Source organism: Bradyrhizobium sp. 154, from assembly GCF_023073875.1.
Lineage (GTDB): Bacteria > Pseudomonadota > Alphaproteobacteria > Rhizobiales > Xanthobacteraceae > Bradyrhizobium.
In genome coordinates, this window is record NZ_JADPKG010000044.1 from 170,461 (window position 1) to 223,978 (window position 53,518).

General features: G+C 65.2%; 46 protein-coding genes and 1 pseudogene (1 of these 47 cut by a window edge). 24 read left to right on the top strand and 23 right to left on the bottom strand.

The features are described 5' to 3' along the window. The 7 genes from IVA92_RS10685 to IVA92_RS10715 form a co-directional block, all read right to left on the bottom strand. Positions 1-589 carry the 5' portion of a hypothetical protein gene (locus IVA92_RS10685; RefSeq protein WP_247279628.1) on the bottom strand. 164 nt of this gene lie to the left of the window's left edge, so the window shows 589 of its 753 coding nt (coding positions 1-589); the start codon lies at positions 587-589; its stop codon lies beyond the left edge, outside the window. A 193-nt stretch (positions 590-782) separates the two neighbouring features. Further along, entirely contained in the window at positions 783-2,018 is a 1,236-nt protein-coding gene (locus IVA92_RS10690; protein ID WP_247279629.1) for a M48 family metallopeptidase, read from the bottom strand. A gap of 150 nt (positions 2,019-2,168) precedes the next feature. After that, positions 2,169-2,729, bottom strand: coding sequence for a LemA family protein (locus IVA92_RS10695; RefSeq protein WP_247279630.1), 561 nt, complete (start codon positions 2,727-2,729; stop codon positions 2,169-2,171). Positions 2,730-2,865: 136 nt separating this feature from the next. After that, positions 2,866-3,846, bottom strand: coding sequence for a small ribosomal subunit Rsm22 family protein (locus IVA92_RS10700; RefSeq protein ID WP_247279631.1), 981 nt, complete (start codon positions 3,844-3,846; stop codon positions 2,866-2,868). A gap of 131 nt (positions 3,847-3,977) precedes the next feature. After that, positions 3,978-7,442, bottom strand: a complete 3,465-nt coding sequence (smc, locus tag IVA92_RS10705; RefSeq protein ID WP_247279632.1) for a chromosome segregation protein SMC — start codon at positions 7,440-7,442, stop codon at positions 3,978-3,980. 215 nt (positions 7,443-7,657) lie between these two features. After that, positions 7,658-8,314, bottom strand: coding sequence for a DsbA family protein (locus tag IVA92_RS10710; RefSeq protein WP_247279633.1), 657 nt, complete (start codon positions 8,312-8,314; stop codon positions 7,658-7,660). Between the two features lie 138 nt (positions 8,315-8,452). Next, on the bottom strand, positions 8,453-8,944 hold the full coding sequence (locus IVA92_RS10715) for a DciA family protein (protein ID WP_247279634.1): 492 nt from the start codon (positions 8,942-8,944) through the stop codon (positions 8,453-8,455). Between the two features lie 165 nt (positions 8,945-9,109). On the opposite strand from IVA92_RS10715, the gene mutY reads away from it, so the two are divergent. Next, positions 9,110-10,210: an A/G-specific adenine glycosylase gene (gene mutY, locus IVA92_RS10720; RefSeq protein ID WP_247279635.1), complete on the top strand. Its 1,101-nt coding sequence runs from the start codon at positions 9,110-9,112 to the stop codon at positions 10,208-10,210. Positions 10,211-10,277: 67 nt separating this feature from the next. Then, entirely contained in the window at positions 10,278-10,697 is a 420-nt protein-coding gene (locus IVA92_RS10725; protein ID WP_247279636.1) for a PaaI family thioesterase, read from the top strand. Between the two features lie 250 nt (positions 10,698-10,947). Here IVA92_RS10725 and IVA92_RS10730 read toward each other — a convergent pair whose 3' ends face one another. Next, the gene (locus IVA92_RS10730) at positions 10,948-12,231 is read right to left on the bottom strand and encodes a flavin-dependent oxidoreductase (RefSeq protein WP_247279637.1); all 1,284 of its coding nucleotides are present in this window, start codon (positions 12,229-12,231) and stop codon (positions 10,948-10,950) included. 128 nt (positions 12,232-12,359) lie between these two features. On the opposite strand from IVA92_RS10730, the gene IVA92_RS10735 reads away from it, so the two are divergent. Beyond that, on the top strand, positions 12,360-12,980 hold the full coding sequence (locus IVA92_RS10735) for a glutathione S-transferase family protein (protein ID WP_247279638.1): 621 nt from the start codon (positions 12,360-12,362) through the stop codon (positions 12,978-12,980). An 88-nt stretch (positions 12,981-13,068) separates the two neighbouring features. Here the strand turns inward: IVA92_RS10735 and IVA92_RS10740 are convergent. Then, positions 13,069-13,993 (bottom strand): annotated as a pseudogene (locus IVA92_RS10740) (LysR family transcriptional regulator). Between the two features lie 92 nt (positions 13,994-14,085). Here IVA92_RS10740 and IVA92_RS10745 point away from each other — a divergent pair. From IVA92_RS10745 to IVA92_RS10755, 3 genes are all read left to right on the top strand, one after another. Next, entirely contained in the window at positions 14,086-14,529 is a 444-nt protein-coding gene (locus IVA92_RS10745) for a nuclear transport factor 2 family protein (RefSeq protein WP_247279639.1), read from the top strand. Positions 14,530-14,615: 86 nt separating this feature from the next. Then, entirely contained in the window at positions 14,616-14,750 is a 135-nt protein-coding gene (locus tag IVA92_RS10750) for a DUF1127 domain-containing protein (RefSeq protein ID WP_247279679.1), read from the top strand. Between the two features lie 275 nt (positions 14,751-15,025). Next, positions 15,026-17,035, top strand: a complete 2,010-nt coding sequence (locus tag IVA92_RS10755; RefSeq protein ID WP_247279640.1) for a methyl-accepting chemotaxis protein — start codon at positions 15,026-15,028, stop codon at positions 17,033-17,035. A gap of 58 nt (positions 17,036-17,093) precedes the next feature. On the opposite strand, the gene IVA92_RS10760 is transcribed toward IVA92_RS10755, so the two are convergent. The 3 genes from IVA92_RS10760 to IVA92_RS10770 all read right to left on the bottom strand — a co-directional run bounded on the left by IVA92_RS10760 (position 17,094) and on the right by IVA92_RS10770 (position 19,552). Continuing rightward, positions 17,094-17,774 (bottom strand): glutathione S-transferase family protein, encoded by a 681-nt coding sequence (locus IVA92_RS10760; RefSeq protein ID WP_247279641.1) that lies wholly within the window; start codon positions 17,772-17,774, stop codon positions 17,094-17,096. 130 nt (positions 17,775-17,904) lie between these two features. Continuing rightward, on the bottom strand, positions 17,905-18,231 hold the full coding sequence (locus IVA92_RS10765; RefSeq protein ID WP_247279642.1) for a hypothetical protein: 327 nt from the start codon (positions 18,229-18,231) through the stop codon (positions 17,905-17,907). Positions 18,232-18,421: 190 nt separating this feature from the next. Next, complete coding sequence (locus IVA92_RS10770) at positions 18,422-19,552, bottom strand: site-specific DNA-methyltransferase (protein WP_275974795.1); 1,131 nt, start codon at positions 19,550-19,552, stop codon at positions 18,422-18,424. 418 nt (positions 19,553-19,970) lie between these two features. On the opposite strand from IVA92_RS10770, the gene IVA92_RS10775 reads away from it, so the two are divergent. Further along, positions 19,971-20,909, top strand: coding sequence for a neutral zinc metallopeptidase (locus IVA92_RS10775; protein ID WP_247279644.1), 939 nt, complete (start codon positions 19,971-19,973; stop codon positions 20,907-20,909). Between the two features lie 107 nt (positions 20,910-21,016). Next, the gene (moaB, locus tag IVA92_RS10780; protein WP_247279645.1) at positions 21,017-21,580 is read left to right on the top strand and encodes a molybdenum cofactor biosynthesis protein B; all 564 of its coding nucleotides are present in this window, start codon (positions 21,017-21,019) and stop codon (positions 21,578-21,580) included. Between the two features lie 188 nt (positions 21,581-21,768). On the opposite strand, the gene IVA92_RS10785 is transcribed toward moaB, so the two are convergent. Next, positions 21,769-22,698 carry a helix-turn-helix domain-containing GNAT family N-acetyltransferase gene (locus IVA92_RS10785; RefSeq protein ID WP_247279646.1) on the bottom strand — a complete coding sequence of 310 codons (930 nt, stop codon included), beginning with the start codon at positions 22,696-22,698 and terminating at the stop codon, positions 21,769-21,771. Between the two features lie 62 nt (positions 22,699-22,760). Further along, a complete protein-coding gene (locus tag IVA92_RS10790) occupies positions 22,761-23,336 on the bottom strand; it encodes a glycosyl transferase (protein WP_247279647.1) in 576 nt (191 codons plus the stop codon). Between the two features lie 321 nt (positions 23,337-23,657). Here IVA92_RS10790 and IVA92_RS10795 point away from each other — a divergent pair, with 321 nt between their 5' ends. Continuing rightward, a complete protein-coding gene (locus IVA92_RS10795; RefSeq protein ID WP_247279648.1) occupies positions 23,658-24,497 on the top strand; it encodes an RMD1 family protein in 840 nt (279 codons plus the stop codon). Positions 24,498-24,760: 263 nt separating this feature from the next. Here the strand turns inward: IVA92_RS10795 and IVA92_RS10800 are convergent, their stop codons facing one another. Both IVA92_RS10800 and IVA92_RS10805 read right to left on the bottom strand, forming a co-directional pair. After that, entirely contained in the window at positions 24,761-25,957 is a 1,197-nt protein-coding gene (locus IVA92_RS10800; RefSeq protein WP_247279649.1) for an acetate/propionate family kinase, read from the bottom strand. 4 nt (positions 25,958-25,961) lie between these two features. Then, the gene (locus IVA92_RS10805) at positions 25,962-28,376 is read right to left on the bottom strand and encodes a phosphoketolase family protein (protein WP_247279650.1); all 2,415 of its coding nucleotides are present in this window, start codon (positions 28,374-28,376) and stop codon (positions 25,962-25,964) included. Between the two features lie 209 nt (positions 28,377-28,585). Between IVA92_RS10805 and IVA92_RS10810 the strand changes: the two genes are divergently transcribed. The 4 genes from IVA92_RS10810 (at position 28,586) to IVA92_RS10825 (ending at position 32,866) form a co-directional block, all read left to right on the top strand. Continuing rightward, positions 28,586-29,761: a PA0069 family radical SAM protein gene (locus tag IVA92_RS10810; protein ID WP_247279651.1), complete on the top strand. Its 1,176-nt coding sequence runs from the start codon at positions 28,586-28,588 to the stop codon at positions 29,759-29,761. Positions 29,762-29,784: 23 nt separating this feature from the next. Then, the gene (locus IVA92_RS10815; protein WP_247279652.1) at positions 29,785-30,240 is read left to right on the top strand and encodes a VOC family protein; all 456 of its coding nucleotides are present in this window, start codon (positions 29,785-29,787) and stop codon (positions 30,238-30,240) included. 77 nt (positions 30,241-30,317) lie between these two features. After that, positions 30,318-31,214 carry a ribonuclease HII gene (locus IVA92_RS10820; RefSeq protein ID WP_247279653.1) on the top strand — a complete coding sequence of 299 codons (897 nt, stop codon included), beginning with the start codon at positions 30,318-30,320 and terminating at the stop codon, positions 31,212-31,214. Between the two features lie 143 nt (positions 31,215-31,357). Then, on the top strand, positions 31,358-32,866 hold the full coding sequence (locus IVA92_RS10825; RefSeq protein WP_247279654.1) for a glycosyltransferase family 39 protein: 1,509 nt from the start codon (positions 31,358-31,360) through the stop codon (positions 32,864-32,866). Between the two features lie 41 nt (positions 32,867-32,907). Here the strand turns inward: IVA92_RS10825 and IVA92_RS10830 are convergent, their stop codons facing one another. Continuing rightward, positions 32,908-33,717, bottom strand: a complete 810-nt coding sequence (locus IVA92_RS10830) for a uracil-DNA glycosylase (RefSeq protein WP_247279655.1) — start codon at positions 33,715-33,717, stop codon at positions 32,908-32,910. A gap of 135 nt (positions 33,718-33,852) precedes the next feature. Here IVA92_RS10830 and IVA92_RS10835 point away from each other — a divergent pair, with 135 nt between their 5' ends. The 3 genes from IVA92_RS10835 to IVA92_RS10845 all read left to right on the top strand — a co-directional run bounded on the left by IVA92_RS10835 (position 33,853) and on the right by IVA92_RS10845 (position 38,606). Continuing rightward, on the top strand, positions 33,853-35,514 hold the full coding sequence (locus IVA92_RS10835) for an electron transfer flavoprotein-ubiquinone oxidoreductase (RefSeq protein WP_247279656.1): 1,662 nt from the start codon (positions 33,853-33,855) through the stop codon (positions 35,512-35,514). A gap of 324 nt (positions 35,515-35,838) precedes the next feature. Continuing rightward, positions 35,839-37,635: a tetratricopeptide repeat protein gene (locus tag IVA92_RS10840; protein ID WP_247279657.1), complete on the top strand. Its 1,797-nt coding sequence runs from the start codon at positions 35,839-35,841 to the stop codon at positions 37,633-37,635. A gap of 86 nt (positions 37,636-37,721) precedes the next feature. Further along, positions 37,722-38,606, top strand: a complete 885-nt coding sequence (locus IVA92_RS10845) for a 4-(cytidine 5'-diphospho)-2-C-methyl-D-erythritol kinase (protein WP_247279658.1) — start codon at positions 37,722-37,724, stop codon at positions 38,604-38,606. A gap of 103 nt (positions 38,607-38,709) precedes the next feature. Here the strand turns inward: IVA92_RS10845 and IVA92_RS10850 are convergent, their stop codons facing one another. The 5 genes from IVA92_RS10850 to IVA92_RS10870 all read right to left on the bottom strand — a co-directional run bounded on the left by IVA92_RS10850 (position 38,710) and on the right by IVA92_RS10870 (position 43,456). Beyond that, the gene (locus IVA92_RS10850) at positions 38,710-39,588 is read right to left on the bottom strand and encodes an alpha/beta hydrolase (RefSeq protein ID WP_247279659.1); all 879 of its coding nucleotides are present in this window, start codon (positions 39,586-39,588) and stop codon (positions 38,710-38,712) included. Further along, complete coding sequence (locus tag IVA92_RS10855) at positions 39,581-40,213, bottom strand: LysE family translocator (RefSeq protein WP_247279660.1); 633 nt, start codon at positions 40,211-40,213, stop codon at positions 39,581-39,583. Before IVA92_RS10855 ends, IVA92_RS10850 begins: the two co-directional genes overlap by 8 nt. A 44-nt stretch (positions 40,214-40,257) precedes the next feature. Beyond that, positions 40,258-41,520, bottom strand: coding sequence for a beta-ketoacyl-ACP synthase II (fabF, locus tag IVA92_RS10860; RefSeq protein WP_247279661.1), 1,263 nt, complete (start codon positions 41,518-41,520; stop codon positions 40,258-40,260). Between the two features lies 1 nt (position 41,521). Further along, positions 41,522-42,037, bottom strand: coding sequence for a helix-turn-helix domain-containing protein (locus IVA92_RS10865; protein ID WP_247279662.1), 516 nt, complete (start codon positions 42,035-42,037; stop codon positions 41,522-41,524). A 411-nt stretch (positions 42,038-42,448) separates the two neighbouring features. Continuing rightward, positions 42,449-43,456 carry a polyprenyl synthetase family protein gene (locus IVA92_RS10870; RefSeq protein ID WP_247279663.1) on the bottom strand — a complete coding sequence of 336 codons (1,008 nt, stop codon included), beginning with the start codon at positions 43,454-43,456 and terminating at the stop codon, positions 42,449-42,451. A gap of 132 nt (positions 43,457-43,588) precedes the next feature. Between IVA92_RS10870 and IVA92_RS10875 the strand changes: the two genes are divergently transcribed. From IVA92_RS10875 to glyS, 6 genes are all read left to right on the top strand, one after another. Continuing rightward, entirely contained in the window at positions 43,589-43,816 is a 228-nt protein-coding gene (locus tag IVA92_RS10875) for a DUF2007 domain-containing protein (protein WP_247279664.1), read from the top strand. Further along, on the top strand, positions 43,809-44,576 hold the full coding sequence (locus IVA92_RS10880; RefSeq protein ID WP_247279665.1) for a methyltransferase: 768 nt from the start codon (positions 43,809-43,811) through the stop codon (positions 44,574-44,576). The genes IVA92_RS10875 and IVA92_RS10880 overlap by 8 nt, the downstream gene beginning before the upstream one ends. 214 nt (positions 44,577-44,790) lie before the next feature. Continuing rightward, positions 44,791-45,699 (top strand): S49 family peptidase, encoded by a 909-nt coding sequence (locus IVA92_RS10885; protein ID WP_247279666.1) that lies wholly within the window; start codon positions 44,791-44,793, stop codon positions 45,697-45,699. Between the two features lie 105 nt (positions 45,700-45,804). Then, complete coding sequence (locus IVA92_RS10890; protein ID WP_247279667.1) at positions 45,805-45,996, top strand: hypothetical protein; 192 nt, start codon at positions 45,805-45,807, stop codon at positions 45,994-45,996. A gap of 200 nt (positions 45,997-46,196) precedes the next feature. Beyond that, a complete protein-coding gene (locus tag IVA92_RS10895; protein WP_247279668.1) occupies positions 46,197-47,135 on the top strand; it encodes a glycine--tRNA ligase subunit alpha in 939 nt (312 codons plus the stop codon). After that, the gene (gene glyS / locus IVA92_RS10900) at positions 47,135-49,234 is read left to right on the top strand and encodes a glycine--tRNA ligase subunit beta (protein ID WP_247279669.1); all 2,100 of its coding nucleotides are present in this window, start codon (positions 47,135-47,137) and stop codon (positions 49,232-49,234) included. The genes IVA92_RS10895 and glyS overlap by 1 nt, the downstream gene beginning before the upstream one ends. Positions 49,235-49,501: 267 nt before the next feature. Here the strand turns inward: glyS and IVA92_RS10905 are convergent, their stop codons facing one another. After that, complete coding sequence (locus IVA92_RS10905; RefSeq protein WP_247279670.1) at positions 49,502-49,855, bottom strand: DUF1236 domain-containing protein; 354 nt, start codon at positions 49,853-49,855, stop codon at positions 49,502-49,504. A gap of 223 nt (positions 49,856-50,078) precedes the next feature. Here IVA92_RS10905 and IVA92_RS10910 point away from each other — a divergent pair, with 223 nt between their 5' ends. Together IVA92_RS10910 and ppdK are read left to right on the top strand one after the other, a co-directional pair. Continuing rightward, positions 50,079-50,234 (top strand): DUF3096 domain-containing protein, encoded by a 156-nt coding sequence (locus IVA92_RS10910; RefSeq protein ID WP_008562090.1) that lies wholly within the window; start codon positions 50,079-50,081, stop codon positions 50,232-50,234. Between the two features lie 96 nt (positions 50,235-50,330). Further along, the gene (gene ppdK, locus IVA92_RS10915; protein WP_247279671.1) at positions 50,331-53,270 is read left to right on the top strand and encodes a pyruvate, phosphate dikinase; all 2,940 of its coding nucleotides are present in this window, start codon (positions 50,331-50,333) and stop codon (positions 53,268-53,270) included. The last annotated feature ends 248 nt before the right edge of the window (positions 53,271-53,518 follow it).

Here is a 53,518-nt window from a genome sequence, read left to right on the forward strand (position 1 = left end):
TCAGGAACGGAACGGAGGAGACCTCGACCTGCTCATAGGCCATTTCGTTGAGCTTGGGGATGGTCAGCTCAGTCGCGTCCTTGATGCGGTGGAAGTAGGAATTGTAGGTCGCCTGGTCCCACTGGAAGAACTGGGTGTCGTTGATGAAGTTCTTCACCAGGAAATATTTCGCGCCGCCCATGAAGCCCGCGGTCTCCGCAATCTCCTCCAGCGAGGCGATCGAGGGCCCGAGGATGTGGAACACGGCAAAGGTAATCTGGCCGGCCTTGGCTGCGTCGAGGAAGCCGATGTCGCGGAGCGAAGCCAGCGCTGGCGAGAGCAGGCCGGCGCGGACGTCGATCACGGTCACCGACGGGCTCACCGCGTTGAGCGTATCGAAAATCTTCATCTGATCCGACGTCGTCGTCATGTCGACGATCTCGGTGATGTCGGGGTGGAAGCGCTTCAGGGTTCCGCGCGGCGACTCCGTGTCGAACGCCCGCGTCGGCACGTTGTTGGCGGAAAAATAATCGAGCAAGGTACGCGACACCGTGGTCTTGCCGACCCCGCCCTTGTCTGCGCCCACCACAACCACTGCCGGCTTTGCCATTGCTGTCCCCTAACGCGCCCCCGATCGCGAGGTCGCAATCGGCCGGGCCCCAAATCGATGTCCCGAGTCTGCTGTTGGGCGCGAACATGGCAGAAACAAGGGAGAATTCAATTCCGGAGGCCCCAGTTACGGCAAATCCCGAGGTTTTTCCCAATCGCGGAGAAACTCGCCGCGCATGGCCGGAATCAGGTGCTCAATGACGGCCCCAAGGACCCATAGAATTCCCCATGGGATTGCCCGCCGGGTTGCTGCCTGCGGTTCCGGAGGGACTGGCTGCGGGCACGGGCGGCGGGCTCCCCGATCTGTCGGCATCATCCCACGGGCCATGGCGCAGCGGCGGTGGGGCATCCTGCTGGCCGGCTTGCGCCCCCGGCTCTTTCGTCTCGTCAGTAAGCGTCGGCATTGGACCGGGGTCGCGCCCCCCGGCAAACTTGACCAGCGCGTCGACCCGGGACTGCACCGAAGGGTGGGTTGCAAACAGATCGGCAAAGCCCTCGCGCGGATTGTCGACGCAGAGCTCCATCACGGCCGAGGTCGCGCCGGGCAATTCGCCGCGATTCTCGATCTTGCGCAGCGCCGAGATCATCGCGTCGGGGTCTTTCGTCAGCTCGACCGAGCCGGCGTCGGCGAGATATTCGCGTGACCGCGACAGCGCGAGCTTGACCACCTGCGACAGCAACCAGGCCACCACGAGCAGCACGATCGCAATGATGATGACGATGATTGCGCCACCGCCGGAGCTCTTGCTGTCGCTCGACGACGAGGACGACCGCGACGACGACGAGGAGCCCGAGGACCACGAGCCGCCCGAGCCGGAGCTCCAGTTGAGATTCGTGAACAGGCGGAAGAACAATTCCCCGAAGAAGCCGACCACGCCGGCGATGATGACGGCAACGACCATGAGCTGCACGTCGCCGTTCTTGATGTGGGTCAGCTCGTGGCCCAGCACTGCCTCGATCTCCTTGTCGTTCAGCGCATCGAGGAGACCGGTGGTGACGGTGATTGAATATTGCCGCGGATTGAGGCCGGTCGCGAACGCGTTTAGCGCCGGGCTCTCCATGATCTTCAGCTTCGGCATGGTGATGCCGCGCGAGATGCAGAGGTTTTCGAGCAGGTTGTAGAGCCGCGGCTGCTCCTGCCGGTCGACGTCGTGACCGCCGATGACGGCGTCGATCATCGACTGGTGGAAGAAATAGGCGATCGCGATCCAGGCGATCGCCGCAATCGTCGCGAAAGGTGCGGCTTTGAGCAGGTCGGCGAAGGCGCGGCTCAGATAGTAGGCCACCGTGCCATTGCCGTTGATGACGACCTCGGCAATCAGCGCGCCCGCATAGACCAGCACGTAGACCAGCAAGAACAGGCCGGCGAGCAGCAGCATCGAACGAAACTTGTTCGAGGCGATGTGCGTGTAGAGACCATACGCCGCCATGATGCGTCTTCGTCAAAGTCCGTCGTCCCGGGGCACGCCGCAGGCGTGAACCCGGAACCTCGAGATTCTCAGGTGCGCAACCGCGCACCATAGTTCGTCGCTTTGCGACGCCCCGGAATGACGGAGAAAAGCAATGGACATGTTAGACAATCAGAACTTCACTTGCGGCGCGATTTCGACTTCGGTGCGGCTGGCGCCGAGATCGAAGAACTCCTTCCGGGTGAAGCCGAACATGCCGGCGAACAAAGCGGCGGGCATCTGCTGGATGCCGGTGTTGTATTCCTGGACGGCGTTGTTGAAGAAGCGTCGGCTCGCCGCGATCTTGTTCTCGAGGTCGGAGAGCTCGCTGGCGAGCTGCTGGAAATTTGCGTTTGCCTTGAGGTCGGGATAGGCCTCCGACAGCGCGATCAGCCGGCCGAGTGCGCCGGAGAGCTGGTTCTCGGCCGCGGATACCTGCGCCGGTCCCTGCGCCGACATCGCTGAATTGCGCGCCTTGATGACGTCGTCGAGCGTGCCGCGCTCGTGCGAGGCGTAGCCCTTCACGGTCTCGACCAGGTTCGGGATCAGGTCGTGCCGTTGCTTGAGCTGCACGTCGATGTCGGCAAAGGCCTGGCCGACGCGCTGGCTCAGCGCCACCAGGCGGTTGTAGGCGCTGAAGGCGAGCAGCACGAGGACGACGATGACGCCGAGAACGATCCAGCCGGTCGACATGGAGAACTCCTGGAGAGGGGAAGAAGGCGGGCGCAGCCTAGACCAAATTGGCGCAGGGCGAGAGCCCCGGCGCGGGGAGGTAAGGCTTGGTCGGATGAGGAACCATCCGAGTTCAAGGCCAGAGGGGCGATCGAGGTTAACTTTCGGACATGATCGCATCGCCCCAGCGCCAGCGCCGGGCCTGCGAATAGGCGGGTTTGTCGCGTCGTGGGACTTTCGTCAGCGCGACCCCAGTCTCGGTGCAGAGCTTTGCCGTGATCTCGGCCTTGCCGATGTCCGGTGGCGCCAGCACGCGCGAGGCGCGCGGCGCAGGCGGCGTGCGGGTCAGCGCGACGTAGATGAAGCGCTCGTCTTCGAACGGCACCTCGGCGCCCTTGATCTGGCGGTGCGCCTGCGAGCGCGGCAGGCGCTGGCTGAAATGGCACCAATCGGGCGCGATGAGCGGGCACGGCTTGTCGTGCGGACAGGGTGCGGCGACGTAGGCGCCTGCCGCGATCAGTTGCTGGCGCAGCGCGAGAATGCGCGTGTAGCCGGCGGGCGTGCCGGGCTCGATCACCACCAGCGCGTGCCGCGCTTTGGTCCACATGGCCGCCGCGAGCTTGCGCTGGTCGCCTTCGTTGAGCTCGCCGATGACGTAGCTCGCAACGACGAGATCGGCTTGCGAGACCTCGGCGAGGTTCGCGCCTGCGTCGCCCGGCAGATAGCGGCAGTCCGCCAGGCGCGAGCTGTCGCGCGCCAGTTCGAGCGCGAGCCGGCTTAGGGTGGCGTTGGCATCGAGCAGGGTAAAATCCTGAAGCGAGGCAAACGCCTCTGCGGCGGCCCAGCTCGCGGTGCCCGGGCCTGCGCCGATGTCGAGCAGGCTTTCCGGAGCGAGGGCCGGTGCGATCGCGGTCAGCGCATTCAGGCTTGCGGCCACCGCCGCGTAAGTTGCCGGCATGCGCGCCAGCGCGTAGGCAAGGGCATCGGCTTCCGACTTGATCGTGCCCGAGCCGCCGCCTGAGCGATAGGCGTTGGATATCTTTTGCGAGCGCTGTGCTGCCTCGGTGCGCGAAACGCCCTGGAGCCTGGCATCGAGGGCCGCCTTGAGTTCAGCGGGGAGGGTGGGTGAGATTATCATCCGCGGTCATGCCCCGCGTAGGCGGGGCATCCAGTACTCCGAGACAGGTGCCGTCAAACCGAGAAGCCGCGGCGTACTGGATCATCCGCCTGCGCGGATGATGACGTCAATGGGTATGGAGGGATCGCGCGTCACGCCACGTTCTGGTCGAGAATATCCACCGCCTCTTGCAGGCTCACCGACACCAGCTGCGAGACGCCACGCTCGGCCATGGTGACGCCGAACAGCCGGTTCATGCGCGCCATCGTGATCGGGTTGTGCGTGATGATGATGAAGCGGGTGTCGGTCGAGCCGGTCATCTCGTGCAACAGGTTGCAGTAGCGCTCGACATTGTGGTCGTCGAGCGGCGCGTCGACTTCGTCCAGCACGCAGATCGGCGAGGGATTGGTGAGGAACACCGCGAAGATCAGCGCCATCGCCGTCAGCGCCTGTTCACCGCCCGAGAGCAGCGACAGCGTCTGCGGCTTCTTGCCCGGCGGCTTGGCGATGATTTCGAGACCGGCTTCGAGCGGGTCGTCGCTCTCGATCAGATGCAGTGCGGCCTCGCCGCCGCCGAACAGTTCGACGAACAGGCGCTTGAAGTGGCTGTTGACGACCTCGAACGAGGTCAGGAGCCGCTCGCGCGCCTCCTTGTTGAGGCTCTGGATGCCCTGGCGCAGCCGCTTGATGGCCTCAACCAGGTCGTCACGCTCGGTGACGAGGCCGGTGTGCTGGGTCTCGACCTCGCGCAGCTCTTCCTCGGCGCGCAGGTTGACTGCGCCGAGGCGCTCGCGGTCGCGGCGCATCTTTTCGAGCTCTTCCTCGATGTCGTGCAGCGGCGGCAGCTCGGCACCGGGCTCGATCTCGGCGAGGCCGGCGACGGCCTGCGGCTCGACTTCGAGCATGTCGCGGATCTCGCGCTCGATGTCCTCGAGCCGGCGCCGCGCGCCTTCCATGCGCTCCTCGGCGCGCGCGGTGGCCTCGCGGGCGCTGGAGAGCGCCTCTAACGTCAGCTTCGCGACGCGGTCGGTCTCCGCCATTGCGGTTTCGGCGGCGGCGAGCGCGTCGGCAGCCATGCGGCGGTCGTTCTCGGCGTATTCGATTTCGGTGATTAGCGCGCTGCGCTTCTCGGCGAACAATGCCGGTGCGTTTTCGAGCTCGCCGCGCTCGATCGTCAGTTCGGCGATGCGGGCCTGGATGGTGTCGATGTGGGAGGCCGCGCTCTCCTTGCGGTTCTGCCACTCGGTGCGTTCGGCGAGGATCGCCTGCACGCGGCGGTCGGCGAGCTCGGCTTCGCGCGCCAGTGCCTGCGCCTCGGCGCGGACCTGGGCGGCCATGCGGCGATGCCCCTCGATGTCGCTGCGGACGGCGGCGAGACGGGTCTCGGTGTCCTCGCTCGACGGCAGCTCGCCGATGCCGGCTTCGGCGTATTCGTAAGCGGCCTCGGCCTCGGCGCGGTCGGCGGCGAGGCGGCTGTGCGCTTCCGACAGCGTCGCCTTGCGCGCGGCATGGCGGCTGATCTCGCGCTCGGCGGTGGCATGGCGCTCGCGCGCGACGTTGAGCTCGCGCTGCGCGGCACGCCAGGCTTCGCGGCTGGCGCCTTCGGTGCTGGCCGCCATCTGCAACTCGGACTCGGCATTCTCGAGCGCCTGGCGCTTGATCTGCGCGTCGATGCGGGCCTGCTCCAGCTCGTTCTCGATGTCGACAAGGCGGGCGCGCTCCGCGAGGCGCCGCGCGGCACCCGTCGGGGCATGAGCTGCGGCGACAAAGCCGTCCCAGCGCCAGACATCGCCCTCGGGCGAGACCAGCCGCTGGCCGGTCTTGAGCTGCGAGACCAGCTCGGCGCCGCGCTCGCGCGGCACCACGCCGATCTGCGCCAGGCGGCGGGCCAGCTCAGCCGGCGCCTGCACGTGGTTGGCGAGCGGAACGACGCCTTCGGGCAGCTCCGGATCGCCGTCGGTGACGCCGGCATTGGTCCAGCGCATCGGCGCCGAGGGATCGACCGGCGCGTCGAGATCGTCGCCGAGCGCGGCGCCGATCGCCTTTTCAAATCCCTTGTCGACGGTGATGCCGTCGATGATCGGCGGCCACAGGTTCTTGGTCTCGCCGTTGACGATCTTGGAGATCGTGCGCGCCTCGGTCTCGAGCCGCTGCACGCGCTTGTCGGCTTCGACCAGCGGCGAGCGCGAGGATTCCAGCGTCTGGCGCGCGGCGACATGCGCGGCTTCGCTTGCCTGCGCTGCGGCTTCCGAAGCGGCCAGCGTCTGCTCTGCGATCTCGACCAGAGCGGTCAGCTCGTCGAGATCGCCGAAGCCGCCGGTCTCCTGCGCAAGCTTCTGCTCTTCCGCCGCGACATTCGCGATCTCCTGGTCGAGCCGGGCGAGCTTGTCGCGATGGGTGCGGACGTTGGCCTCTAACTGGTTGCGCTTGGCGGTGAGGTCGGCGAGCGCGGTGGTGAGTTCGGCGAAGCGCTGCTCGGTTTCGGTCAGCACCGCCTCGGCTTCCGCGACGCGCTCGTCGACACCGGAGCGCTTCTCGACGCGCGACTTGATCTCTTCCTTCAGCTCGGCGTCTTCGGCGTCGAGCCGCTGCAGCGCCACGTCGGCGTCCATGGTCTGCTGCTGGGCGCGCGAGATGTCGCCCTCGAACTGGGCGAGACGGCGTTCGAGCTCGGCGACGCGCTCCTTGGCACGTTCTTCCTCACGGTCGAGCTGCTCGCGGGCATTGGTGAGGCGCTGCAGCCCGGCCGCGGCGCGCGCTTCCGCATCGCGCAGCGCCGGCATCTCGGCGGCGCGGATGGCCTGGATGCGGGCGGCTTCGGCCTGGTGCTGGGTGCGCTCGGCCATCTCGCGGACCGCGAGATCGTGCGTCTGCCCGGACTCGTTGACGTCGGCATGGGCGCCGAGCCAGCGCAGGTGATACAGCGTGGCCTCGGCCTTGCGCACCTTGGCCGCGACCTCGCGGTAGCGCACCGCCTGGCGGGCCTGCTTCTTCAGGCCTTCCATCTGGCCGGAGAGCTGGCCGATCACGTCCTCGACGCGGGTGAGGTTGGTTTCGGCCGCCTTCAGCCGCAGTTCGGCCTCGTGACGGCGGGCGTGCAGACCGGCGACGCCGGCGGCGTCTTCCAGCACGCGGCGGCGCTGCTCGGGCTTGGCCTGGATGATTTCGCCGATCTTGCCCTGGTGGACGAGCGCCGGCGAGCGCGCACCGGTGGCGGCGTCGGCGAATAGGATCTGCACGTCGCGAGCGCGCACGTCGCGGCCGTTGATGCGATAGACCGAGCCGGCCTCACGCTCGATGCGCCGGGAGATTTCGAGAAGCTGGCTGTCGTTCATCGCCGCCGGCGCGGTGCGGTCGGCATTGTCGATCGTCATCGTCACTTCGGCGTGGTTGCGCGCCGGGCGGTTGCCGGAGCCGGCGAAGATCACGGCGTCCATGTCGGCGGCGCGCAGCGACTTGTATGATGTCTCGCCCATCGCCCAGCGCAGCGCCTCGACCAGATTCGACTTGCCGCAGCCGTTGGGGCCGACCACGCCGGTCAGGCCGGGCTCGATAACGAAGTCCGTGGGCTCAACGAAGGACTTGAAGCCGTGAAGGCGCAGGCGGGTGATTTTCATAAACACGCATCTCTGTTGGCAGGCGCGAATCCCCTGCCGGGACAATACCATGGAAGGCATTGTCGCTGTCTGGGCGAGTCGCGCGAGGCGGCTCGTGCGGCGGACAATGGCCGCGGTGCGCCGCGAGGGCAACCGGCGAAAGCCGCTTTTCCCAAGGGATTTATGCCAGGAATGATACGGCTTTAGATGCGCGAATCAGAATTGTGGCGTGCGAATCAACTCTTCAGCAGCGCATTGATCTTCTTGGCGAACTCCTCGAATGAGGCCTCGCCCTTGATCTTCTCGCCGTTGATGAAGAACGTCGGCGTCGAATCCACCTTCAGAACGTCGCTGGCGTATTTCTGGTCGGCGGCGATCTTGTCGAGCAGCGCCTGGTCCTTCAGGCAGGCCTCGACCTGCTGCTGGGTGAGGCCGGCCTGCTTGCCGATCCGTGTCAGGGTCTCGGTGGTGTTCTTCACCATCCAGTCGTTCTGCTGGCGGAACAGCATGTCCGTGACCGCAAAATATTTCGGCGCGTCGCCATTGGCGATGCAGCGCGACAGCATCGAGCCTGCGGCGGCTTTGATGTCGAGTGGGAACTCGCGGAAGATGTAACGCACCTTGCCGGTGTCGATGTATTCCTTCTTGATCTTGGGGAACACCTGCTCGTTGAAGGCCGCGCAATGCGGGCAGGTCATCGAGGCGTATTCGATGATGGTGACCGCGGCATCGTTCGGGCCGAGCGCCATGTCGGGAAGCGACACGGGCTTCGCCACATCAGCGGCGGACTGGGCCATGGCCTCGGACACCAACCGCAGCGGCGAGAACCCGGCGAGCGCGGCAAGCCCGGTCAGCGACAGCATCGTTGTGAAGGCGCGGCGGGTGATGATCACGGTCGGCTCCCGGATTGGCAAAGTGTCGCCCGAGGGCTCTATCGAGTTCCCGCCCGGGCGGCCTGTCGCTAGCTTGAAACGTCGACTGAGGCAATGGCGAGCGACAAGTCGGGGTCCAGATTAGCTAGGGAATGAGGCTCAATTTCGCTTGATGGCGGCTCCGAGCCGCGCCAGCGCCGTCTTGAGCTGTTCATCTTCGATGTCGCCCAAGCTCTCCGCCACCTTGGCCACCGATTTGGGATCGGGCGGGCCCGGCCGAGCCGGCCGCCGGGTGCGCGACAGCGGGGCCTGACGGAACGCCAGCTTGCCGACCGCGCTCCAGCCGAAGAAGCGGTTGACCCGTTCCAGGATCACGTCGGCGGTGTGCTGGATCTCCAGCGCCATCGGCCCCTCGACCCGCAGCACCAGCGTCGCCGGCTCCTGCGGCTGGCCCTCCACCGGCCTCGGCCATTGCATCTTCAGCGGCTCGGCATGGGCCGCGATCTCCGGCCCCGCAATCTGCGCCCACCGCGTCACCAGCTCGCGCGCCGCAAAGCCCTGCTTGGCATACGCCTCGGCGAAGACGTCGTTCAGCAAGAGCGAAAGCGGCTTTGCGCTGATGGGGCCGGGTTTGGGCGGGAATTTGGACATGGCGACCTTATAGCACTGTGCCCGTCGCGCGAGGAACTGCTGCCGTCATGGCCGGGCTTTCTTCCGGCCAGCCACGCCTTGCCGCGAAGGAAGAAAGACGTGGATGCCCGCGACAAGCGCGGGCAGGACATGGAGAGACCGGCCCCACATCGTTACAGTGCGAGCATGCCCCCCAAATCGGCCCGCAAGACGAAATCGGAACCAGTCCAACCGGAACATCTGGTTCGTCCTTTGGCGCTCCTTCACTGGTATGACCGCCACCGCCGCCGTCTGCCTTGGCGCGCGGCGCCCGGCGAGGCATCAGACCCTTACCGCGTCTGGCTGTCGGAGATCATGCTCCAGCAGACCACGGTGAAGGCAGTCGGGCCCTATTTCGAGAAATTCGTGGCGCGCTGGCCGGACGTCACGGCGCTCGGCCGGGCTTCGCTCGACGACGTGCTGCGGATGTGGGCCGGGCTCGGTTACTATTCGCGCGCGCGCAACCTCTACGCCTGTGCGGCCGCGGTGACGCGCGAGCATGGCGGCGTCTTTCCCGACACCGAGGAGGGCCTGCGTGCGCTGCCCGGAATCGGGCCGTACACGGCAGCTGCAATTGCGGCGATCGCGTTCGACCGCCGCACCATGCCGGTCGACGGCAATATCGAGCGGGTGGTCTCGCGCCTGTTCGCGGTCGAGGAGGAGCTGCCGCAGGCCAAGCCGCTGATCCAGCAACTGGCAACGACGCTGCTCGCAGACTCTCGCGCCGGCGACAGCGCACAGGCGCTGATGGACCTGGGTGCCTCGATCTGCACGCCGAAGAAGCCGGCCTGCTCGCTGTGTCCGCTCAACGAGGATTGCGTCGCACGAGCGCTGGGGACGCAGGAAACATTTCCGCGCAAGGCGCCGAAGAAGAGCGGAACGTTGCGGCGCGGTGCCGCCTTCGTCGTCACCCGGGGCGATGAACTGCTCGTCCGCAGCCGGCGGGAAAAGGGCCTGCTCGGCGGCATGACCGAGGTGCCGTGCTCGGATTGGCTCGCCGGCCAGGACGATACGACGGCGAAGCAGCAGGCGCCGGAGCTGAAGGGGCTGACGCGCTGGCAGCGCAAGATGGGCGTCGTCACCCACGTCTTCACGCATTTTCCGCTGGAGCTGGTGGTCTATACGGCGAAGGTGGAAGCCCGCACGCGCGCGCCCGAGGGCATGCGGTGGGTGCCGATCGCCACACTTGCCGGCGAAGCGCTGCCCAACGTCATGCGCAAGGTCATCGCGCATGGATTGGATCTCTAGCGCCCACTCTGCTGACATCATGCTGGCAGCAGACCTGCGTTATCCAGCGGCGGCAACGGAGGTTCGCATGGTCAAGACTGCGCTGGACAACTTTCGAAGACCGCCCTGCGCCGAGCTATTGGGCTGGCGCCTGCTCGATGCCCGCCCGCAGGAGGGCTGGATCAAGCTCGGCTTCGAGGGCAAGCCGGAGTTCTGCAATCCAGCAGGCTTCATCCAGGGCGGCATGCTCTCGGCCATGCTCGACGACACGATGGGCCCCGCCGTGCTGGTGATGAGCGAGGGCCGGCTCTACACCACCACCATCAGCATGACCGTGAATTTTCTGTCGCCGGCAAAGCCCGGCCCGATCGTCGGCGAGGCCCAGGTGACGCAGCTCGGCAAGACCATCGCCTTCGTCGAAGGCAAGCTGATGGCCGAGGACGGCACGGTGCTGGCGACGGCAAGTGCGACCGAGCGGCTGCTGGAGGCGGCAAGGGTGGTGCGGTAAGACGGTAGCCACGCGCTCCACTTCCCTTCTCCCCTTGTGGGAGAGGGTGGCAAAGGCCGCCTCCGGCGGCCGTCCTTAAAAGACGCCGAAGCGAAGCTTCGGCTTTGGCGCCGGATGAGGGGTATCTCTCCGCGAACTCAAATCGCGTGAACGCGCGGAGAGAACCCCTCACCCAAGTGAGTCTGTGTCTACCGGCGAGTTGCCCTCTCCCACACGGGGCGAGGGCACACTCATGCGCACTCGCTTTGAGCTAGCGCATACCGACCCGCTTCGCGTCCTTGCTCACGATTGCCGGCTTGGCGTTCAGCGCCTCGACCTGGAAACCCGCGACGCGCTTGTAGTTGGCGGCGATGTCTTCCAGCTCCTGCTGCGACAGCACGTCGGTGACGACCTCAAAGCCGTCGGGCGCGCGCTCCTCGACCAGCTGCATCACCTGCTCGGGGCCGTTCTTGCGGTTGAGCAGGACGAGGTCGGTGGTCGCGGGCCTGCGCTCGGCCTCATAGGCGAGCAGCGCTGCCTGCGTCGGTCCATGCGCCAGGATTTCACGCGTGATGACGCGGGCATCGAGGATCGCCTGCGAGGCGCCGTTCGATCCGATCGGATACATGGGATGAGCGGCATCGCCCATCAGCGTGACACGGCCGAACGTCCATTGCGACACCGGATCACGGTCGACCAGCGGATATTCGTAGGCGTGCGGGCAGTTCTTGATCAGGCCGGGCACGTCGAGCCAGTCGAACCGCCAGCTCTCGAACCAGGGCAGAAATTCCTCCAGCCGCGCCGTGCGGTTATAGTCCTCGCGGCGCCATTGATAGGTCGGCGGCATGTGGCGCTCGGCGACCCAGTTGATGAGGTGATTGCCCGCCGCATCCGGCTCTTTCGAGATCGGGTAGCAGACGAATTTCAGGATCTCATGGCCGGCCATGATCATGGTGCGGCCGGTGAGGAAGGCCTTCGCCGGCGTGACGCCCCGCCAGAGAATGCGGCCGTTCCAGATCGGCGGACCTTCGTTCGGATAGAGCTTTTCGCGCGCGGCGGAATGGATGCCATCGGCGGCGATTAGGATCGCGCCGTCGTAGCTGCCTGCGGCTTTGCCGGTCGCCCTGTCGATGAAGTCGGCGCGCACGCCACCCGCCGTCTCGGTCCAGCCGGTCAGATGATGGCTGGTGAGAATGTTCTCGCGGCCGAGCCGCTCGACCGCAGTGTCGAGCAGGAGCTGCTGGAGCGTGCCGCGATGGATCGAGAATTGCGGCCATTTGTAGCCGGCCTCTAGCCCGCGCGGCTCGCTCCAGATCGGCTTGCCATGCTTGGAAAAATAGGCGAGCTCGCGGGTGCGCACGCCGCTGGCGTCGAGCTTTTCCATCAGTCCGAGCTCGATCAGCTCGCGCACCGCATGCGGCAGCACGTTGATGCCGACGCCGAGCGGCTTCAATTCCGCGACGCTCTCGAACACTTTTACGGGAACGCCGATTCCGTGCAGGCTGAGCGCAAGCGTCAGCCCGCCGATGCCGCCACCGGCGATGAGTACCGTCATGACAAACCCCCTCCTGTTGCCGGCGTCTTGGCACAGGCGGGCGGCGGTGGGCAACTGCGAAGAGGGTATCGTGCTATGGACGTGGGGGCCGGCAGCCGTTAATTTCCAGCTTTCCCACGAGGTCCGACATGCTCAAGCTCTACTACGCCACTGGCACCTGCGCGCTCGCCACCTACATCACCTTAGAGGAGGCCGGCGCCGACTACACGGCCGAACGGCTGAGCTTCAAAGATAACCAGCAGAACAGCCCGGACTATCTCGCCATCAATCCGAAGGGCCGCGTGCCGGCGCTGGTGACCGATCGCGGCGTCCTGACCGAGACGCCGGCGATGCTGGCCTACCTCGCGCAGACCTTCCCCAAGGCGAAGCTCGCGCCGCTCGACGATCCATTCGACTTCGCCCAGGTGCAGTCGTTCAACTCCTATCTCTGCTCGACCGTACACATCAACCATGCCCACAAGATGCGCGGTCCGCGCTGGGCGACGCAGGAGAGCTCGTTCGCCGACATGAAGGCGATGGTCCCGAAGACCATGGGCGCCTGCTTCTCCCTGATCGAGCAGAAGATGTTTCGGGGCCCTTGGGTGATGGGCGAGCAGTACACGATCTGCGATCCCTATCTCTACACCCTCTCGACCTGGCTCGAAGGCGACAGCGTCGACATCAACGCGACGCCGAAGATCGCGGATCACTTCAAGCGCATGTCCGACCGCCCCGCCGTGCGCAAGGTAATGGAGGCGCAGAAGGCATAAGCGGCCTTGTTGGGTGGGCAAAGGCGCGAAGTGCCGTGCCCACCCATTTCCAAGCCGCGAGATGGTGGGCACCTTCGCTTTGCCGACCCTACGGGAGCTTGCGCTTGGCTTTCTCCAACTCCCGTCCGGTGTCCAGCATCAGCCGCCGCAGCCAGACCGATCCCGGGTCCATCTGCGCGCGGGTCGGATGGAACATGAACTGCTCGTCGATGCCGGGGTCGAGCGGCGGCGTCACCGTGACGAGGCCGAGCTGGCTCGACAGCGCCGCGATCAGCCGGCGCGGCACGAAGGCGACGAGGTCGGTGCGGGCGGCGACGTGCAGGGCTTCGAGGTATCCAGGCACGACCAGCGAGACGTGCCGCTCGATGCCTTTGCTGCGCAGCCAGGTATCGATCAGATCCTCGCTCTGGCCGCGGATGATCACGCCGACATGACGCGCAGCTAGGAACGCCGAGCGGCGCTTCAGCTTCGCCCCCATGGGATGGCCGCGCCGCACCGCCAGCGCATCGCTGTCGGTGTAAAGCAGCTGGCGGTGAAATCCCTTGAAGGCGTTGCCGATCGAGATCACGAGGTCGATGGTGCGGGCGAACTCGGCGTGGAAGATCGCAGGTCCCCGCCATGGCACGATTTCGATGCGGACATTGGGCGCAAGGCGCGTCACCTTCTCCATCAGCGGCGGCATCAACAGCTCGACCGCAAGGTCCGGCATCATCAGGCGAAATTGCCGTTCGCTACGCGCCGCGTCGAAGTCCTCAGGCACGAACAATCCACGCACCTGGTCGAGCGCGTGGGCCAGCGGTGCGCGGAGCGCCTCGGCCCGTAGTGTCAGCTCCATGCGCGCGCCGGTACGCACCAAAAGCGGATCGCCAAAGATGTCACGCAGGCGCTGGAGCGCATGGCTCGCCGCCGGTTGCGACAGGCCCGATCCGGAGTGCGGCGCGGCTGACATTGGCCTCGCGCAGCAATGCATCGAGAGCGGTCAGGAGGTTGAGGTCAAGCGAATTCAAATTCATGAGGTGAATAGATATCATATTAGCTATCGATTTGAAGAATTGTATTCGGCCGGCGATGATCTTCCCCGATGTCACCACAAGGAGATGCCGCCATGAGCGCGAGCGCTAACAAGAAACTGATGCAGGATATCTTTGCCGCCGCCGCCAACCCTGATCCCGCAGCGCGCGACCGCGCGCTGTTCGCCGCGAGCCTTGCCGACGACGCCAAATGGGTCGTGACCGGGCAATATTCCTGGTCGCGCACCTTCGCAGGCAAGGAGGCGATCCTCAACGATCTGCACGGCTATGTCCGCACCCGCCTGCGTGACCGCACGCGCACGGTCGCCCACCGCTTCATTGCCGATGGCGATATCGTCGTGGTGGAAGCCAAGGGCGACAACGTCACGCCCGAAGGTGTCCGTTACGACAACGACTATTGTCTCGTGTTTCGCCTGGAGGACGGCAAGATCAAGGAGATCCGGGAATATTGCGACTCAGTCCTGACCGAGAAGGCGCTCGGTCCTTTTCCCCAAGCGGGCATGAGGGCGGCGAGCTGAGTGGATTGAGCCGCGTCACCTCCGCCGGCCGATGTCGTCCGCCACAGCCGATAACGATCGTGCAGACCTGGCAGGCGCTGGTCGAAATGGCCCGCCTCAGGCGCGAGCGGTCTCAGGCACGATCTCAGCTCGCCGCCATGACCGAACGGGAGCTTCAGGACTGTGGGATAACCCGGGCAGAGATCGCCTACGAGCTGAAGAAGCCTGTCCGGCGGAAATAGAGAGAGCGCGTCCAGGGCATCCCATGCAGCGATCTGCAAGCCGGTGCGGGACGCACGCCAGAACCTTGCGCAACTGCCGACAAAATCGGCAGTTGCGTCGGCGTTGCCGCGGCTCGGCGTGAAAAATTGGAAGGTTCAATTAACGAGTGTCCCCCATTGTGTCGCGGTGCAGCGTGAGTCGCAAAGACGCGACGCGCGGCTGCCAGGGTGGCCGGTGACGATCGCCGGAATTGTTCGGCCGCTCGAAGTGAAATGCATCTGGGTGGACAGTGGGAATGCCGAAGTTTCGTTTGCGGATCAGGGGACGCCTGTACGCAGGCTTCATGGCCCTTGTGGCGGTCGGTCTGGTGATGGCGGTGGTCGCCGTCTGGAATTTGCGGGCGGTGCAGGATCAGGTCGCAAGACAATCCGCGCTCTCGGACAGCACGGCGCGGGTGCTGGAGATATCGGCCCATCTTCAGGCGATTCAGCGCGCCAATCTGCGTTACGTCTACGACGCCAACGAGCCGGCGATGAAGGAGGCGCAAGAGCGGGAGACCGCGGCGACCGAGCTGTTGCAGGTCGGGGCGAAGGGAACGCGCTCGGAGGAGCGGCGAGCGCTCTACAACGGCCTCATCGACGACATCGCCAAAATGCGACGGCTGCGTGACAATCTCGGAGACGCCGTCAACGAGGCAAGAACGGGCAAGGCGACGCTGCTGCCGAGCGGGGAGGAGCTGGCCGTCAAGATGGGCAAGCTGGTCGATGCGGCGCGCGCCTCGGCCGACGAGGACACCGCAGCGCTGGTCGCGGACCTCGAATCCAGAATCCTCCTTGTCCGGGTCGCAAACTGGCGTTTTCTGGCCGTGCGTGACGCGCAGGGGCCGGCGAATTTCAGGGCGAGCGTGGACAGGGCAGCGCAACGGCTCGCGGCGATCGAGAAAAGCCCACAGGCGACGGACTTGCGCGCCACGCTCGCGCCGGTGAAGACCTCGCTCGGAATCTACAAATCCGCGTTCGAGACGACATCGGCCGCGATGCTTCAGGCCGACGAGATCTATCACAAGAATCTCGCGCCCCTCATCGTCGATAGTATCGCCAGGCTCAAGGCCGCGGAAGCGACGCTGAAGAAAGACTATCAGGAATCGCGTAACCATGCCGAAGCTGTGATCGCCGGCACGACGACCATTCAGGAGATCGCCGGCGGCCTCGCCATCCTGTTCGGCGGCATCGTCGCCTTCCTGATCGCCCGCAGCATCGTCGGGCCCCTCACCTCGATGACGCGCGCGATGGGGCGGCTGGCCGGCGGCAATCTCGATGTCGACATTCCCGGGAGCGGCAAGGCGGACGAGATCGGCGACATGGCCAAAGCGATCCAGGTATTCAAGGACAACATGATCGACACCGAGCGCATGCGCGCAGAGCAGGCCGAACTCGAGGCGCGGCAGGCCGAAAACCGCAAGAAAGACATGGTCAGGCTTGCCGACCAGTTCGAGCGGGCCGTCGGCGAGATCGTCAACACAGTGTCATCGGCGTCGAACGAGCTGGAAGCGTCCGCCGGCACGCTGACCACGACCGCCTCGCGCGCCCAGGATCTGTCGACTGAAGTGGCGTCCGCATCGCAGGAAGCCACCGCCAACGTGCAGGCGGTCGCCTCCGCCACCGAGGAGCTGTCCTCGTCGGTCAGCGAGATCGCCCGCCAGGTGCAGGAATCCGCCCGCATCGCGGGTGAGGCCGTGGGTCAGGCGAGCAGGACCAATGACCGTGTCGGCGAGCTCTCCAAGGCGGCCGCTCGGATCGGCGATGTCGTCGAGCTGATCAGCACGATCGCCGGGCAAACCAATCTCCTCGCACTCAACGCCACCATAGAGGCTGCGCGCGCGGGCGAGGCCGGCCGCGGCTTTGCCGTCGTCGCGTCCGAGGTCAAGGCGCTCGCGGAGCAGACGGCGAGGGCGACCGGCGAGATCGGCCAGCAGATTGCCAACATCCAGGGCGCTACCGAGCAATCGGTCGGCGCCATCAGGGAGATCAGCGGCACCATCGAGCGGCTGTCGGAGATTTCCTCGGCGGTCGCCGCCGCCGTGGAAGAGCAGGGCGCCGCCACGCAGGAAATCTCCCGCAACGTGCAGCAGGCCGCGCACGGGACCCAGCGCGTCTCGACCAATATCGGCGACGTGCAGCGCGGGGCGTCCGAGACCGGTTCGGCCTCCTCGCAGGTGCTCTCGGCGGCGCGCTCGCTATCGGCGGACAGCAACCGCTTGAAGGTCGAGGTCGCCAGGTTCCTGAACTCGGTCCACGCCGCCTGAGTCGCAAAAGCACGAGGCCACGCGCATGCGCGTGGCCTCATGGACCGGCGCGGCGCGATCAGGCCACTTTCGCCGTCATGTGCTTGAACATGTTGGCGCGGGCCTCGTCGTCCATCTCGGCCTTGAAGGTGAACTTGTCCTTCAACGCGATGGCACGCGCAGCCGCGGGGCGCGCTGAGATCTCGTCCACCAGCCGCTTCACATTCGGGTATCGCGCAAAGGCGTCGTCGCCAAGCTTGAACGGCACCATCCGCGCCCAGCCCCACAGCGCCATGTCGACGATCGAATAGTCGTCGCCGGCCATGTAGCGACGGTCTTTGAGGTGAGCGTCGACAACCCTGTAGTGGCGATCGGTCTCATACTGGTAGCGGTTGTGGGCGTAGTCGTGGTTCTGGTCCTTCGGCGCAAAATGCTTGAAGTGCACGGCCTGGCCCGAATAGGGGCCGACACCGGTTGCCACGAACATCAGCCAGGACAGGAGTTCGGCGCGATTGGCGGGCAGGAATTTGCCGGTCTTCTCGGCGAGATAGAGCAGGATGGCGTTGCTGTCGAAAACGATGGTGCCGCCGTCGTCGATCGCCGGCACCTTGGCATTCGGATTGATCTTGAGAAATTCCGGCGTGAATTGCTCGCCCTTGCGGGTGTCGATCGCGATGGGCTCGAACGGCAGTCCGGCCTCCTCGAGGAACAGCGCGACCTTGGTCGGGTTCGGCGATCCGTTGAAGTAGAATTTGAGCATCGATCATCTCCCCAGGGGTTCGTTGCCGAGAGCGGCGCCGCATCATTGCCGCGAGGCCGCTTTGTCTGACCCGAACCATGCGGATGCGCAACCGGCGAGTTTGCCGGGCGGTATCTGCGCGCGGCGCAGATCAGCCGGCGCAGACCAGCCCGATCGCCGCCGTAATGACCATCGCCGCGCCGACCGCTTCCAGGCGCAGCCCGAGCTTGGTCGCGAGATGCATGTCGGAGGCCCGCGCCTTGCGCTCCGATCCGCGCGCGTAGCCGTGCACGATGACATCGTGGTTGAAGTTGTCGTGGGCCTCGTTGCTGCTGGCAAGCCCGACGCAGACCACGAGCACTCCGAACAAGGCGAGGCCGAAAAATCCCAACAGTGCGATCAGGAACATCGGAAACATGCCGAGCAGGAAGATCGGCAGCAGCGGCACCAGCAGCAATGTCTCGGACTGTCGTCGCATGGGATCCGGACCAGGACGGGGTGCGATGTGCTGATCCTAGTCCTGACAGCGGGCGCGTTCAACTACGCTCGTCATGCCGAGGGGCGCGAAGCGCGGGCCGGGAATCCATCGTACAACGGGGGCACGGGGGCCAATGGATTCCGGGTTCGCGCCAAGAGGCGCGCCCCGGAATGACCATCGAGAGGGGAAACTACTCCGCCGCCATGCCGGCGCGGATCTCGGCGCGGAGCTCGTCGATCAGCTTGAGGCCCTTCTTGGTCTCGACGTGCCAGAAAGTCCAGCCGTTGCACGCGGCCGAGCCTTGCGCCACGGCGCCGATGCGGTGGATCGAGCCGACCTTGTCCCCTAACATGATGGCGCCGTCGGCGCGCACGAGAGCGCCGAGCTTCTTCTTGGCGTCGAACAGCTTCGTGCCGGGCATGATCATGCCGCGCTCGATCAGCTCGGAGAACGCCACCCGCGGCGCTTCGCGCGCGGTCATGAACGGGGCCAGGCTCTCTTCCGGCAGCGGCTCGACGGCCGCGATGCGGGCTTCGGCCGCCTTCGCATAGGTCTTGTCGCGTTCGAACCCGATATAGGAGCGGCCGAGACGTTTTGCGACCGCGCCGGTGGTGCCGGTGCCGTTGAAGGGATCGATCACGAGATCGCCGGGCCTGGAGGAGGACAGCAGCACACGCGCGAGCAGGCCTTCCGGCTTCTGCGTCGGATGAACTTTCTTGCCGTCGGCGCCCTTGAGGCGCTCCTCGCCGGTGCAGAGCGGAATCAGCCAGTCGGAACGCGCCTGCACGTCCTCGTTCGCAGCTTTCAGGGCCTCGTAGTTGAACGTGTAGCCCTTGGCCTTCTCGTCGCGCGCGGCCCAGATCATGGTCTCGTGCGCGTTGGTGAAACGGCGGCCGCGGAAATTCGGCATCGGGTTGGTCTTGCGCCAGACGATGTCGTTGAGGAGCCAGAAGCCGAGATCCTGCATGATGGCGCCGACGCGGAAGATGTTGTGGTAGGAGCCGATCACCCAGATTGTCGCCGACGGCTTCATCGCGCGGCGGGCGGCAAGCAGCCAGGCGCGGGTGAAATCGTCATAGGCGGAGAACGAATCGAACTTGTCCCAGTCGTCGTCGACGGCATCGACATGGGATTCGTCAGGGCGCTTGAGATCGCCCTTAAGTTGAAGATTGTAGGGCGGATCGGCAAACACGAGGTCGACCGAACCGGCCTGAAGCTTCGACATCTCGGCGACGCAATCACCGAGGATGATACGATGCGAAGGGGACTCAAAATTTGTGCGGGGCGCCCTTGCAGACGCCCCGCGACGCGACTCTACCATGACTCAAGAACTCTGACTCAGGCGACGCTGTCGGCGACGCGGGACCAAACAACCGACTGACCGTTACATTGAAGCGGCAAAGTAAAAATCGACTTAACCCGCCGCTTTCGTGAGCAGCCTCCGCATCGCCAATTGTGTGCGGGACGTCGCGCGCATTCCCCCTGTTTTACAGTGCAATTCGCGCTTCTTCGCGTCGCGGAAGCAGTCGAGGCTCCAGGAAGGCGCCAAATTTCTCTCGGAAAAAGTTGCTCGAGCCTCGGAAAAAATTGCTGGCATCGGCATGGTGTCGCACTAGGCAATTTTTGCCGGCCACGATATTGATAAAAGCAACGGAAATTTTACGTGTGTGGCGCGTTGAGCTTCAGTGGTCATGCGCGCCGCCGAACTCGAATCAGGGACCCCCAGGGGAAAAGCCGCCATGCGTTACGACGACTTCCGCCGCAGCGACGACATCGAGGATCGTCGCGACGAGGGTGGTGGGTTTGGCGGCGGAGGAGGCGGGTTCGGGCTGCCGATGGGCGGCGGCGGGCTCGGTATCGGTACCATCATCATCCTCGGCTTGGTCGGCTATGCCTTCGGCATCGACCCGCGCATCCTGATCGGCGGCGCCGAGATCCTCACCGGCGGCGGCCATGCACCGACCTACCAGACCGACCGCCAGGCGTCCTCCGGCAAGCGCGGCGCGCCGACCGACGAGATGGGCAGCATGATCTCCGGCATCCTCGGCGAGATCGACGATCGCTGGAGCGAGATCTTCCAGGCCTCCGGCCAGTCCTACACCGGCCCGAAGATCGTGCTGTTCCGCAATGCCACCAATGGCGGCCGCTGCGGCATGGCGCAATCGGCGATGGGGCCGTTCTATTGCCCGCCGGATCGCACCATCTTCCTCGACACCGGCTTCTTCCGCGAGGTCGAGACGCGCTTCCGCGGCTGCTCCGGCAAGTCCGCCTGTAACTTCACCACCGCCTACATCATCGCGCACGAGGCCGGCCATCACATCCAGAACCTGCTCGGCATCATCCCGCGCGTGACGCGGCTGCAGCAGCAGGCCGGCAGCAAGGCCGAGGCGAATGCGCTTCAGGTGAAGGTGGAATTGCAGGCCGACTGCCTGTCCGGCGTCTGGGTCAACCGCGAGGCCAAGAAGCGTCCGAACTTCCTCGAGCCCGGCGACATCGACGCCGCGCTGACCACGGCAAGCGCGATCGGCGACGATACGCTGCAGCGCCAGGCGACGGGCCGCGTCGTGCCAGATTCCTTCACCCACGGCTCGGCGGCGCAACGCAAGCAATGGTTCATGACCGGCTACCAGCAGGGCACGGTGCAGGCCTGCAACACGTTCGGTGCCGGCGCGTTGTAAGCCGTCATTCCGGGGCGCGCGTAGCGCGAACCCGGAATCCAGAAGTTGCGGCGCGAGGTTCCGGGTTCTCGCTCCGCGAGCCCCGGAACGACGAGCGAGAGTGAAGAATGGCCTCCATCGACGAAACAAAACAGTTCATCCCGCTCAACATCGCGGTGCTCACCGTGTCCGACACGCGCGCCCTCGCCGACGACAAGTCGGGCCAGACGCTCGCCGAGCGCCTTACCGCCGCCGGCCATCAGCTCGCCGCGCGCGAGATCGTCACCGACGACATCGAGGCGATCCGCAGCGTGGTCCGCGGCTGGATTGCGGATGCCGGCATAGACGTCGTCATCACCACCGGCGGCACCGGATTCACCGGGCGCGACGTCACGCCGGAGGCGATCGAGCCGTTGTTCGAGAAGCGCATGGACGGCTTCTCGATCGCATTCCACATGCTGAGCCATGCCAAGATCGGTGCGTCGACGATCCAGAGCCGCGCTACTGCGGGCGTTGCGGGGGCGACCTACATCTTCTGCCTGCCCGGCTCCCCCGGCGCCTGCCGAGACGGCTGGGACGGCATCCTTGCCGCGCAGCTCGACTACCGCACGCGTCCCTGCAATTTCGTTGAGATCATGCCGCGGTTGGACGAGCACTTGCGCCGGCCGAAAGCGCAGGGAGCGACGGTGTAGCCATACTTTCTTCCCTTCTCCCCTTGTGGGAGAAGGTGGCGCGAAGCGCCGGATGAGGGGTATCTTTCCGCACGGCGTGCCCAGAGAGATACCCCTCACCCAAGCGAGCCCGTGTCTGACAGTTGACATGCCCTCTCCCGCAAGGGGCGAGGGCATCATTTATGCGCACCTCGCTTGCTGCAAGAGCGTTATAGATCCAGCTCCCACGTCTCGCCGACCAGATCGGCACCGAAGCTGTGGTGCTTCTCTTCCTTCACGAGCTTGAAGCCTGCACTTTGATAGATGCTCCGCGCGGCCACGAGGATGCTCTGCGTCCACAGTGTCATCTTGCTATAGCCCCTCTCGCGCGCGCCTTGGATGCATTGTTCGACCAGCGCGCGGCCGACGCCGAGCCCTCGCGCCTTCTTCTCCACCTGCAACAGGCGCAGCTTGGCGATCTCATCGGTGGCCTTGACCAGAAAGATCGAGCCGACCGGCTCGCCACCCACCTCCGCGATCCAGCAGTGCTCGCGCGCGGCGTCGTAGTTCTTGATGAACTCTGCGCAGATCTCGGCGACCAGCGCCTCGTAGCTGATGTCCCAATTATAGTCCGCGGCATAGGCGGCGGCCTGCCGGGAGATGACCCAGCCCATGTCACCGACGCGATGGCTGCGCAGCATGAAAGGCGCGGGCTGGCTTCGACGTTGCTCCAGCACGGCCTCAATGGTCGCCATGGCCTGCGTAAGACGCGCTGCATCGCTGGCCGAAACCTGAGCCAGCATTGCGGCGACCTCATTTTGCGAGCTCAGGTTCAGCTTGGCGAAGGCCTGGCGCCCTTTGGCGGTGAGGCTGAGCTGGTATTGCCTGCGATCTGCGGGCAGGGGCTTTCGCGTGATCAGCCCCTTTTCGTCGAAGCTTTGTATGATGCGGCTGAGATAGCCGGGATCGAGACCAAGCTCGTTTCCGATCTCTTTGGCCGCCAGGTCGTCGCGATGCGCGAGTTCATAGAGTACCCGGGCCTCGCTGAGCGAAAATGGGCTTTTTCCAAGGTGCTGGTCGAGCACACCAAGCTTGCGGGTATAGAAGCGGTTGAAGGCGCGGACCGCTGCAATGTGGTCGTCGGTAGCGGCAATTGACATGGGTCACCTCGATACTTGCCATTGTCAAACAATTGTTTGACTTTGACAAGTATCGGGTGGCTTCAGCCGACCATGACGATCCGGCTGCGCAGCATGGTCCGGGACGAGCGGCCGAGCCGCCGGAGTAGCCGTGCCTCGGAACGGCGGGCCTGCGGCGAGTAGCCGCCGATCCGGTCGTAGTGATCACGTGCGATCAAAAGCCCCTGATCGCCGAGCGGCCCGACGAGCTTGCGCGCCACGGCGCGGAAAATGTCGCGGAGCCCGGTATCGGCGTAGGGCGAGCGCGCATAGCGAAACACCGCCGCGCGATCGCGGCCGCTGCTCGAGACGGCCTGGATGAACTGGGTGGTCTCCTCGATCCAGCCGGTTTCCAGCACCGCGCCGGCGGGGAGGAACATCAGCCATGGCGACCGGGCCTGGAGGGCGCCGGCGGCGCGCGCGGCGCCTTGCGAAGATCCCTCGAAGCCGATGAAGCGGCAACCTGCGACATCGGCGACGCGCTCGATGACACCGTTGCCGGTGCCATCGACCAGGAGCACTTCCCGGATGACGCCGGCCGCGGCGCCGGGGACGAGCGCGGCCAGCGTTGCGACTGCCGTCTGCTCGACGCCTTCGGTCGGAATGATGACGCTCAGCATGATTGAAGCTTTAATATCTGCACTTCGGAAGAAGCGTAGCTGTTCATGATGTTGTCATAAACACGTGGCGTTGCCGAGTGCAACTTTTCGGCGGGTTTCGGCATGCAATGGTAAACCCGCCACCGCCCAAATGTGTCGCGTGCGGGATGGTATTATTGTTGAATGTTTCGGCACAAGCTCATCCGGGCCGTATTAACCCGGAGCGATATTGCGCCGCGCAGGGCAGTTCGCAATCGTCCAGTTGAGGATCGGCTGCAACCAGCCGCCGAACGGGAAAGATGTGCGACTTGGGTGCCGATTGGGTGCTGACGGAGGCTTCGCATGAACGCCGATCAACTCGCTGTCAACACGACGGCAGCAACGCCGAAGCAGGACGCCGCGCCGACCCTGCGGGTTCGCGCCCTGATGCTGGGCGACCGCATCAATGCCTCCGGCCTCGAGATCGGCACACTGGTGTCCTCGACGCCGGCCGCCTTTCGCGTCCATGCCGGGCTTGTCGTGATCTTCCGCTATGGCGTCGTGGTGCTGATCGGACTTCTGCCCTCCGAGGAGAAGGTGCTGATCGACAGCCTGAAGCCGCGGGTGATCGGCGAGTTCAGTCCGTATGAGGAAGAGACCGCGCAGGCGCAGCTCTGCAAGGACGAAAATGCCGAGGCGATCCAGCCCGGCGGACCGATTTGCCTCGCCAAATTTTCCGACGACCGGCTACTCCTGATCGCGGATGCGCTCGCCAAGAGCACGTCGCTGGCCCGCGACGAGCGGCGCGTCGCCGCGGTCTTCGACGTGATCGAGCCGTTTGCGCGGGAGCTCGCCGAGCGCGGCCGTACACCGCGCCGGCGCAAAGGTATATTGCGGCTGATCGGCAACGCGCTTCTCGTCCAGCAGCGTGTCGCGGGCCGTGTTGCCGTCGCCGAAAAACCCGACGTGCTCTGGGAGAAGCCCGAGCTCGACCGGCTCTATGCCCGTCTTGAGGACGAGTATGAGCTGAAGGAGCGCCTCGACACACTCGAGCGCAAGCTCACGGCGGTGTCGGAGACCGCCAACGCGCTGACCGACATCATCGACACCCAGCGCTCGCTCCGCCTCGAAATTGCGGTGGTGGTGCTGATCGTGATCGAGGTCGCGATCGGGTGCTTCCAGATCTGGTCGGGGACGCATTAGAAATGAGAGCGAGATGCGCGTGACTGCGCCCTCTCATCTTGTGAGAGAGGGCAGCGCCGCTGGTCGGCACAGCTCACTTGCAAGCTCACTTGCAAACTCACTTGGGTGAGGGGTTCTCCCCACGCTCGCCGGTGCGTTGTGATGCGCTGCTTTACCGCATTCTTCGTCATTGCGAGCGAAGCGAAGCAATCCAGTGTCCCGCCGAAGAGCCAGTCTGGATTGCTTCGCTTCGCTCGCAACGACGGATTGACGGTCATCAAGGGCTAATCCGATGCGCCCTCTATTATCTGCAGCGCCGCCGCACAATGCCGCGCGATCGTGAGTTCCTCATTCGTTGGAATGATGAACACCTCAATAGCGCTATCGCCCCGGCTGATGCGCTCGCGCGCGGCATCATTCGCACCGGCATCGATCCGCATGCCGAGCCAGGCGAGGCGTTCACCAATTGCGAACCGGATTTCCTTCGCATGCTCGCCGATGCCGCCGGTGAAGATCAGGCAGTCCAACCCTCCAAGCGTAGTCGCCAGCATGACGATCTGCTGCGTCGCGCGGAGCACGAAGAGATCGACCGCCTCCCGCGCCGCGGCCTCGCTGCTCGCGAGCAGCGTGCGCATGTCCGCGGAGATGCCGGAGACGCCGAGCAGGCCTGACTCATGATAGAGCAAATGCTGAAGGTCGTCGGCCGGCATGTTCTCGTGCTGTTGCAGATAGAGCAGCACGCCGGGATCGATCGTGCCGCAGCGCGTGCCCATCACGAGGCCGTCGAGCGGCGTCAGCCCCATCGTGGTGTCGATGCTGCGGCCCTCGTGCAGCGCGCACAGGCTCGCGCCATTGCCGAGATGGGCGATGACGGTGCGCTTTGCGATGAGCTGCGGCGCGATTGCCGCGAGGCGGCCCGCGACATATTCGAAGGAGAGGCCGTGAAACCCGTAGCGCCGCACGCCGCGCTCCTCATAGCGCCTCGGAATGGCGAAGCGGCGCGCGGGCGGCGACAGGCTGTGGTGGAAGGCGGTATCGAAACAGGCGATCTGCGTCAGACCGGGGCGGGTCGCCTGGATGATGCGGATCGGCTCCAGGCAACGCGGCTGGTGCAGCGGGGCCAGCGGGGTCAGCGCCTCCAGCTTGGCATAGACGTCGTCCGTCAGCGCGACGGGTCCGGAGTAGTCCGGCCCGCCGTGGACGATGCGGTGGCCGATGGCGCGCAGGCGATGCTCGCCGAAATGCTGGTCTACGAAGGTCAGCACGTCGGCGAACAGATGACCGCTGTCCGTATCCGACGCGTCCCTTCGCGTCTCGAACAGCTTCTCGCCCGCCGGGCGCTTCACCACGAGGCGGGGCGTTGCTTCGTGCTCGTCGAGCAAGCCGTTGCAGAGCAGGCCGGGGCCGGACGCCGCCAACTCGAACAGCCCGAACTTGATGCTCGACGATCCGGAGTTGAGCACAAGGACAGTGTCCGACATGGCTTCAGTCGCCGGCTTCGGCTGGCGTGTTGCCGCCGGCGCTGTTCGGCCAGACCCAGTCGCGGACCTCAGGCATGTCCTCGCCATGCTCGCGGACGTAGCGGGAATGTTCGATCAGCTTGTCGCGGAACTGTTGCTTGACCTGCGCAGCCCTGGTCGCAAGCCCCGGCACGCGCTCGATCGCCTCGATCGCGAGATGGTAGCGGTCGAGCCCGTTGAGCACGACCATGTCGAACGGCGTCGTCGTGGTGCCTTCCTCGGCAAATCCGCGCACATGCATGCCGGTATGATTGGTGCGGTTATAAGTCAGCCGGTGAATGAGATAAGGATAGCCGTGATAGGCGAAGATCACCGGCTTGTCCGATGTGAACAGGCTGTCGAAGTCGCGGTCGGAGAGGCCGTGCGGATGCTGCGCCCGAGGTTGCAGCGTCATGAGGTCGACGACGTTGACGACGCGGATCTTCAATTCGGGCAGCGCCTTGCGCAGCAGGTCGACGGCGGCGAGCGTCTCCAGTGTCGGCACGTCGCCGGCGCAGGCCATCACGACGTCGGGCTCTGCGTTTGCCTCCTCCGTGCCCGCCCAGGTCCAGATGCCGATGCCGGCGTCGCAATGCGTAGCCGCCTCCTGCATCGACAGCCATTGCGGCGCCGGCTGCTTGCCCGCGACGATGACGTTGATGCGGTTGTAGGTGCGCAGGCAATGATCGACGATCCACAACAGCGTGTTGGTATCAGGCGGGAAATAGATGCGGACGATGTCAGCCTTCTTGTTGGCGACGAGATCGACGAAACCAGGATCCTGATGGCTGAAGCCGTTGTGGTCCTGGCGCCAGACATGCGAGGTCAAGAGATAGTTGAGCGAGGCGATCGGGCGGCGCCATGGCAGATCGCGCGTCACCTTCAGCCATTTGGCGTGCTGGTTGAACATGGAATCGACGATGTGGATGAAGGCCTCGTAGCAGGAGAAGAAGCCGTGCCTGCCGGTGAGCAGATAGCCTTCGAGCCAGCCTTGACAGAGATGCTCGCTCAGGACCTCCATGACGCGGCCGTCCTGCGCGAGATGCACGTCGTAAGATTCGGTTGGCTCCATCCAGACGCGTTCGGTTGCCTCGAACACCGCGTCTAACCGGTTTGATGCCGTCTCGTCCGGGCCCATGATGCGGAAATTGCGCGCCTCGGCGTTGAGGCGAACGACGTCGCGCAGGAATTTGCCGAGCTCGCGTGTGGCTTCCGCCACGACACCGCCGGGCTGCGGTACCTCGACAGCGAAGCTGCGGAAGTCCGGCAGCTTCAGCTCCTTCTTCAACAGTCCGCCATTGGCATGCGGATTGGTCCCCATTCGCCGCTGGCCTTCGGGCGCGAGCGCCTGAAGCTCGGGAATCAGCGCCCCGCTGGGGTCGAACAACTTGTCCGGCTCATAGCTGCGCATCCAGTCTTCGAGCACCTTCAGATGCGCCGGATTCTCGCGGCAACTCGCAACGGGCACCTGATGCGCGCGCCAAAAACCTTCGACCTTCTTGCCGTCAACCTCCTTCGGGCCGGTCCAGCCCTTGGGGCTGCGCAGCACGATCATCGGCCAGCGCGGTCGCTCGACGCTTTTGCGCCCATCGCGGGCGTGCTGCTGGATCGAGCGGATGCTGACGAGCGCGACGTCGAGCGCATCCGCCATGGCCTGGTGCATCAATTTGGGATCGTCGCCTTCGACGAACAGCGGCTCATGGCCGAGCCCGCGGAAGAGGTCGCGGATCTCTTCGTTGCGCATCCGCCCGAGCACGGTGGGGTTGGCGATCTTGTAGCCGTTGAGGTGCAGGATCGGCAGCACCGCGCCGTCATGGGCCGGGTTCAAGAACTTGTTCGAGTGCCACGACGCCGCCAGCGGGCCGGTTTCGGCCTCGCCGTCGCCGACGACGCAGGCGACGATGAGGTCGGGATTGTCGAATGCCGCGCCATAGGCGTGCACCAGCGCATAGCCGAGCTCGCCGCCCTCGTGGATCGAGCCCGGCGTTTCCGGCGCCGCGTGGCTCGGAATGCCGCCGGGGAAGGAGAACTGCCTGAACAGCTTGCGCAATCCCTCAGTATCGCGCGCGATGTCGGGATAGATCTCGCTGTAGCTGCCTTCCAGATAGGTGTTGGCAACCATGCCCGGGCCGCCATGGCCGGGACCGCAGACGTAGATCACGTTGAGGTCGAGCGCACGGATGACGCGGTTGAGGTGAGCATAGATGAAGTTCAGGCCGGGCGTCGTGCCCCAATGGCCGAGCAGGCGCGGCTTGATGTGCTCGGGCCGTAGCGGTTCGCGCAACAGCGGATTGTCGAGGAGATAGATTTGCCCGACCGAGAGATAGTTGGCGGCACGCCAGTAGCGATCGAGGAGATCGAGTTCGCTGCTCGCGGCGCGCAATTGTCGTTGATTTGTCATGTTCTTGCCGACCTTCACCCAGCGATCGTCATCAACATTGTTCCGGCGCGATTGATCCCTTCGCCATGAAACGGGATCGCCGCCCCGCCGGTGTTGCGTGAGGTCAAGGGCGCGCGCCCGAAGTTTGGGCAGCGCTACTGTGCATGGGGTTGTTTCCGCGTTTTTGCTCTTGTTCTTGATTTGTTCTGGGCGCGTGCTATGTTGGGTTCATGAGTCGAGCATCTTCTCGTGCCCTCAAGCACCCGCCGGTTACGGCGCCCTCCGAGCCGGCGGGTGCGCCTTCTGATTTTCCTGTCGATTTTCCCGAGCTTGGCGTCGCCATCGATCGCGCACGCAGGCGAGGGCGGGGCGTCCAGTCCAACGCCAGCGGCCGTTACGAGGCCGAGGCCCGCGTCGCCTTCGACGATGGCTGGCAGAGCCTGGAGGAACTGCCGCCGTTCAAGACCACGGTCGGGATCGACACCTCACGCAAGGTGATCACCCGCAACGATTCCCCCGACATCGGTTTCGACCGCTCGATCAACCCCTATCGCGGCTGCGAGCACGGCTGCGTCTATTGCTTCGCGCGGCCGACGCACGCCTATCTCGGCCTGTCTCCCGGGCTCGACTTCGAGTCCAAACTGTTTGCCAAGCCCGAGGCGGCGGCGCTGCTCGAGAAGGAACTCGCTGCCAGCGGCTACGAGCCGCGGATGATCGCGATCGGCACCAACACCGATCCCTATCAGCCGATCGAGCGCGAGCGAAAGATCATGCGAGGCATCCTAGAGGTGCTGGAGCGCGCCGGGCATCCCGTCGGCATCGTCACCAAATCGGTCCTGGTGGTGCGCGATATCGACATTCTCGCGCGGATGGCCAAGCGCAACCTCGCCAAGGTCGCGATCTCCGTCACCTCGCTCGATCCGAGGCTCGCGCGCACCATGGAGCCGCGGGCGGCGACGCCGCCGAAGCGACTGGAAGCGCTCAAGCAGCTCTCGGAGGCGGGCATTCCGACCACTGTGATGGTCGCGCCCGTGATCCCCGCGCTGAACGATTCCGAGATCGAGCGCATTCTTGATGCCGCAGCCCATGCCGGCGTCAAGGAAGCCTCCTACGTGCTGCTGCGGCTGCCGCTCGAGGTCCGCGATCTGTTTCGCGAATGGCTGATGGCGAACTATCCAGACCGCTACCGCCACGTCTTCACGCTGATCCGCGACATGCGCGGCGGCCGCGACTACGATGCGAAATGGGGCGAGCGGATGAAGGGGACCGGCCCGATGGCCTGGACCATCGGCCGTCGCTTCGAGATCGCCTGCGACAGGCTCGGCCTCAACAAGCGGCGCTCCAAGCTGACCACCGATCACTTCGCGCGGCCGAAGCGGAACGGCGATCAGCTCAGCCTGTTCTGATCGCGAAGTGGACGAGGCGTAACATGAGTGAGGAAACCACCGTGCCGGTGCCGCGGCTGACCGTAGTCACGCTCGGTGTCAGCAACATCCGCGCCAGCATTGCCTTTTACGAGGCGCTCGGTTTCTCGCGCCTGCTCAAGGCGACCGGTGAGGCGGTCGCATTCTACGACACCGGTGGTCCGGTGCTCGCCTTGTATCCCTGGGATCAGCTCGCCGCCGACGCCGGGTTGCCGGACAATCCAAGACCGCCGGCATTTCGCGGGATGACGCTCGCCTGGAACTGCCGGACGCGCGAGGAGGTCGATACGGTGCTGGCTTTCGCTGTCGACAAGGGTGCAGCGCTGCTGAAAGCGGCGCACGAGACTGATTACGGCGGCTATTCCGGCTATTTCACCGATCCCGATGGCCATCCTTGGGAGGTCGTGGTCGCACCCGGGATCGAGGTGGGCGAGGACCGACGGGTGCATTTGGCGGAATAGGGCGGCTCACCTGAATAACGGGAATTGTCTCGGGTTCCAGGTTGCGCTGGCGAAGCCGCTTGCGCACGATCCCCACCATGATTCGGGACAAGTCCGCCAAGAAGCTGGCCAAAGACACGCCAAAAAAAGACGGTGCGAAGAAGGCTGCGCCTGCCAACACGTTGGAAGGCAAGCCGCCGCAAGCCAAGTCGTCGGAAACTAAGGCGTCGGAGGTTCAGGCTTTAACCGGCAAAAGCGCCGGCCGGAAAGGCATCATTGCCGTGGCCCCGCCGAGCTTCCGTCGTGAGCGCGCGCTGATCAAGCGCGGCGTCTGGCCGGTCGCAGGCTGCGACGAGGCCGGTCGCGGACCGCTCGCCGGCCCCGTGGTGGCGGCGGCCGTGATCCTCGATCCCGACCGCATTCCCCGTGGCATCGATGATTCCAAGCGCCTGACCGCCGAAGAGCGCGAAAAACTGTTCGACAAGATCTGCGCCACCGCGCAGGTCTCGGTCGCCGTGGCTTCGCCCGCGCGGATCGACCGCGACAACATCCTGCGTGCTTCGCTATGGGCGCTGAAGCGCGCGGTGGTGGCGCTGCCCGAGGCGCCGCGCCACGTCTTCGTCGACGGCCGCGACCGGCTCGATACGGAATGCGACTGCGAGGCCGTGATCGGCGGTGACGGCATCGTGCTGTCAATCGCGGCCGCCTCCATCGTTGCCAAGGTGACGCGGGACCGGCTGATGTGCGCGCTGGCGCAGGACTGCCCCGGCTACGGCTTCGAGCAGCACAAGGGCTACGCTGTCCCCGAGCATCTCGACGCCCTGGATCGCCTCGGCCCCTCCATCCACCACCGCAGCTTCTTCGCCCCCGTCGCCGCCGCCCGCGCCAAGCACATGCCCTGGACCGTCGAGCCGGCGCAGGATCTGTTCTCTGTCGCGGAGGTCGAGGTGCAGGTGGAAGCCCAAATCGAGATCGACGCGTCTGCGAATCTCTAGGTGTTTCCTCCGCAGCCTCCCCCATCCGTCAAGCCCGGCATGACGACTTGCGGCGGTTGCCACGACGCGCAGCGCCCTTTATCAAAACAGGTGTGAGCGAACAGGGCCGGCTGGACGGGTTGGCTGCATCTTTCGGACGTTGCATGCGGTTTACCTCGCTGGTCATCGAGCTCATTCGCGCCCGGCCGCGGCTGATCGTGTGGATCGCCGTGCTGCTCCAGGCGGCGATGTGGCTGTTCGTGGCGCTGGTGTTCTACCGCAGCCCGCCCGGCAGTCTGGCGACGCTGCTGGCCTTCGGCCGCGAGTACCAGGTCGGCACCGATCTCGGCCCGCCGCTGCCTGTCTGGCTCGCCGACATGGCCTATCGCGCCGCCGGCGGTCACATGTTCGGCGTGTATGTCCTCGCTGAGCTCTGCGAGATCGCGACCTTCATCGCGCTCTTTCATCTGTCTCGTGCCGTCGTCGGCTCACAGCAGGCGGTGCTCGCCGTGCTGCTGACCATGACCGTGCTAGCCTTCTCCTCGTCCGCGCTCGACTTCGGACCCTTGGTGCTGGCACGGCCGCTCTGGGCGCTGCTGCTGCTGCACTCCTGGCAGATCATCGGCCAGCGCCGCGGCAATGCCTGGTTCGTCTGGTCGATCGAGGCCGGCCTGTTGTTGCTCACGACGCCCGCCGCGATCTTCCTCCTCCTCCTGATCGTCGTCTTCGCGATCTCGACGGCGGGAGGCCGCAGGACGCTGCGCGGGCTCGATCCGCTATTCGCGCTGATCGTCGTCGCCGTGCTGGCGCTGCCCTATGCGATTTGGCTGATGCGCGCCGAGACATTGACGATGCCGGTCTTGCCGCAAGTTTCGGAGCTCAACGCCCGCGTCCTGCACGCAGCCTGGCTGCTCGGCGGGCTCGCGCTTGGGGCGGCGGCGATTCCGGCGCTGACCTTCCTGAATACCGGGATGTTCGCCGGCAAGGGCGAGGAGCCGCCGATCATCTATCGCCCGCCGGTCGAGCCGCTCGCGAGCAACTTCGTCTATTTCTTCGCGCTGGCGCCGCCACTCGGCGCGGTGCTGATCTCCGGCCTGCTCGGGCTCGAATCCGTCGTCGGCGGCGCCGCCGTCATGCTGGTCATGTCCGGGCTTGCCGTGGTGGCCGCCGCAGGGGATCTCATCGCGATGCGCCGCGCGCGGATGCTGCGCATGGTCTGGGCCGCCGCAATCATCGCGCCCGCCATCGGCGTCGTGCTCGCCGTCCTGATCATGCCTTGGACCGGCACCGGCGAGATCGCGACCTCGATGCCGGCGCGCGCGATCTCGGATTTCTTCGACGAGAGCTTCGCCCGCCGCACCAATCATCGCCTGCGCGCGGTCGCCGGCGAGACCCAGCTTGCGAGCCTGATCGCGCTGCATTCCGGCCGGCCGCATCTCTTCATCGATGCCGATCCTGCGCGCACGCCGTGGATGAATCAGGCCAAGTTCAGCGAGACCGGCGGCGTCGTGGTCTGGCGCGCCTCCGACACCGCCGGCACCCCGCCGCCGGAGATCCTCAAACGATTTCCCAACATCGTCCCGGAAGTCCCGCGCGCCTTCGAATGGCTGGTAACCGGCCGCCAGCAGCTTTTGCGCATCGGCTGGGCCATCGTGCGGCCGAAGGGGACGTAGCGCTCTCTCCGTTGCAATGACGAAGGAGAGTGTCCCGTCCCTCACGACCCCGCCAGCACCTTCGCAACCGCGCGCAGATCCTGCCAAGCCAGCCGCTTGTAGGACGGCGAGCGCAGCAGGTACGCCGGGTGAAATGTCGGCAGCGCGCGGATGGTGCGCTGGCCGGTGTCGTAGTCGAACCAGCGGCCGCGGGTGCGCATGATGCCTTCGCGCGTTCCGAGCAGCGTCTGCGTCGAGGGATTGCCGAGCGTCACCAGCACATCCGGATTGACCAGTTCGATCTGACGCTGGATGAAGGGCAGACAGATCTGCGTCTCCTGCGGCGTCGGCGTCCGATTGCCGGGCGGCCGCCAGGGAATGACGTTGGCGATATAGGCGGTGGTGCGGTTGAGCCCGATCGCGCCGATCATGAGATCGAGCAGCTTGCCGCTGCGCCCGACGAAGGGCAGTCCCTCGATGTCCTCGTCGCGCCCGGGCGCCTCACCGACGAACATGATGCGCGCCTTAGGATTGCCGTCGGCGAACACCAGCCGCGTCGCGGTGTGCTTCAGCGCGCAGCCCTCGAAGCTCTGCATCAGTTCGCGCAGTGCATCCAGCGTCGGCGCCGTGCGCGCGGCCTCGCGTGCCGAAGCAATCGCGACGTCGGGGGCAAGGGCTGCCTCGCCGCGCATTAGCGTCGGCGCGGCGACCGGCCGCGATGGCTCGACCGGCGGTGCCACGGGCGGAGCCGGTGGCGGGGCTTCTAATTCCGCCAGGCGGTCGATCGGTTCCTCGGCGAGCGCGCAGTCGACACCGGCCTCCAGATAGAAGGCGAGAAGCTCGCGGATGGTGGGTGCGGGTTCGGGGATCATGGGAAAGTCTGACTTTTATATCAGCTTGGGCGGTCTTGCACCCCGGCGAAACGTATTTCCGAGGTTGTCCTACCCGGAAAAATCGGAAACAAGAGGGCGCAATCGACCAAGGACCGTCTCAAGGGCTGAGATCAGATGAGCACCGAAGAACTCCCTCCTCGCGAATCCATGGAATTCGACGTCGTCATCGTCGGCGCCGGCCCCTCGGGCCTGTCGGCTGCGATCCGGCTGAAGCAGCTCAACGCCGATCTCAACGTCGTCGTGGTGGAGAAGGGCTCCGAGGTCGGCGCGCACATTCTCTCCGGCGCCGTGATCGACCCGGCCGGGCTCGACAAGCTCGTTCCGGACTGGCGCGAGGATTCCGACTGCCCGCTGAAAACCCAGGTGAAGGACGACCGCTTCTACTGGATGACGGCCGGCGGCGCGATCAAGCTGCCGAACTTCATGATGCCGCCGCTGATGGACAATCATCATTGCTACATCGGCTCGCTCGGCAATGTCTGCCGCTGGCTGGCGCGCAAGGCCGAGGCGCTCGGCGTCGAAATCTATCCGGGCTTTGCGGCGGCCGAAGTGCTCTATGACGAGGAGGCCAAGGTTAAGGGCATCGCCACCGGCGACATGGGCATCGGCCGGGACGGCAAGCCGAAGGACTCCTTCACCCGCGGCATGGAATTGCTCGGCAAGTACACGCTGTTCGCCGAAGGCGCGCGCGGCAGCCTGACCAAGCAGCTCATCAACAAATTCGCACTCGACGCCAAGGCCGAACCGCCCAAGTTCGGCATCGGGCTCAAGGAGGTCTGGCAGATCGATCCCGCCAAGCACCAGAAGGGCTTGATCCAGCATTCCTTCGGCTGGCCGCTCGATATGAAGACCGGCGGTGGCTCATTCCTCTATCATTACGACGACAATCTCGTCGCCGTCGGCTTCGTCGTACATTTGAATTACGACGATCCCTATCTGTCCCCATTCGACGAATTCCAGCGCTTCAAGACCCATCCCTCGATCCGCGGCACTTTCGAAGGCGCCAAGCGGCTCGCTTACGGGGCGCGCGCCATCACCGAGGGCGGCTACCAGTCGGTGCCGAAGCTGAGCTTCCCCGGCGGCGCGCTGATCGGCTGCGCGGCCGGTTTCGTCAACGTGCCGCGCATCAAGGGTGTGCACAATGCGATGGGCACCGGCATGCTCGCCGCCGAGCACGTCGCTGCGGCGATCGCCGCCGAGCGCGCCAATGACGAGCTCGTGGAATACGAGAACGCCTGGCGTTCCTCGTCGGTCGGCAAGGATTTGTTCCTGGTCCGCAACGTCAAGCCGCTGTGGTCGAAGTTCGGCACCGTGCTCGGCGTCGCGCTGGGCGGCTTCGACATGTGGTGCAACACGCTGTTCGGGGCCTCGCTGTTCGGCACGCAATCGCATCTCAAGCATGACCGCGCCACGCTCGATCCGGCCAAGCAGCATGCACCGAAGAACTATCCGAAGCCGGATGGCAAGATCACCTTCGACAAGCTGTCCTCGGTGTTCTTGTCCAACACCAATCACGAGGAGGACCAGCCGGTCCATCTCAAGGTCGCTGACATGAACCTCCAGAAGACCTCGGAGCACGACGTGTTCGCCGGTCCCTCGAGCCGCTATTGCCCGGCCGGCGTCTATGAGTGGATTGAGGAGGGGTCTGGCCCGCGTTTCCAGATCAATGCCCAGAATTGCGTCCACTGCAAAACCTGCGACGTGAAGGACCCCAACGGCAACATTACCTGGGTTCCCCCGGAAGGCGGTGGCGGCCCGAATTACGAGGCAATGTAAGCCGGGATCACGTATCCAGGCCCGATGTGGCCGGGGTTACGCCACCCCGGCAATGTGACGCACGTTCGCGTGAGACCGGGGGCCGCCGGAGCGGCTGGCGGCCACGATAAGGCCATAGTAGCGGCGTCTTGGGGCGCTGTTGGCGGATTCACTTGGCCGCGTTGGGACGTGCGGCGGGGATCGCCGGTCCGAATCCTTGCGGCGAGGCGCCAAAAGCGGCATTGTCTGGCCTGACGGTTCCGGGTCCCGATGCCACCGGCCGCGTTCGCATGCGATACGGCCTCTGCTGCAAACCCAGGCACTACCAACTCAAGGCGAGCCCTGATGTTTTCAAATCGTTTCAACCGCTGGACTGCTGCCGCCATCGCCTTCATGGGCACCGCGATCATGGCGGTCCCCGGCGCGGTCCTGGCGCAGACGCCGGATCACCCGGAGAACACGGCGGCGCAGTTTCCGACCCGGAACGATCTGAAGTCGCTCACCGGCGCCGGCAGCTATCTCGCCGCCCGCCACGCCAGCGTCGAGCGCGACGCGACCTCGGCCGCGGCGTTCTACCGCTCGGCCCTGCGCACCGATCCGAAGAACAACGAACTGCTCGACCGTGCCTTCATCTCCTCGGTCGCCGACGGCGACATCGACGAGGCGGTCAAACTCGCCGAGCGCATCCTCACCATCGACAAGACCAACCGCGTCGCGCGGCTCGTCGTCGGCGTTCACGATCTCAAGCTGAAGAAGTACGCGGCGGCGCAAACCAACATCAACCAGTCGATCCGAGGTCCGATCACTGATCTCGTCGCCACGCTGTTGTCGGGCTGGGCCGCCTATGGTGCGGGCGATGCCAAGGGCGGTGTCGCCACCATCGACAAGCTGGCCGGTCCGGAATGGTATCCGCTGTTCAAGGATCTGCACGCCGGCATGATCCTCGAGCTCTCCGGCAAGGAGAAGGACGCCGGCACCCGCTTCGAGCGCGCCTACAAGCTCGACGATTCCATGCTGCGCATCACCGAGGCCTATGCGCGCTGGCTGTCGCGCAACAAGGATTCCGCCGCGGCGACTACCGTCTACCAGGCTTTCGACAAGAAGCTCGCCCGTCATCCGCTGATCTTGGAAGGCCTGCGCGAGACCAAGGCGGGCAAGAAGATGCCGCCGCTCGTCGATTCCGCGCAAGCCGGCGCCGCCGAAGCGCTCTACGGCATCGGCGCCACGCTGACCCGCCGCGGCGGCGAGGATCTGGCGCTGGTCTATCTCCAGCTCTCGCTCTACCTCCAGCCCAGCCATCCGCTGGCGCTGCTCTCGCTCGCCGACCTCTATGAATCGGTGAAGCGGCCGCAGATGGCGATCAAGGTCTATGAGCGCGTGCCCTCGTCCTCGCCGCTCAAGCGCAACGCGCAGATCCAGCTCGCCATCGACCTTGATTCCGCCGACCGCACCGACGAGGCGATCAAGATCCTCAAGGGCGTCACGTCGGAGGATTCCAAGGACCTCGAAGCCATCATGGCGCTCGGCAATATCGAGCGTGGCCGCAAGCGGTTCGGCGACTGCGGCGCGACCTATTCGCAAGGGATCGAGGTGCTGCCGCCCGGCAACGACAAGGCCAACAGCGTCTGGTATTACTATCGCGGCATCTGCGAGGAGCGCTCCAAGCAGTGGGCCAAGGCCGAAGCCGACATGAAGAAGGCGCTAGAGCTCCAGCCCGACCAGCCGCACGTCCTCAACTATCTCGGCTATTCCTGGATTGACCAGGGCGTGAATCTCGACGAAGGCATGAAGATGATCAAGCGCGCCGTCGAGCAGCGTCCCGACGACGGCTATATCGTGGACTCCCTCGGCTGGGCCTATTACCGCATCGGCAATTACGAGGAGGCGGTGAAGAACCTCGAACGCGCGATCGATCTCAAGCCCGAGGATCCCACCATCAACGATCACCTCGGCGACGCCTACTGGCGCGTCGGCCGCACGCTGGAAGCAAAATTCCAGTGGTCGCATGCGCGCGATCTCAAGCCCGAGCCGGAAGAACTGCCGAAGATCGAGGCCAAGATCGCCAACGGTCTGCCGGACGACAATTCGAACTCTTCGGCGGCGCAGGCCGAGAAGAAGAAGGACGACGGCAAGGGCGGCTGAGCTGAGCGCGTGATCCGGAAATCGTGTAGCGCTTTTTCGGCAAGATCATGTGAAGGAAAGACGTAGGTTCTGGGGGCGTGTCGCCGATGTCGGCGTTGATTGAACTGGGGCGGGCGAAGGTCAATCTGAGCCTTCGCGTCGTCGGCCGTCGTGCCGACGGCTATCATGATCTCGAAAGCGTGGTTGCGTTTGCCGACTGCGCCGACCGGCTGACGCTGGAGCCCGGCGGCGAGTTGAAGCTCACAACCACCGGACCGCTGGCCACAGCCTGCGGCGATAACGCCGACAATCTCGTGCTCAAGGCCGCCAAGCTTCTGGCTGAGGCCGTACCGGGCCTGAAGCTGGGCGCCTTCGTGCTCGACAAGGTGCTCCCCGTCGCGGCCGGCATCGGCGGTGGCTCGGCGGATGCCGCGGCGGCGCTTCGGCTCTTGGCCCGTCTCAACGATTTGTCGCTCGATGATCCCCGTCTCCAGAACGTCGCGCTCGCAACTGGCGCCGACGTGCCGGTGTGCCTGCTCTCGCGGGCCTGCGACATGACCGGAGTCGGCGAGCAACTGCTGCCGCTCGCGCTGCCGAACATGCCCTGCGTCATGGTCAATCCGCGGGTGCCGGTCGCGACCAAGGACGTGTTCCAGGCGCTGGGCCTGCGCAATGGCGAGCTCCTGGTCGGCGTCACCGACGTCATCCGCGCTCCGGCCTGGCCGGAGGAGGGGGCCTCGATCGCTGACTGGGTCGACGTTCTCGAAACTGTCCCCAACGACCTCGAAGCGCCCGCAATGCGCATCGAGCCGGTGATCGGCAAGGTCCTGCAAGCCTTGCGTGCCTCTGCCGGCGTCAAGCTCGCCCGCATGTCCGGCTCCGGCGCGACGTGCTTTGCGATCTACGGCGCGCCCACCGACGCCCATGCCGCCGCCGAAAGGATCCGGCGCGATCATCCCGGCTGGTGGGTGCATGCGGGGACGTTGAGCTAGTATTTCCGCGGAGACGCTGCGCAGCCCGGATGAGCGATGCGATCCGGGATTCTTTCTTGCCGCGCCCTGCATGTCGTTGCGCTCATGAAGGCTACGTTGTGAGCTAATCCGCACTTTGCTTGTCGAGCCCGAGAAACCGCCGGATCTTAGCCAGCACCTCTTGCGGCTTGTCATGCTGCAGCCAGTGTCCCGCCCCGGCGATGGTCTCGACGCGCGCGTTCTGGAAATACCTCTCCAGGCCCGCTGCCTTTGCGCCGACCAGAAAACTTTCGCCGGCATTGAGCAGCAGCGTCGGGCAGGCGATGCGCGCCCAGAGTTCGACGTGGTCGTCTGGCCAGAGCCGGTGCGGCGCACTGGCGCGCTGGTAGGGATCGAACTTCCAGCTATAGGTGCCGTCCTCGTTCTGCCGCGCGCCATGGGTGGCGAGATGCAGCGCGAGGTCGCGGGACAGCCGCTTGTTGTGAAGCATCATCTGCGCGGCTGCGGCCTCGAGCGTCGAATAGCGGCGCGGCGTGCGGTCGTGCAGCTTGTCGAGCTGCGCCACCCATTTGCCGATGCGCTCATGCACCGGCGGCTTCGGCGTGTCCGGCAACATGGTCACGCCGTCAAGGACGACGAGCTTGGAGACCAGCTCGGGGAATGAGCCCGAAAAGATCAGACTGACCATGCCGCCCATCGAATGGCCGATGAGCGTCACCTGCGGCGCAGCAATGATGCGGACAAGCTGGGCAAGATCGTAGACATATTCCGTCAGCGCGTAGCTGCCGCCTCGGGTCCAATCGGAATCGCCGTGTCCGCGCAGGTCGGGTGCGAGCACGTGGAAATGCGGCTGCAGCGATCGAGCGATGACGTCCCAGCTCCGGCAATGATCGCGGCCGCCGTGAACCAGGACGGCGGTGGGCGCGTTTTCGTTGCCCCAATCGGCAAAATGTAGCCGGAGGCCGTGCGATTCATAGAACCGGCTTTGCGGGGCGCTAGCCATTTGCCGGCCGCCGGGCCAGCGCGAGCGACAGGCCGAGGCCGGCGATGAAGACGCCCGAGCCCTGCGTGAGGCGCCGCATCAGATGCGGCCGTCCGATCAGCTGCTTGCGCGTCGCTGCTGCCATCAGCACCACCACCGCATCGGCGAGCGTGTTCAGCGTCACCGAGATTGCGCCGAGGAGGACGAATTGCAGCGCGGGGTTCGATCCCGCGGGATCGAGGAACTGCGGAATGAAGGTGAGGAAGAACGCGGCGGTCTTCGGGTTCAGCGCCTCCACCAGCACGCCGTCGCGAAAGGCGCGATTGTCGCCGATGGGCTCGCTCTCGAGAGACGGTGCCCGGCCGGCGCTGCGAAAAGTCTTGATACCGAGCCAGACCAGATAGAGCGCGCCGATAAATTTCACTGCGGCGAACAGTTCGGCGCTGGCCAGGATGATCGCGGAGATGCCGAGGCTGCCCGCCACCACATGAACCAGTCCGCCCAGCGCCGTGCCCGCAGTCGATGCGAAACCGCTGACGCGTCCCTCCGATAATGTCCGTGCCGCGACATAGAAGATGCCGGGGCCGGGAACGGCGGCAATGAGACAAGCTGCCACCAGGAACAGCCAGAAATTCGTCGTGATCATTGTGTTTTGGTAGCGAAGCCTGACGCGATTGCAAGGCCCCTCGTTTAGCCCATCCGGCGGAAGATCACGCTGGCATTGACCCCGCCAAATCCGAAGCCGTTCGAGATGGCGCTCTGGATCGGCATCGGCCGCGCTGCGCCGGCGACGATGTCGATGCCGTCAGCGCCAGGATCCGGGTTTTCGAGATTAAGCGTCGGCGGCGCGATCTGGTCGCGTAAAGCCAGCACGGTGAAGATCGCCTCCAACCCGCCGGCGGCGCCGAGCAGATGGCCGGTGGCCGATTTGGTCGCGCTCACGGCAATGCCGCGGTCACGGCCGAACAGCGCGGCGATGGCGCCAAGCTCGCTCTCGTCGCCGGCGGGCGTCGATGTCGCATGGGCGTTGAGGTGCTGCACATCCGAGGGCGCAAGGTTCGCCTGCCGAAGCGCGATCTCCATGGCGCGGCGGGCGCCATCACCGTCGGGCGGCCCTGAGGTCATGTGATAGGCATCCGCCGTCGTGCCATAGCCGACGATCTCCGCGATCGGCGCCGCGCCGCGCGCCAGCGCATGCTCCAGTTCCTCGATCACTAGGATGCCGGCGCCTTCGCCCATCACAAAACCGTCGCGGTCGCGATCGAACGGGCGCGAGGCGCGTGCAGGCTCATCGTTGAAGCCGCTCGACAGCGCACGTGCCGCAGCAAAGCCACCGAGGCTGACGATATCGATACAGGCCTCCGCACCGCCGCAGATTGCGACGTCGATCTCGTCGGCGCGAATCATGCGCGCGGCATCGCCGATCGCCTGGACCCCGGCCGCGCAGGCGGTGACGGGCGTGCCCAGCGGTCCCTTGTAGCCGTATCTGATCGAGACGTGGCCAGCGGCGAGATTGGCGAGGAACGAGGGGATCGTGAAGGGCGAGAGCCGGCGCGCGCCGCGCTGCTCCGTGATGCGCACCGCCTCTGCGATCGCCGGAAAGCCGCCGACGCCGGAAGCGATGATCGTCGCAGTCCGCGCCAGCGCCGCGGCGTCCTGCGGCATCCATTTGGCTTGCGACACTGCTTCTGCGGTGGCGAGCAGCGCGAACAGGATGAAGCGGTCCATCTTGCGCTGGTCTTTTGGCGCAGCCGCCTGTGCGGGATCGAAGCCGGCTTCGGCGTCATCGCCCTTGTCGGGCACGAGTCCGGCGATGTGCGCCGGCAGTACCTGCGCCCATTCGGGCAGAGGGCGCAGCCCGCTTTGACTGGCCAGCAGCCGGCGCCAAGACCGCTCGACACCGCAGCCAAGCGGCGACACCGCGCCCATTCCCGTCACGACGATACGACGCATGTCAGTCTCCAGACGGCGCGACGGCCGGGTTCATGGCCTTGAGTGAAGCGAGTCGTTTGCGCATCCCGCGGCTGGCGCGTGGACCTGCGATGACGACTGCATTGGTGAGCGTGATCGGACGCAGGTCGGCGGCATCGACGACGACAGGATCGAACGGGCGGATCTCGTCGCGGCTCGCCAGCCGGATGGCTTCGCCCTCTGGAGCGAGATGCTTGTTGCCCCAGGCGAGCAGCGCCACGATCACGGGAAAGAAATCCCGCGCCTTGTCCGTCAGCGCATATTCGTAGCGCGGCGGCCGCTCATGATAGCGGCGGCGAACAAACATGCCGTTCTCGGTGAGATGGGCGAGCCGCCGCGACAGGATGTTCGGCGCGATCCCGAGGCTTTGCGAAAACTCGTCGAATTTCGTCGCGCCCTGAAAGGCATCGCGCAGGATCAAAATGCTCCACCATTCGCCAACCGTCTGCACGGCGCGGCCGACAGGGCATTCCAGGATGGAGGAAGATTTGGGCTGCATGGCAGGAAGGTAAGTGAGTGACTTGCAAAAAGCAAGTGACTGGAGCGGGCAGCAGCAGGCGCGAGCAGTGTAAGTGATATGATGGTTCGGTGGGGGAGACAGCGCGTCTGGTAGGAATGTGCGGTGGGCACTTGCCGGACCGCGCTCGTGCTTCGGACGCAGCGCAGCGCCTCTTGGCGGTGCGCTGCGGAGCCGGGACCCATCTAGCTGCGCGTGCCGCGTGAGTCCCGGCTCTGCGCGGCCCCGCGAAGAGCGTTGCAGCGCGTCCGGGACACGGGAGGGAGTGCGATGCTGCCTAACGCTCCGTCATTGGGAGCGGAGCGAAGCAATCCAGATCGCCACCGCGGAAGGATTTCGGATTGCTTCGCTGAGTTCGCAATGACGAGTGGAAAGCGCGTCAGGCTGTCACGCTTAATGTGATCGCGCCAGACAGAACGCCACGACCTGTTCCAGCGCGCTCTTCATCGGCGAGGACGGGAACAGTGCCAGCGCGTCCACGGCCATGGCGCCGTAGTGCTGGGCGCGGCTCAGCGTGTCCTCCAGCGCGCGGTGCTTGTTCATCAGGCCGATGGCGTGGTCGAGATCGGAATCGCCGATGTCGCCGCGCTCCAGTGCCCGAATCCAGAAGGCGCGCTCGGTGTCGTTGCCGCGGCGGAAGGCGAGCACCACCGGCAGCGTGATCTTGCCTTCGCGGAAATCGTCGCCGGTGTTCTTGCCGAGCTTGGCGCTCTTGCCGCCATAGTCGAGCACGTCGTCGACGAGCTGGAAGGCGATGCCGAGATTCATGCCGACCGAGCGGCAGGCGGTCTGCTCCGCCTTCGGGCGGTTGGCGATCACGGGGCCGACCTCGCAGGCGGCGGCGAACAGCTCGGCCGTCTTGCCGCGGATCACGGCGAGATATTCGTCCTCGGTGGTCGCGGTGTTCTTGGCCGCGGCGAGCTGCATCACCTCGCCCTCGGCGATGGTCGCGGCGGCCGCAGAGAGGATGTCCAGCGCGCGCAGCGAGCCGACCTCGACCATCATGCGGAAGGCTTGGCCGAGCAGGAAGTCGCCGACCAGCACGCTCGCCTCGTTGCCCCAGAGCATGCGCGCCGACAGCTTGCCTCGGCGCATCTCGCTTTCGTCGACGACGTCGTCGTGGAGCAGGGTCGCGGTATGCATGAACTCGACGGAGGCGGCGAGCTTGATGTGGCCGTCGCCGGTGTAGCCGGCGAGGTTGGCCATGGCGAGCGTCAGCATCGGCCGCAGGCGTTTTCCCCCGGAGGAGATCAAATGATTGGCGACCTCCGGGATCATGGTCACATCCGAACCGGTCCGCGACAGAATCGTGGCGTTGACGCGCTCCATGTCACCGGCGACAAGGGCAACCAGCTCTTCGATCGACGCGCCGGGAGTTTCGAAAGGTACGATGACGGCCACGCCGGTCTCCAATATTTGCCCCGGAAGGGCTATTCTGATGGAAAGACAATAGAAACTGGTGGCGGATGCGGCAAGTGCCGCGGAACCATTGACATTTGCCGCTTCCCTCTTTTTCAGGCAGGAGACCTGCGTTTGCGTGAACTGGTTCGGACCAACGACATGGTGCTGGTGTCAGCGATCGGCGCGCTGCTCGACGGTGCCAATATCCATCATCTGGTGCTTGACCAGAACATGAGCATCATCGAGGGCTCGCTCGGCATTTTGCCGCGGCGGATCCTGGTCCATGAGGATGACGCCCTCGAGGCCCGCCAGCTTCTCACCGCGGCCGGGCTCAGCCACGAATTGCGCGGCGATGATTGAGGCCGCAGCTGATATCACCGAGGACACCTTTCTCGGCGGGCAGTTGCGCCTGAAGCAGAAGCGATCCGGCCATCGCGCCGGACACGACGCCATCCTGCTTGCGGCGGCGACCGCGGCCAAGGCGGGCGATCGCGTGATCGATCTCGGCGCCGGCATCGGTACGGCGGGCCTCGCGCTTGCCAGGCGCGTGGCTGGATTGCGGCTCGGCCTGGTCGAGATCGATCCGGTGCTGGCAGAGCTTGCGCGGTCCAATGCGGCGGCGAATGGAATTGCCGCCGAGACGATCGTGCTCGACGTCACTGCCGATGCACAGGCGTTTGCGGCAAATGGGCTCGTGCCCGACAGCGTCGACGTGGTGCTGATGAACCCGCCTTTCAACGATCCGGTTCGGCATCGCGGCTCGCCGGACCAGGCGCGTCACACCGCCCATGTCGCGAGGGACGAGACACTGAATGCATGGGTGTATGCGGCGCGGCGCATCCTCCGATCGAACGGCGTGCTGACGTTGATCTGGCGTGCAGATGGGATCGCCGACGTCCTGGCAGCGCTGTCACGGGGCTTCGGCAGTCTCTCGATCCTGCCGGTTCACGGCGAGGCGGGACGGCCCGCGATCCGGGTGCTGGTGCGCGCGGTGAAAGGCGGCCGGGCGCCGGCGCGAGTGCTGCCGGGGCTCATGCTCAACGACGAGTCGGGCGTGCCTGAAAAAGAGGTGAAGGAGATTCTGGAGGGGAGGGCGGTCTTGCCGCTGGCGGAGCCGTGATTGCTTATTGCGGAAGCGATTCCGACTGCTGTTCCTGCGGCGTCGTCAGGCGGATCGCCATGAACAGCGCACCGATCAGCAGCATCAGCAAATAGATTTTCATGGCGTTCTCCGCTGCCTCATTGCAGCCTCCCAACGGGAAATCTGCAAAACACGTTCCAGGCACTTCCAATGACAGTCGCGTGATAAAAAATGGTTAAACAGAGGTAACGGCATGGCCGAACATTTGAACGATCGTGAGAGTTCCGGCCTGGCCGACAAGCTCATGCAATATCTGCCGGCGCGTTTCCGGCCCGGCACGCCAATTGTGCCCGTGGTGCGGCTGTCCGGCGTGATCGGCGCAGTGACGCCGCTGCGCCCCGGCATGACGCTCGCGGGCGTAGCGCGCGTGCTGGAGCGGGCGTTTTCACATCGCAACGCCAAGGCGGTGGCCTTGGTGATCAATTCGCCTGGCGGCTCGCCGGTGCAGTCGCGCCAGATCTACCTGCGCATCAAGCAGCTCGCGGCGGAGAAGAAGCTGCCCGTGCTGGTCTTCGTCGAGGACGTCGCCGCCTCAGGCGGCTACATGATCGCCTGTGCCGGCGATGAGATCATCTGCGATCCCTCTTCGATCCTCGGTTCGATCGGCGTGGTCGGTGGCAGTTTTGGTTTCCAGGAGGCTATCAAGCGGCTCGGCGTCGAGCGGCGCCTCTACACCGCCGGGGCCCATAAGGCGATGCTCGATCCGTTCCTCCCGGAAAATCCTGATGACGTGGCGAAGCTGAAGGCGATCCAGCGTGAGATCCACCAGATCTTCATTGCCCTGGTAAAGGACAGCCGCGGCGGACGCCTGAGGGGCACCGACGACACCCTGTTCACGGGCGAATATTGGGCGGGCGAGAGCGCGGTCGCGCTAGGGCTCGCCGACAGCATCGGCGATCTCCGCTCAACTCTTCGTGCCCGCTACGGCGAGAAGGTTCTCACCCCTGTGATCGCGCAGCCGACCGGTCTGTTGTCCGGTCTTCTGGGCCGGAAATCGCCCGGGGCGGGTCAGCTTTCGGCGCTGGAAACAATGGCCGGTCTGCCTGATGAGCTGATCTCGGCGGTCGAGACGCGGGCGATTTGGGCGAAATTCGGGTTCTAGGGCTCGCACTCCCGCGCCATTTGGCCCCTCTGCCCTCCGATTGCGGCGCAGGTCCATCTGCGCAACAATGCGCGTGGGGGCTGAGCACTAGACAAGGATCGACCGATGCCGCCGTTCGTCGCTTTCGCGGGCGTGCTGGGCGGGCTTGCCGTGGTCCGCTGGGCCTACAAGACCGCTGTCCGGATCAACCAGGAGCTGGAGGAGATGCGCTTGTCGCGCGTCACCGAAGCCGCCCATATGGGGGACATCCAGACGCTGAAACGTGACCCCGTGACCGGAGCTTACCGCCCGGGGTAGTTGCGCCATTCGTCATGCCCGGGCTTCTCCCGGGCATCCACGTTCTTCGTGCCGCGCCAAACATTCGTGGATGGCAGGGACAGCTCGGCTATGACGGAGAACTGGGCTGCTTTCCCGCCCCCTTCGCCTTGATTCCCATCCCCGCCGCCGATACGGTCCCGCGCGATTCAAAACCCCCCCCGCGAGAGCCTGATCTGACGATGGACGCCTCCTTGCCCGCCCATATGCGCCCGGAACGCTCGTTCCAGGGCTTCATCCTCGCGCTCCAGCGGTTCTGGGCCGAGCAGGGCTGCGTGATCCTGCAGCCCTACGACATGGAGATGGGCGCGGGCACCTTTCATCCGGCGACCACCCTGCGCGCGCTCGGGCCAAAGCCGTGGAACGCGGCCTATGTGCAGCCCTCGCGCCGGCCCAAGGACGGTCGCTACGGCGAGAACCCGAACCGGATGCAGCACTACTACCAGTTCCAGGTGATCATGAAGCCGTCGCCGCCGAACCTTCAGGAGCTGTACCTGAAGTCGCTCGCCGCGATCGGCATCGATTCCGCCGTGCACGACATCCGCTTCGTCGAGGACGATTGGGAGAGCCCGACGCTGGGCGCCTGGGGCCTCGGGTGGGAATGCTGGTGCGACGGTATGGAAGTCAGCCAGTTCACCTATTTCCAGCAGGTCGCGGGCTTCGAATGCGCGCCGGTGGCGGGCGAGCTCACCTACGGGCTCGAGCGCCTCGCGATGTATGTGCAGGGCGTCGATCGCGTCTACGACCTCAACTTCAACGGCCGCGATGGCGACGCCAGGGTCACCTATGGCGACGTCTTCCTGCAAGCCGAGCAGGAATATTCGCGGCACAACTTTGAACATGCCGACACCGCGATGCTGTTCGAGCAGTTCAGGATGGCCGAAGCGGCCTGCAGGAAATATCTGGACGCCGGCTGGCGCGAAGGCGACAACAGCAGGCAGCATCTGATGGCACTGCCGGCCTATGACCAGTGCATCAGGGCGAGCCACGTCTTCAATCTGCTCGATGCGCGCGGCGTGATCTCCGTGACCGAGCGGCAGAGCTACATTCTGCGCGTGCGCGAGCTGGCCAAGGCCTGTGGCGAAGCCTGGATCCATACTGAAGCGGGCGGAGCGGCCTGATGCCCGATCTTTTGCTTGAACTGTTCTCGGAAGAAATCCCCGCGCGCATGCAGGCCAAGGCGGCCGACGATCTGCGCCGCATGGTCACCGACAGGCTGGTCGCCGAAGGCCTCGTCTACGAGGGCGCAAGGGCTTTCGCGACGCCGCGCCGCCTCGCGCTCACCGTGCACGGCATCCCTGCGCGCCAGCCTGACCTCAAGACCGAACGCCGCGGACCGAAGATCGGCGCACCCGATGCGGCCGTGCAGGGCTTTCTGAAAGCGACCGGTTTGAATTCGCTCGACGAAGCCAAAATCCAACGGGATCCGAAGGGCGACTTCTATATTGCGCTGATCGAGAAGCCCGGCAGCGCCGCGATCGACGTGCTCGCGGAAATCCTGCCGGTGATCATCCGCACCTTCCCCTGGCCGAAAGCGATGCGCTGGGGCGCGCGCTCCGGCAAACCCGGATCGCTGAACTGGGTGCGTCCGCTGCACGCAATCACCGCGACTTTCGGGCTCGAGACGGAACAGCCCGACGTCGTGAAGTTCTCGGTGGACGGCATCGAGGCCGGCCAAACCACTTACGGCCATCGCTTCCTCGCACCTGCGGCGATTTCCGTGCGTCGTTTCGAGGACTACGAGGCTAAACTTCTCGCCGCAAAAGTCGTGCTCGACCCTGAGCGCCGCAAGGATGCGATCCTCACCGACGCCAAGCAGCTCGCCTTCGCGCAAGGGTTCGAGCTCGTCGAGGACCAGAACCTGCTCGACGAGGTCGCCGGCCTCGTCGAATGGCCGGTCGTGCTGATGGGCTCGTTCGAGCCGGAATTCTTGACGACGCCCGCGGAAGTCATCCGCGCCACGATCCGCAACAACCAGAAGTGCTTCGTGGTGCGCGATCCCAAGACGGGCGAGCTCGCCAATAAGTTCATCCTCGTTGCCAACATCGAGGCGACCGACGGCGGCAAGACCATCATCGCCGGCAACGAGCGGGTCATCCGCGCGCGGCTCAGTGATGCGAAGTTCTTCTATGAAACGGATCTGAAGACCAAGCTCGAGGAGCGGCTGCCGAAATTCGAGCAGATCGTGTTCCACGAGAAGCTCGGCACGCAGGCCGCGCGAATCAAGCGCATCGAGCGCCTGGCGGCCGAGATCGCGCCGCTGGTCGGCGCCGACGTTGGCAAGGCAACGCGCGCCGCGCATCTGGCCAAGGCGGATCTGCTGACCGAAGTCGTCGGCGAATTCCCCGAGGTGCAGGGATTGATGGGCAAGTATTATGCGTTGGCGCAGGGCGAGGACGCTTCGGTCGCGGCCGCCTGCGAGGAGCACTACAAGCCGCAAGGACCTGCCGATCGCGTACCGTCCGATCCGGTCAGCGTTGCTGTGGCGCTCGCCGATAAGCTCGATACGCTCGTTGGCTTTTGGGCCATCGACGAGAAGCCGACGGGGAGCAAGGATCCGTATGCGCTGCGGAGAGCTGCCCTCGGGGTGATCCGGTTGATTGCCGAGAACGCGCTGCGTTTGTCGGTCATGAAGGTGGCGGCGTCCGCACTCGCCGGTTTGTCGGTTAAGCCGGCCGATGCGCAAAAGCTTCCGATAGACCTGCTCGCCTTCTTCGCCGACCGCCTCAAGGTCCAGCTCCGCGAGCAGGGCGCGCGTCACGATCTCGTCGATGCCGTGTTCGCGCTCGGCGGCCAGGACGATCTTCTGATGATCGTGCGCCGAGTCGAGGCGCTGGGCAGGTTTCTCGACACTGACGACGGCAAGAACCTGCTGGCCGGCACCAAGCGCGCCAGCAACATCCTCTCGATCGAGGAGAAGAAGGACAAGCGTACGTTCGACGGCGCGCCGGATGCTGCGCTCTACAGCCTCGATGAAGAGAAGGCGCTGGCGAAAGCGATCGGCGAGGTCAAGGCGGAAGCGAGCGCCGCCGTCGCCAAGGAAGACTTTGCCGCGGCCATGAGCACTCTGGCGAAATTGCGTCCGCCTGTGGATTCGTTCTTCGACAAGGTTCGCGTCAATGACGACGATGCGAAGGTGCGCGAGAATCGGTTGAAGCTGCTGAACGAGATTCGCAGCGCCACACGGGCGGTGGCGGATTTCTCGAAGATTCAGGATTGAGGCTCGTGCCCGGACGCTGCGCAGCGCGCCGCCCTTCGCGGAGTGATGCGCTGCAGAGCCGGCCCCATGTCGCCGCGCGCTTGGGGCTTCCGGGTCCGGGTCGCGCTTCGCTTGCTCGGGACACGAGCGCAACAGGAGCCCGCAAAAAAGTGCCCCGCCCGGCGGGGGGAGGACCGGGCGGGGCCTGATGTCCGATTTAACACTGCTCGCGCCAGCCTGATGTGGCGCGCCGGACATCTAGTCGATCTCAGGTAGTCGATCTCAGTCTCAGTCCAGCACCTCGACGATGCGACGCGAGCGCGGTTCGACCAGCACGGTCTCGCCGTTCACGACGGTGTAGCGATAGGTGGTGGCGCCGAAACGCTGCGGCACGTCATAATACGTGACGCCGCTCTCGGGTAAGGTGGCGCCCACCACCACGCGATCCGGGATGCGGAAGGGCGGCACACGTTGTTCGACGACATAGTCGCGGAAGGCCGGCCGCTGGTCGACGGCAATGCTGGGGGCACTGTCGACCACGGTAGGCGCGCGTCCCACCGTGACATCGCTTTGCGCCTGTGCCGCAAGGGGCGAGCCGATCGCAACGCCCAGCGCTGCAAGGGCAAGAATCCTGTTCCGCATGGGCAACTCCTTCGATGTGATGTTTGGCAAGCGCCAGTGGCGCAACCGGTGGCCAATGCATGCGACTTCGCAATGTTCCGGGAAAAGGCCTGCCGTATCCGCGGCAATTTCGGGCAGTTTTCGAGAAGCCGGGAACTCGCATTGGCTTTCCGCGTCTCTACTCGCGGAACCGGGGCCGCTATGATCCGCCCGCGATTCGTCCACCTCCACAGAAAGATAATTCATGCACATCACCGTCGCCCACATTTCGCCGATCCTGTCGTTGATTGCGGGCGTGCTCATCCTGATCATGCCGCGACTCCTGAATCTTATCGTCGCGATCTTTCTCATCGTGAATGGCGCGATCGGGCTTGGGCTCCTGAAGTGGCTCCGCTTCTAGGCGTTCACTTTTCGGAACTCTCCGACTTGCGCGGGCCCGCCCAAAGTGGTGTAAGGCCCGCGATTTCCCATTCCTCTCGCAGGTTGTGTGCAAGCTATGGCCAAAGCCGCCTCGAAGCCCAAGAAAATGCCAGCGAAAATCCCAGCGAAATCAAAGTCCTCCACTGCCGCAAAGGCCGCGCCGCGGGCCCGCAAGGCGCTGGCCAAGAGCACGCCGAAGCCGGTCGCCAAGCCCGTTGCAAAGCCCGCTGCCAAGCCGGCGGCAAAGGCTGTGACCAAGGCGGCTCTGCCGAAGGTCGCTGCAAAGCCCGCACCCAAGAAGGCTACCTCCGCCAAGGCGGCGCCAGCAGCGGCCAAGGCCGGCAAATGGGTGTTCACATTCGGTGACGGCAAGGCCGAAGGCCGCTCGGAAATGCGTGACCTGCTCGGCGGCAAGGGCGCCAACCTTGCCGAGATGGCCAATCTGGGCCTGCCGGTACCTCCGGGCTTCACCATCCCGACCTCGGTCTGCACCTACTTCTACGCACACGACAAGACCTATCCGAAGGAACTGCAGTCGCAGGTTGAGAAGGCGCTGGAGCATGTCGGCAAGTTGACCGGCAAGGTGTTCGGCGACACCAAGAACCCGCTGCTCGTCTCCGTGCGTTCCGGCGCGCGCGCCTCGATGCCGGGCATGATGGACACCGTGCTCAATCTCGGCCTCAACGACCAGACCGTGGAAGCGCTGGCCGAGTTGTCGGGTGACCGCCGCTTTGCCTATGACAGCTATCGCCGCTTCATCACCATGTATTCGGACGTGGTGCTCGGCTTCGAGCATCATCATTTCGAGGAAATCCTCGACACCTTCAAGGACAGCCAGGGTTACACGCTCGATACCGATCTGTCCGCGGACGACTGGGTCGAGCTGGTCGGCAAGTACAAGGACGCGGTCGCGCGCGAGACTGGCAAGGAATTCCCGCAGGATCCGCACGACCAGCTCTGGGGCGCGATCGGTGCGGTGTTTTCCTCCTGGATGAACGCGCGCGCGGTGACCTACCGCAAGCTGCACGACATTCCGGAATCCTGGGGCACCGCGGTCAACGTGCAGGCCATGGTGTTCGGCAACATGGGCGATACCTCCGCGACCGGCGTTGCCTTCACGCGCAATCCCTCGACCGGCGAAAGCAAGCTCTACGGCGAATTCCTGATCAACGCGCAAGGCGAGGACGTGGTGGCGGGTATCCGCACGCCGCAGGACATCACCGAGGAGGCGCGGAAGGAATCGGGCTCCGACAGGGCGTCGATGGAATCGGCGATGCCGGAGGCCTTCAAGGAGCTGACGCGGATCTACACGCTGCTCGAGAAGCACTACCGCGACATGCAGGACATGGAGTTCACGGTCGAGCAGGGCAAGCTCTGGATGCTCCAGACCCGCAGCGGCAAGCGCACTGCGAAAGCGGCGCTGCGCATCGCGGTCGAGCTGGCCAATGAAGGCCTGATTTCGAAAAAGGAAGCGGTGACCCGGATCGATCCAGCCTCGCTCGATCAGCTGTTGCATCCGACCATCGATCCCAACGCCAAGCGCGACGTGATCGCGACCGGCCTGCCGGCCTCGCCGGGAGCAGCCTCCGGCGAGATCGTGTTCTCCTCGGACGAGGCGGCCAAGCTCCAGGCCGATGGACGCAAGGTGATCCTGGTCCGGATCGAGACCAGCCCGGAAGACATCCACGGCATGCACGCCGCCGAAGGCATCTTGACCACGCGCGGCGGCATGACCTCGCACGCGGCGGTGGTCGCGCGCGGCATGGGCAAGCCCTGCGTCTCCGGCTGCGGCACCATCCGCGTCGATTACGGCCGCGGTACCATGAGCATCGGCTCGCGCACCTTCAAGACCGGCGACGTCATCACCATTGATGGTTCGCTCGGCCAGGTGCTCGCCGGCCGCATGCCGATGATCGAGCCGGAGCTGTCCGGCGAGTTCGGCACGTTGATGAACTGGGCCGACCAGGTCCGCAAGATCGGCGTGCGCGTCAATGCCGATACGCCCGAGGATGCCCGCACCGCGATCAAGTTCGGCGCCGAGGGCATCGGCCTGTGCCGCACCGAGCACATGTTCTTCGAGGAGACGCGCATCCGCACGGTGCGCGAAATGATCCTCTCCGAAGACGAGCAGGCACGCCGTGCCGCGCTCGCCAAGCTGCTGCCGATGCAGCGCGCCGACTTCGTCGAGCTGTTCGAGATCATGAAGGGTCTTCCCGTCACGGTCCGCCTGCTTGATCCGCCGCTGCACGAGTTCCTGCCGCACACCCATGCCGAGGTCGAGGAAGTGGCGCGCGCCATGAACACTGATCCGCGGCGCCTGGCCGACCGCGCCCGCGAGCTCTCGGAGTTCAATCCGATGCTCGGCTTCCGCGGCTGCCGCATCGCGATCGCCTATCCTGAAATCGCCGAGATGCAGGCGCGCGCAATCTTCGAGGCCGCGGTCGAGGCGCAGAAGCGCACCGGCAAGGCCGTCGGTCTCGAGGTGATGGTCCCGCTGATTGCGACAAAGGCCGAGCTCGACCTCGTCAAGGCGCGGATCGATGCGACTGCGCAGGCGGTGATGCGCGAGACCAATACGAAGATCGCCTATCAAGTCGGCACCATGATCGAGCTGCCGCGCGCCTGTCTGCTCGCGGCCGAGATCGCGGAAAGCGCCGAGTTCTTCTCGTTCGGCACCAACGATCTCACGCAGACGACGTACGGCATCAGCCGCGACGACGCGGCGAGCTTCCTCGGTCCCTACGTGGCGAAGGGCATCCTCTCGGTCGATCCCTTCATCGCGCTTGATCAAGAGGGCGTCGGTGAGCTCGTCAAGATCGGCGTCGCGCGCGGCCGCAAGACGCGGGCCTCGCTCAAGGTCGGCATCTGCGGCGAGCACGGCGGCGATCCCGCCTCCGTCGCCTTCTGCCACACGATCGGCCTCGACTACGTCTCCTGCTCGCCCTACCGCGTGCCGATCGCCCGCCTGGCTGCGGCGCAAGCCGCGCTCGGCAAGGCAATCGCGAGCCAGGCGTAAGCAGCATCGATATGCTGGAATGAAAGAGGCGGGGGCCCCAACCCCGCCTCTTTGCGTGATGCTGTATCCCTACCGTCATTGCGAGCGCAGCGAAGCAATCCAGAATCTTTCCCCGGAGGCAGACTGGATTGCTTCGCTGCGCTCGCAATTGTGCATGTTCACTAATTCGCTGATTGGATCGCTCCAGCGGAGGACGATCCGATGCGCGACAACAGCTATGACCGGACGATTGAGCGCAACTATCTGCC

Coding starts and splice junctions, on each gene's coding strand:
- IVA92_RS10790 (WP_247279647.1), bottom strand. CDS start 23,336: ATGCTGAGCGTCATCATTCCGACCGAAGGCGTCGAGCAGACGGCAGTC.
- IVA92_RS10690 (WP_247279629.1), bottom strand. CDS start 2,018: ATGGCGGCGTATGGTCTCTACACGCACATCGCCTCGAACAAGTTTCGT.
- IVA92_RS10805 (WP_247279650.1), bottom strand. CDS start 28,376: ATGACAAATCAACGACAATTGCGCGCCGCGAGCAGCGAACTCGATCTC.
- IVA92_RS10730 (WP_247279637.1), bottom strand. CDS start 12,231: ATGACGGTACTCATCGCCGGTGGCGGCATCGGCGGGCTGACGCTTGCG.
- IVA92_RS10725 (WP_247279636.1), top strand. CDS start 10,278: ATGGTCAAGACTGCGCTGGACAACTTTCGAAGACCGCCCTGCGCCGAG.
- ppdK (WP_247279671.1), top strand. CDS start 50,331: ATGGCCAAAGCCGCCTCGAAGCCCAAGAAAATGCCAGCGAAAATCCCA.
- IVA92_RS10830 (WP_247279655.1), bottom strand. CDS start 33,717: ATGATCCCCGAACCCGCACCCACCATCCGCGAGCTTCTCGCCTTCTAT.
- IVA92_RS10890 (WP_247279667.1), top strand. CDS start 45,805: ATGCCGCCGTTCGTCGCTTTCGCGGGCGTGCTGGGCGGGCTTGCCGTG.
- IVA92_RS10760 (WP_247279641.1), bottom strand. CDS start 17,774: ATGCTCAAATTCTACTTCAACGGATCGCCGAACCCGACCAAGGTCGCG.
- IVA92_RS10905 (WP_247279670.1), bottom strand. CDS start 49,855: ATGCGGAACAGGATTCTTGCCCTTGCAGCGCTGGGCGTTGCGATCGGC.
- IVA92_RS10735 (WP_247279638.1), top strand. CDS start 12,360: ATGCTCAAGCTCTACTACGCCACTGGCACCTGCGCGCTCGCCACCTAC.
- IVA92_RS10795 (WP_247279648.1), top strand. CDS start 23,658: ATGAACGCCGATCAACTCGCTGTCAACACGACGGCAGCAACGCCGAAG.
- IVA92_RS10880 (WP_247279665.1), top strand. CDS start 43,809: ATGATTGAGGCCGCAGCTGATATCACCGAGGACACCTTTCTCGGCGGG.
- IVA92_RS10825 (WP_247279654.1), top strand. CDS start 31,358: ATGCGGTTTACCTCGCTGGTCATCGAGCTCATTCGCGCCCGGCCGCGG.
- IVA92_RS10765 (WP_247279642.1), bottom strand. CDS start 18,231: ATGCGACGACAGTCCGAGACATTGCTGCTGGTGCCGCTGCTGCCGATC.
- IVA92_RS10745 (WP_247279639.1), top strand. CDS start 14,086: ATGAGCGCGAGCGCTAACAAGAAACTGATGCAGGATATCTTTGCCGCC.
- IVA92_RS10910 (WP_008562090.1), top strand. CDS start 50,079: ATGCACATCACCGTCGCCCACATTTCGCCGATCCTGTCGTTGATTGCG.
- IVA92_RS10810 (WP_247279651.1), top strand. CDS start 28,586: ATGAGTCGAGCATCTTCTCGTGCCCTCAAGCACCCGCCGGTTACGGCG.
- smc (WP_247279632.1), bottom strand. CDS start 7,442: ATGAAAATCACCCGCCTGCGCCTTCACGGCTTCAAGTCCTTCGTTGAG.
- IVA92_RS10715 (WP_247279634.1), bottom strand. CDS start 8,944: ATGTCCAAATTCCCGCCCAAACCCGGCCCCATCAGCGCAAAGCCGCTT.
- IVA92_RS10895 (WP_247279668.1), top strand. CDS start 46,197: ATGGACGCCTCCTTGCCCGCCCATATGCGCCCGGAACGCTCGTTCCAG.
- IVA92_RS10885 (WP_247279666.1), top strand. CDS start 44,791: ATGGCCGAACATTTGAACGATCGTGAGAGTTCCGGCCTGGCCGACAAG.
- IVA92_RS10750 (WP_247279679.1), top strand. CDS start 14,616: ATGGCCCGCCTCAGGCGCGAGCGGTCTCAGGCACGATCTCAGCTCGCC.
- IVA92_RS10695 (WP_247279630.1), bottom strand. CDS start 2,729: ATGTCGACCGGCTGGATCGTTCTCGGCGTCATCGTCGTCCTCGTGCTG.
- IVA92_RS10820 (WP_247279653.1), top strand. CDS start 30,318: ATGATTCGGGACAAGTCCGCCAAGAAGCTGGCCAAAGACACGCCAAAA.
- IVA92_RS10785 (WP_247279646.1), bottom strand. CDS start 22,698: ATGTCAATTGCCGCTACCGACGACCACATTGCAGCGGTCCGCGCCTTC.
- IVA92_RS10845 (WP_247279658.1), top strand. CDS start 37,722: ATGTCGGCGTTGATTGAACTGGGGCGGGCGAAGGTCAATCTGAGCCTT.
- glyS (WP_247279669.1), top strand. CDS start 47,135: ATGCCCGATCTTTTGCTTGAACTGTTCTCGGAAGAAATCCCCGCGCGC.
- IVA92_RS10800 (WP_247279649.1), bottom strand. CDS start 25,957: ATGTCGGACACTGTCCTTGTGCTCAACTCCGGATCGTCGAGCATCAAG.
- IVA92_RS10865 (WP_247279662.1), bottom strand. CDS start 42,037: ATGCAGCCCAAATCTTCCTCCATCCTGGAATGCCCTGTCGGCCGCGCC.
- moaB (WP_247279645.1), top strand. CDS start 21,017: ATGGCCTCCATCGACGAAACAAAACAGTTCATCCCGCTCAACATCGCG.
- IVA92_RS10815 (WP_247279652.1), top strand. CDS start 29,785: ATGAGTGAGGAAACCACCGTGCCGGTGCCGCGGCTGACCGTAGTCACG.
- IVA92_RS10770 (WP_275974795.1), bottom strand. CDS start 19,552: ATGGTAGAGTCGCGTCGCGGGGCGTCTGCAAGGGCGCCCCGCACAAAT.
- IVA92_RS10835 (WP_247279656.1), top strand. CDS start 33,853: ATGAGCACCGAAGAACTCCCTCCTCGCGAATCCATGGAATTCGACGTC.
- IVA92_RS10840 (WP_247279657.1), top strand. CDS start 35,839: ATGTTTTCAAATCGTTTCAACCGCTGGACTGCTGCCGCCATCGCCTTC.
- mutY (WP_247279635.1), top strand. CDS start 9,110: ATGCCCCCCAAATCGGCCCGCAAGACGAAATCGGAACCAGTCCAACCG.
- fabF (WP_247279661.1), bottom strand. CDS start 41,520: ATGCGTCGTATCGTCGTGACGGGAATGGGCGCGGTGTCGCCGCTTGGC.
- IVA92_RS10755 (WP_247279640.1), top strand. CDS start 15,026: ATGCCGAAGTTTCGTTTGCGGATCAGGGGACGCCTGTACGCAGGCTTC.
- IVA92_RS10850 (WP_247279659.1), bottom strand. CDS start 39,588: ATGGCTAGCGCCCCGCAAAGCCGGTTCTATGAATCGCACGGCCTCCGG.
- IVA92_RS10855 (WP_247279660.1), bottom strand. CDS start 40,213: ATGATCACGACGAATTTCTGGCTGTTCCTGGTGGCAGCTTGTCTCATT.
- IVA92_RS10700 (WP_247279631.1), bottom strand. CDS start 3,846: ATGATAATCTCACCCACCCTCCCCGCTGAACTCAAGGCGGCCCTCGAT.
- IVA92_RS10775 (WP_247279644.1), top strand. CDS start 19,971: ATGCGTTACGACGACTTCCGCCGCAGCGACGACATCGAGGATCGTCGC.